The sequence below is a fragment of the Agromyces molybdatiresistens genome (assembly GCF_052748445.2).
The window spans coordinates 3,679,772-3,736,311 of record NZ_CM188258.1 but is presented as its reverse complement, the minus strand read 5'-3'; the positions used below and the strand labels follow the sequence as shown (position 1 = coordinate 3,736,311).

Genomic DNA, 56,540 nt, shown 5'->3' with positions numbered 1-56,540 from the left:
TCGTCGCCGTCGTGTTCATCGTGAAGAGCATCGGTGCGATCGCGTTCCGGTGGTGGTTGCTCGGCCGGACCACGAGGATCTCGGCGCTCGCGTCGGCCGAACTCGCCCTGCGGTACGCGCTCGCGCCGTACGCGGAGCATCGCGCTCGCCGCATGAGCGAGATCTACCGCAACATCAACGACGCCACGAACCAGTCCGCGAGCGTGCTGCTCGGCCTCGTGAGCATCGCGACCGACGCACTCGTCCTGGTCGCCATCACGATCGTCCTGGCGATCGCCTCGCCCGCTGTCACGCTGTTCGCGGTGGTCCTGTTCGCGCTCCTCGTGTTCGGGGTGCAGATGAGCCTGCGTCGCCGTCAGTACCGCATCGGAGAAGAGGTCGCCGCGGCCGGTCTCGCGTCGTGGCAGTTCCTCCTGCCGGGGCTGGACGGCTTCCGCGAGGCGCGGCTGACCGGCAGCTCCAATGCGTTCATGGACGGCTTCCGCGAGTCGCGACTCCGACGGGCGCGCGCCTCGCGCGAGATGGGCATCCTCTCGGACGCGCCGCGCTACCTGCTGGAGATCGGCTTCGTCTTCGCCATCCTCGGCATCTCGGCGATCCTGTTCACGACCTCGACGCCTGCGGAGGCGATCACGGTGCTCGGCGTCTTCGCCGCGGCATCGCTCCGCGCGCTCCCGACGCTCAACCGCATCTCGGGGAGCTTCGCGACGATCCGCACCGGCCGTGCCGGTCTCGACATCGTCTCGCGTGCCGTCGCCGAACTGGACGCCGGCGGTCGGCACGACGAGCGCCCGCACAGCCGGGAACGGTATGGAGGCGACATCCTGCTCCGCGACCTCGGGTTCCGGTACCCGGACGCCGAGGACTACGTGCTCCGCGAGATCTCCCTGCGCATCCGGCACAACGCGACGACGGCCTTCGTCGGCTCGAGCGGCGCGGGCAAGAGCACGCTCCTCGATCTCGTGCTCGGCCTGCTGACTCCGACCGAGGGAACGGTCGAGGTGGGCGGGCGCTCCATCCAGGACGACCTCGCGGCCTGGTACGCCGAACTCGGCGTGGTTCCGCAGGACGTCTTCCTGCTCAACGACACGATGACCGCGAACATCGCGTTCGGAGTCCCGGCCGAGGAGGTCGACCGCGATCGGGTCGACGAGGTCATCCGGATGGCGCAGCTCGACGCGCTCGTCGCAGATCTCCCGCAGGGGCTCGACACCATGGTCGGCGAGCGCGGCGTGCGCCTCTCGGGCGGGCAGCGCCAGCGCATCGGGCTCGCCCGCGCGCTCTACCGTCGCCCGAGCGTCCTCGTGCTCGACGAGGCGACGTCGGCCCTCGACAACCTCACCGAGCACGAGATCGCGGCGACGCTCGCGAAGCTGCAGGGCAGCCTGACCATCCTCATCGTGGCGCACCGGCTCTCGACGGTCCGCCATGCGGACACGCTCGTGTTCCTCGCCGAGGGGCGCATCGAGGCGGAGGGCACCTTCGACGAGGTGCGGGCGCTGAACGCCGACTTCGCACGGCTCGTGGAGCTCGGCGAGCTCGACTGACGGCCCGCCGGCCGACCGGTCCGTGGTCGTGCTCAGATCGCCGGCGTCGCGCGGATGAGCTCGTCGAGCGCATCCATGAGGTCGGCGCTCTCCTGCGGATCCACCTTGCGACAGAACGGCGACCCCGAGGCGCGGAGTTCGGACAGGTCGTCGAGGGTGCGCGTCGTGGGGCGGTCCTCCGCGACATCCCACGCCACCTGCGTCACCGGCGCCATCCCGTTCGGGGGCGCTTGCCACGACAGGGCGGTCACGAGCGCCGACTCGTCCGGGATCACCGAGCGGCGGTAGAGCCGTCGGAGCGGTGAGCCGGGTGCGAGGTCCTCATCGAGCAGCCGGTGGAGCTCCGGGCGACCGAGCGCGATCCACTGGCTTCCGCCGAAGCACGGGTGCGCCGCCGTGAACGGCGTGCGCACCCGCCGGATCCCGTAGTACAGCCCTCGACCCCGGGTGACGATGCGCACCGCCATGACGGGCTCGGCCCGGAGCGCGACGGCGCCCCGAAGGCGCTTCCACAGCCGGTGCGCGACACCGGAACCGGGACGGATGCCGAGCCGGGAAGCCGGTGATCGGAACCACCGGTAGGTGTACCGCGTCAACTGGTCGTCGCCCTCGCCTCGGCGCCGCCCCCAGCGCGGTGTGTAGCGCAGCTCGCGGGCGTCGCCGACCCAGCCGCCGACCGCGACCGCCTCCGCCTCCCACTCGTCCAGGCGGCGGAGGGGGTAGTCGCGACCGGAGACGAGGCAGACGAGGTCGGGGTCGACGCCGTCGCGCACGTGGGCGAATGCGACCAGCGTGGCCTCGACGAGCTCCCACGAACCCCAGTCGGTGGCGAGACCGTGCGCGAGGATCTCGACGCCAGGCGCCTCCAGCCCGATCGGCGCGGGCGTGGTCCGGGCGTCGTGCGCGACGAGCACGTGGGCGGTCGGGCTCGACGAGCGGATGGCTCGGACCAGTCGCTTCGTCTGCTCGGGATCGTCGTGGGTGAGCACCACGTACGCGGCTCGGACCGGGCGCTCCGGGTCCCGTCGTGCGTCCGCATCCCCTGCCATGCGGTCAGCCTACGGGCGGTTCGGAGACCGTGACCGCGCCGCCGCGGCCGCCGTCGTGGATAGAATCGGCCCGATCACCGAGCCGGGACGGGAGAGCATGGCCGACGGACCGAAGCTCAGCGTGTGCATCGTCACCTTCGAGCGCCCGGCCTTCCTCGAACGATGCCTGCGATCGCTCCAGGCGGGGCTCGACCGCGATGCCCAAGTCGTGGTCGTCGATGCCTCGGCGGCGAGCCAGGGCGACCTGGTGCGATCCGTCCGCCCCTCGGCGGAGTACGTGCACGCACCGCACCTGGCGGGATGGATGACCCGGTCCCGCAACGAGGCCCTCCGCCACGTGCGGGGCGAGGTCGTGAGCTTCCTCGACGACGACGTCGTGCTCCGCCCCGGCTGGGAGGCCGCGCTGCTCGACGCGTTCGCCGACCCGACCGTCGCCGCCGTCGCCGGACGCACCTGCAACGGCCAGCCCGGTGAGGAGCACTCCGAAGCGCCCGTCGGCCGGCTGCTGCCGGACGGCCGCCTCACCGACGGGTTCGCGTCGGAGCAGGACGGACTCGTCGACATCGACCACGGCATCGGTGCGAACATGTCCTTCCGCCGTTCCGTGCTCGCCGAACTCGGCGGCTTCCGCGACGACTACCCGGGCACGGCGCTCCGCGAGGACACCGACATCTTCCTCCGCCTGAGAGCACTCGGCAGGCGAGCGGTCTTCGCTCCGGACGCCGCCGTCGATCACCTGCCTGCCCCGCACGTGCGGGGCGCCCGCTTCGACACGCGGTACAAGCTCTACGGCCGCCGCAACCACATGGTCCTCCTCGCCCGCGACGGCGGGCTCGGGTCCCCGCAGCTGCGGCGATGGGTGGGCGGTCAGTTCGCCGCGGTGGGTCGCTCGCGAGGGCTCGCCGCGAAGGCGAAGCGTCTCGGCGTCACCGTCGTCGGCATCGCCTGGGGCAGCGGTGCTGCCGTGCGGCAGGCGCGGTGGCGCCCTCTGCCCCCGCGACGGGACGATGCGCTCGGGCGCGAACTTCGCGTGACGCTGGGCGCTCCACCCGGGGTCGAACGAGGTGCGCGGGAATCGGAGGACGACGAATGACCCGGACGCATCCGCGGGGCCTGCGCCTCAACGCCTACGTGCTCGCGGGCGATCCGGCGTGGATCGGCCAGAGCCTCGGGTCGTACTACGACCTCGTCGATCGCATCGTGGTCTCGTACGACCGCTCGCACCGGTCATGGTCGGGGCATCCGCTCTCGGTGCAGGAATCGCTTCGACGCATCGCCGCGGCGGACCCGGAGCACAAGGTCGTGCTGCTCCCCGGTGACCACGTCGCCGGGGAACGCTCGCTGATGGCGACGGAGACCGCGCAACGGCAGGCGGCGCTGGATGCCGCATCGGATGGTGCGGACTGGGTGCTCCAGCTCGACACCGACGAGGTGCTGCCCGAGCCCGGCACGTTGCTGGCGCAGCTCGCGGTCGCCGACGAGACCGGTGCCGGCGCGATCGATTTCCCACTGCGCAACCTCTACGCGATGACCGGAGACGGGCGATTCCTCGAGCAGTGCGGTCGGTTCTGGACCACGCAGGCCGCCTACCCGGGGCCGGTCGCAGTGCGCGCGGGGACCGCGTTGACGGTCGCCAGGCAGGCCGGGGGCGTGCCGCACCATCGCGTCGACGTCTCGCCGCGGAACAGCGATCCGGCCCATCCGCGCAGCACTCCCGTGCACGCCGTCATTCCGGCCGAGCAGGCGATCCTCCACCTCAGCTGGGTCCGGACCGAGGAGCAGATGCGTGAGAAGCGCGATGTGTCGGGCTACTCGAAGAACCGCGACTGGGACCACGACCTCGCCCGCTGGCGCTGGCGGACGCGGCATCCGTGGCTGACCGCAGCCGCCGCCCCCCTCAGCCGGAAGTGGTGGGACCGGTACCGTCCGGTCCGGGTGGACCGCCTCGCTGGCGCCCGCCCCTGATCGGTCGGCGCGCGATCCGGCCGATCCGCCTGAGCCATCGCGGCAGCATCGCCGTGACGCGGTCGCGGCGGCGCGGGAGGATGTCGCGAGCGAGCGACAGCGCCTGCCGGTACGCGCCGAGGTCCCGGGCCCGCCAGCACGCACGGAGCGCCCACTCGAGCACGTGCCGGTAGTACGGGGCATAGGCCTCGAGCGGACGGTGGGGTGGGGTGGGCAGGTCGCCGGGCTGCCAGAACGAGCGGATGGCGCGGAGCGCAGTCAGGCCCTTCAGCGGAGAGCCGGTCCGCGTGATCGACCCCGCATCATCCCGGAAGTAGGCGAGCCGTTCGGGCAACGACCGCCACTCCGTGAGGCGGGCGACGTTGACGTACATCACCCAGTCCTGTGCCGTGACGAAGCCGTGGGGGAAGCCGCCGGCGCGTTCGAGGATGTCGCGGCGCACCGCGGTCGTGCTCATCGAGCCGCGCATCCGCTCGAGCAGGAGGTCGTAGCTCCGTCCCTCGATCCGGAGATACGAGAGGTCCTTCCGTGGTTCGGCGGTCCTCGCCGCCGCGATGCACTCGTCGAGCGTCGTCGCTGCGAACTCGTCGCCCGGTCCTGCCTCGGCGGCGAAGCTCCAGTAGCCCGTGTTCATGGCCAGCGCCCCGTTCGCCGCCTCGGCCGCGATGCGGGTGAGGTAGCCGGGATCGAGCAGGTCGTCGTCGTCGAGGAAGCAGATCCAGTCGGTGTCGGCGAGCGCCGACCCGGCGTTGCGCGCCGCGGCGACGCCGGCCTTCTCGATCGGGGCGAGCTCGATGCCCCGGCGACCCTCGAGCGCAGCGATCGCCGGATCGTCGAGGCCGTCGGGCACGACGATCACACGGTCGAACGGCTGCGTCTGGCGTTCCGCGCTCTCGACGGCCTGCAGCACGAGCTCGGGGCGGCGATGCGTCGGGATCACCAATCCGAACGTGGTTCGGCCGCGGTCCGCCTCTCGGTCCCCTTGCACGCGAGTCATCGTATCGGCGGGTCCGGCGATCGAAGCCACCTGCGATACTGGAGCGAATCTCACGAAGGACCGGGGCCATGAGTTCGACCAAGGAGCGCCGGGCGATCCGGCATCTGCGGGTCGTCGAGTGGTGGGGCGGCGCGTGGCGCTGGGTCCTCACGGCCTTCGCAGCGGTTGCGGTCATCTACCTCCTCCTCGATCGCGGCGCCAGCGGCGGTGCGGTGATGGCCGTCGTGCTCGCCGCGTTCATCGTCGCAGCCTCGCTCACCGGGTCGAAGCCCCTCGCGATCGCCCTCTTCGCCGTGCCGGGGCTGCTCATCTCGCAGCGGATCGGCATCGGCGGGACCGACCTGTCCGTCTCCGATGCGGCACTCGCCGCGGCGTTCGGCACCGCGCTCCTGCTCGGCCAGCGGCCCTACAGCACGCCGCTGCGAAGGCTGCTCTGGCTGAACCTGCTCTACCAGTTCGCCACGCTCATCACGGTGATCGTCAATCCGTACCTTGCGAACACCATGGAGTGGTTCCACGCGTGGTTGCTCGTGTCGGGCGCGCTGATCGTCGGCTGGGCGCTCGGAGCCGCCGGCTACGCCCGGCTCGCCCTCTCGTTGATCGTCTTCACGGCGTGCGCCATCGCAGTCGTGACGCTCGTGCAGGCGGCGAGCCAGTACGCGGTCGGCAACTTCGGGCCCGCTGCGCCCGCGTGGCCGATTCCGATGCACAAGAACTTCGTCGGGACCGTCTTCGCGTTCGCCGCGATCGTGGCATACCTGAATCCGGACTGGGTGGGTTGGACGAAGGGCTGGTCGCGCCTGGCGTTCTGGGTGCTCGTCGCTGCGACGGTCGCCTCGCAATCCCGTCAGGCGCTCATCGGACTGATGGCTGCCGTGATCATCGCCGTCATCCGGCGCAGCACGTCGCGACGATCGCGGGTGCTGATCCTGCTCCTCCTGATTCCGGCGGCGTGGCTGATCATCTCGATGGTCGTCGAGCAGGTCCAGTCCCAGAACCAGCACAACTCCGTCTTCCAGCGGCTCGACTGGTTCCGCGAGGTGTACCACTTCTGGCGGGAGTCGCCGATCTTCGGCCACGGACTCCGCTACTGGTATCAGCCCGGGAACCTTCCGTACCAGCCCCCGCAGGGAGAGCTCGAGGTCCTGGCGAGCTCGGGCGCCGTCGGGCTCGCGGCGTTCGTCGTCATGTGGGTCGGCATCCTGCTCGTGCTCTGGCACATCGATCCGCGGTTCGGCACGCTCGCCGTCGCGGTCGTCGTGTGCCGCCTCGCGCAGGCGCAGTTCGACCTGTTCTGGGTGGCGGCGCAGGTCTCGATCCCGTTCGTCATCGCCGGGGTCTGCCTGGGCGCGATGGCGCACGAGCAGCGCGCCGACGAAGAGGCGATCGGTCCGCCGGTGCGGATGGCGGCAGGCCCCGCCCTGCGCGTGCGCCGCTAGGCGCGGACCAGCAGGTCCGCGCCGACCAGCTCGTCGAGCGTCGCGGCGACGATCGCCGAAGGATCGACGTCGGCAGGCGGCTCGGGCATCTCCTCGAGTGCGGCGACGGTGAGTTCGCGAGCCGTGCTGTCGGACGCAGCGAACCAGAGGACCGGGCCGAGGCCCTCGAGCACCGAGACGATGTTGCGGCGGAAGACCACGAGCGAGTCGTCCACGCTCAGTGCGTCACGGTACTCGCTGCGCCGGTACACCGTGCCGGGAGCGGCCTCGACGACGACCTCGTCCTCGCCGAGCTTCGCCGCGCAGTCGCAGTCGCTCGTCGAGACGCCGACGTCGACCAGGTGCGGTGACTCGTCGGACCGGATCGCCAGGATCTCGTCGACGATCCCGGGGAGCGTGTCGGCCTCCGAATACACCACACGACGTACGCCTCCCGTGGACAGGATCGTGCTGACCAGCGTCCGGAGGGGGCTCGGGAGGTTCGAGAGGAAGCTGGTCTGCGGCACCAGTTCGTCCAGCGCCTCGAGCAGGGGGACGGACTCGACGTACGGCGCTTCGACGCCGTCGCGACGGTCGAGGACGACGATCGCCTCGAGCGTGAGCGGAGTCTCGGGGAGGCCGAGCAGACCCTCCGCCGATGCGGGCAACGGGGTCTTCGCATCCGGGTCGGTGCCGACGGAGAGGGGCTTCCGATACGGGACGACCTCGCCGCCCGGGTACACCGCCAGTGTCTCGTCGGTCACGTAGCCGAACGACCGGCCGAGCGCGCGCGAGGCCGTGGTCTTGCCGCGTCCGGACGGGCCGACGAGAGCGACGACACGACCGTCCTCGAGCGCGACCGCTGCAGCGTGCAGCATGAGCGCCGAACCGCTCAACCCGGCGATGCCCGCGAGCGTCGCCTCCGAGACCAGGCCGGCGGCGAGGCGCTCGGGGGTGTGCGCGGAGACGACGCGGTGTGCGGGGTCGCCGCTGTGGATGGCGCGCTCCATCGTCGCCGTCAGGGTGACTGCGGGCTCGGATCCCTCCTCCACGAGGTCGACCCAGTGCCCGCGGATCCGTTCGCGGACGTCGGCGGGCACGGAGGCGTCGAAGTCCACGCGGACCACGGAGTCGAGGACGCGCACGTCGAAGGCGGTTGACATACCATGGACCCTACTCGCTCGTTGTCCTCCGTACTGCGGACCGTCGGCGACACGACCCGGAGGTGCCCATGGAACTGCGCGACTACCTCCGCGGCCTACGACGGCACTGGTTGGCGATCCTGCTCCTCACCCTCGTCGGCGTCGGCGCCGGGTACGGCTGGACGATGCTCCAGACGCCGGTGTACGTCGCGAGCGCGAGCGGCATCGTCCAATCGACGGGCGAGGGCGACGTGGCCAACGTGTCGCTGGGTGACACGGTCGCTCGCTCGCGCGTGCCGTCCTACCTCGTCATGGCGGGGTGGACCGACGTGGCCCAGGGTGTCATCGACGACCTGGGGCTCGACACGACGCCCGAGGCGCTCATCGAGCGCGTCGAGGTGACGAACCCCCAGGGCACCGTGATCCTGAGCGTCACGGCCGAGGCGCCGACCGCGGAGGGCGCGCGGCGACTCTCGGAGGCGTGGCTGATCTCGCTCGGCAACGTCGTCGACGAGGTCGAGGTCGAGAGCAGCCCGCTCGGCGCCGCACCGGTGCAGGTCGTCACGCGCGAGTCCGCCTCGCTCCCGTCGAGCCCGGCGTTCCCCGACGTCCAGACCGCGCTCATCGTCGGTGGGGTGCTCGGCCTCGGCTTCGGCATCGCCTTCGCGATGATCCGCACCGCCGCGGACCGCCGCATCCGCAACGCGGAGGACACCGAGGCGAAGACGGGCGTCGCCGTCGTCGGGACGATCCCGTGGGTGCCGAGCATGGATGCCGACAATCGGCTGGTCGACGCATCCGCCGCCAATCGCACCGGCAAGACGGGCACGTTCGCGGTCTCCGAGGCCCTTCGGTCGCTGCGGACCAACCTCCAGTTCATGGATGTCGACCATCCGCCGAAGACGATCGTCGTCACGAGCCCGCTTCCCGGCGACGGCAAGTCGACGGTCGCCTGCAACCTCGCCCTGACGCTCGCGGCGGCGGGTACCACGGTCGTACTGGTCGACGGCGACCTCCGGCGCTCGATGGTCGCGAAGACCATGGGGCTTCCCGGCGGGGCGGGGCTCAGCGACGTGCTGGCCGGCCGCGCGGCGCTCTCCGAGGTGCTGCAGCGCACGCCGAAGTCGAACAACCTGCTCGTGCTCGCGGCCGGGAGCGTGCCGCCGAACCCGAGCGAGGTGCTCGGATCCGAGCGCATGCACACGCTCATCGCGGACCTCACCAAGCACGCGACCGTCATCATCGACGCGCCGCCGCTGCTGCCCGTCACCGACGGTGCGGTCCTCGCCCACCAGGCCGATGGCGCCCTGGTCGTCGTCACCATGGGCAAGACCACCTACGACCTGCTCGACAAGGCCCTGGACACGCTGCGGAAGGCGCGCGGTCGGCCCCTCGGCATCGTGCTGAACAAGGCGCCGATCCGGGGTGCGGATGCCGCGACGTACTCGTACGAGTACCGCCGCGACTACACGTCGGGCGCAGCCGCGGCGCAGCCCGCGGGCGCATCGGCTCCCGAGCGGGCGCCGAAGAAGAAGCGCGGGCGGAAGGCTGCGCCGCAGGAGGAGGTCCTCGTGACCGAGCCGCCGGCGGACGAGCGCGACGCACGCGGCTGACGCGTGAGCGAGCCCGAGCGACGCGGAGCCCGCGCCGATGCATCGAGCGAGGGTCGGCTCAGGGTCGCCCTCGTGTCGTCCTCGTACGCGCCGCACGTCGGCGGCGTCGAGGAGCACGTCCGTCAGGTCGCGCGCGCGCTGCAGCGGGCGGGCATCGCCGTCGAGGTATGGTCGGTCGACCGCGGCACCGGGCCGGTCGTCCGCGACCTGGACGGCATGACCGTCCGCTACCTGCCGACGCCGCTCCCGACGGGGTCCATCGGGGGCATCGCGCGGTTCGCACGGGCCCTCCCCTCCGCATGGCGGTCGTGGTCCCGAGCGCGATCGGCGTTCCGTCCGCATCTCGTGCACGTGCACTGCTTCGGGCCGAACGGGGTCTACGGCCTCGCCGTGCACCGTCGGTTCCGCGTTCCGCTCGTCGTCACCTCGCACGGCGAGACGGTCGCCGACGACCACGCCGTGTTCGAGCGGTCCGCGATCCTGCGATCCTCGCTCCGCCGAGCGCTCGCGGCCGCGGCCGCGGTCACCGCACCCTCGGCGTTCGTGATCGACGAGTTGCGCGAGCACTACGGTCTCCGGGGCGGGGAGGTCGTGCCCAACGGCGTCGACCTCGCGCTCGTCGGCGATGCGACGCGCAGCCGCTTCGGCGGACCCTACCTGCTCGCGGTTGGGCGTCTCGGGCGCACCAAGGGCTTCGACCTGCTGATCGACGCGATGGCGGGCCCGGGCCTGGATGCCCTCGTGCGCCTCGTGATCGTCGGCGACGGCCCGGAACGCGAGCGCCTGGAGGCGCTGATCGCGGCACGCGGCCTGGCCGATCGCGTCGAGCTGGCCGGACGGCTCGACCCGCCCGACGTCGCCGACGCGATGGCCGGCGCGACGGCGGTCGTCGTGCCGAGCCGGATGGAGGCGTTCGGCATCGTCGCGCTCGAGGCGTGGCGGAGCGGCGCAGCCCTGGTCATGACCGATCGCGGCGGTGCCCCGGGGTTCGTGCGCGATGAGGTGGACGGACTGCTCGTCGACCCGACCGACGCGGGTGCGCTGCGGGCGGCGATCGAGCGCGTCGTCTCGGACGCCGACCTCCGCGCGCGCCTCGTGGCGTCCGGGCGGCAGCGCGTGTCCGAGTTCACGTGGGAGCGCGTCGCGCGTGCATATGCGGCTCGGTACATGTCCGTCCTCGGCGAACGCACGCCCGCCGGCGAAGAGACCACGGCGACCGAGGCGGAGGCGCCGTGACGTACACGAACCCGGTCCGGCGCCGCGTCCGCCAGGTGCGACGGCTTGCGGCCGCCGCCGCGCGGCCGGCGATGTGGCGGGGCGGCGTGGTCGTGCCGGCTCATTGGTGGGACGGCCATCCGAACTTCGGCGACGACCTCACGCCGTGGCTGCTCCCCTCGTACGGCGTCGCACCGGTGCACCGGGTCGCCGGGCGCGCACGGCTCGCGGGCGTCGGCAGCATCCTCGAGTTCCTGCCGGAGGACTTCGACGGGGCGATCTGGGGCAGCGGGCTCATGTACGGTCGCCCGCATCCCCTGCCGCAGGCCAAGGTGCTCGCGGTGCGGGGGCATCTCACGCGCGAGCTCATCGGCGCCGGCGACGACGTCGCGCTCGGCGACCCGGGCATCCTCGTGGCGCGGCTCGCGCCGCGCCCTCGTCCGCGCTGGGACGTCGCGATCGTGCCCCACGGTCACCACCGGCAGCACGAGTCGTTCATGGCGCTGGCGGATGCCGCGGGCACGCGGGTCCACGTCGTGAACGTGCACCAGCCCGCCGCACGCGTCGTCCGCGAGATCGCCGCCGCCGAGGCGGTCGTGACGACCTCGCTGCACGGGCTGGTGACGGCCGATGCCTACGGGATCCCCGCGACCTGGACGACGCTCGATCCGCCGCTCAGCGGCGGACCGTTCAAGTTCCACGACTACGAGTCGGTGATGACGCCGGGTGCCAGCCGGTTCATGCCGTTCGACCCCTCACGGGGCCTTCGCGGCATGCTCGAGGGTGCGGCGGTCGCGCCGCGTGTGACGGTCGACCGGGCGAGCGACGACCTCGAGCGCTCGATCCGCCGGCTCACCGAGGTCGTGCCCGGCCTGCCGCGGTACCCGGTCGGCGCGTTCGGCGCGCTCGCGGGGCGCGGCTAGCAGCCGACCGGCTCACGCCACCGAGGTCCAGACGCGCGCGTGCGCCTCGGCGCACCGCTCCCACGTGAACTCGCCGGCGCGCACCCGGCCGGCGGCGATCATCGCGTCGAGGCGCGATCCGCCGGTGGCGTCGAGCAGGCCGGCCGCGATCGCCGGGCCCGTCGGCTCGACGAGGATGCCGGCATCGCCGACGACCTCGGGCAGCGAGCTCGTCGACGCGGCCACCACGGGCACGTTCGCGGCCATCGCCTCGAGCGCCGGGAGGCCGAATCCCTCGTAGAGCGAGGGGACGACGACCACCTCGGCGCCGGCCACGAGCCCCGGCATGACGTCGTCGGGCAGGCGGCCGACCATTCGCGTGCCCGGCATGCCCTCGAACAACGCGCTTCGGCGCGGATGCGCAGGGCCGGCGAGCAGCAGCTCGAGCCCCGGTCGTTCGCGATGCACGGCCGGCCAGGCCTCGGCGAGGGCTTCGAGGTTCTTCCTGCGCGTGGCGCCGCCCGCGTGGAGCACGTAGCGCTCGGGGAGGCCGTTGGACTGCCGGGCCGCCACGTCGAGCGGCGCGGCATCGAAGAACCGCGCGTCGACGCCGTTGTGCACGACGTGCGGCTCGCGGATGCCCAGGAGCTCGACGGCCTCCCGAGCGCTGAACTCCGAGACGCAGATGACGGCTGCCGCGCGTCGCGCCTCCTCGATGGCGGCGGGGACCGGCGCGGACTCGTCGGGGAAGCGCCACGCGACCACGTCGTGGACCGTGATGACGTCGCCGTGGGGAGCGGGCGGCAACTCGAGCGCCATCCGATGCACCACGGAGTCGCCGCTGTACAGGAGGCGGCCGACGGCGCGGCGCTGCGTCGCCGAAGCCCGTGCGATCCGGCCGAGGGGAAGACGCCGATTGCCGTCGAGGGTGGACCTGAGCGAGCGGAGGACGAGGCGGCGATACCGCCAGTCGCGCTCGTCGACGAGGGCGAGGGCCGATGCCGCACGGCTCGCCACCTGCTCCTGGTACGCCTGTGCACCCATCGGGGTGTCGGTCGCGATCGTGGCGATCGTCAGGCGCGGCGCGTCACGAGGCGTCATCTGGGCGGTTCCCTCCGGCTGCGTGGTCTCGGCCGGCCGACGGATGCGGAACCGGCGGTCGTTCGGGTCGGTCGTCCGAATCTACCGATACGCCCGGGCGGGCGGTCAGGGGGACGGCGGATCCCGGCGGACCGGTCGTCGTGCGCGAATGCGCCCCTGCGCCGACGGCGGCCGCAACCCGGTGTTCGTTTGTCACCCGAAGGTGGGGTGGCCGCGAATCGACCGAGGATGCCTCAAGGCCTAGAGTTGGCTGTGAAAACCCGATAATGTGCCGCAGGTACTGCAATTGCGTACATCACTCAACCCGACGTAGACCCGACAGCTCCGGCGGAGGGTCGCCCAACCACAGCACACATCCCAGGAGGATCCCAATGAGCGACCTCGAAGAGCCGAAGTCCGGCGTCTCCCGACGTACCGTGGCCAAGGCCATGGCGTGGTCGGTCCCCGCCGTCGCCCTCGCCGTCCCCGCCCCCGCCTACGCCGCATCCGGCCCGCCCCCGAGCGTTGCCGTGGGAACGGCGTGCAAGCTCCCGGGCAACAGTGCCGGCGACTGCGCCGACATCTTCGCCGGTCTTCCCGGGCTCGACCCGTCCAAGGCGTTCGCGATCCCGCTGCTCATCACGAACAACACGTCGAAGGACATCGTGCTGCAGCCGTCGATCACGATCGTCTCTGACGGGTTGCCGTTCACGGTCGTCGGCATCAACCCCGACTACTGCACGCCGATCGCGCCGGGAGACTCGGTCAAGGTCATCGTCTACGCGAACTCCGACAACAGCGCGAACCAGGACGTCACGCTCGACCTGACCGTGCCGTGGGGTCACGACTGCGCCGACACGGACCACGCGCCGATCGTCATCCCCGACGTGTACATCGAGAGCTTCCCGCCGTGCTCGAGCCGCGTCCCGTTCCCGACGGGTGCGCCCACGTGCGACCCGCCGTTCTACCAGTAGTCCGGCGACACGGATTCGAGGGTGCGCTGCTCCGGCAGCGCACCCTCTTCCCGTCCCGGGGAGGACCCAGTGCGGCCGATCGTCCACGCCATCACGCCCGGTGACCACTTCTCGCCGCGCACCGGCTCGGCCATCCCGACGGTCGTGCACGGGCTGGCGACCGCCGCGGCCAGGGACGCCGACCCGGTGCCGCACCTCGTCGCGCTCGCCGCGGACACGATGCGCCCGCGATACGCGAGCGCCGAGCCGATCGAGTACGCCCGGGCGCCGTGGCTGACCCGGAACGACCGTGTGGCCGACCTGGTCCGCGCCCGGCTCGGCGGTGCCCGGACCGCCACTCGCGGGTTCTACGAACCCGTCGCGGCCGCGATCCGCGATCGACCGCCGGCGATCGTGCTCGCGCACAACGCCCCCGCGCTGCCGGACCTCCTCCGGGACAGCCCGCACGACGTGGCGCTCTACGCCCACAACGACGTGCTGCGCTCGTACACGCGTCGCGAGGCGGGCCGCGCCCTCGACGGGGTGGCGGCGATCATCGCCGTGAGCGAGTCGCTCGCCGGGCAGCTCCGCGCATCGCTGCCCGCACGCCTCGCCGAGCGCATCCGGATCGTGGGCAACGGCGTGGACTGCGAGCAGTTCTCGCCGCCGTCCCGCGGGCGGTCACTCGAGCCGCGGCCGCTGACGATCGCCTTCGTCGGCCGAGCCATCCGCGACAAGGGGCCCGACGTCCTGCTCCGGGCGGCGAAGCTGCTCGGCCGCGACGGGGTCGAGTTCCTCATCGTCGGGAGCCACGGCTTCGCCCGCGACGCGGAGCTCTCGCCGTACGAACGGGAACTGCGCGAGCTCGCCGCGGCGAGCGGCGCGCGGGTGCGATTCGAACCCTTCGTGGACCGGCCCGCTCTGCCCGACCTGCTCCGGTCGATCGACGTCTTCGTCGTGCCATCGCGCTGGCCCGATCCGTGCCCGCTCACCGCGGGCGAGGGGATGGCCAGCGGCCTGCCGGTCGTGGCATCCCGGATCGGCGGGCTGCCCGACGTGCTCGGCGATGCCGGCATCCTCGTCGCGCCGGACGACCCCGAGGCGCTGGCCCGAGCGCTCGCGGCTCTCATCGACGACCCCGACGAGCGGGCTCGTCGGGCCTCGGCGTCCCGGCGGTACGCGCTGGCGCACGACTGGTCGTGGGCATGGGCCAACCTGCGCGCCGTGCTGGACGAGCTCTGAGCCGCCCACGGGGCCCGTGGAGCCGGTTCAGGCGGTGCCGCGCGGGGAGAGCCGCGCGAGGACGGTGCCCATCGCCGCGACCCGCTCGTTCCAGTCACTGGTCGGGCCGTCGGCGCCGTGCGGGAACGGGAGCGCGCCGGGAAGCGCCGCCGCGACCGCGGACGGGAACGCGTCCGGGTGGGCGACCGTGATGCGCGGATCCGCGGCGTCACGGAAGCCCGCGACCGGCGTCGAGATCACCGGCCGGCCCACGGCCTGGTACTCGTAGAGCTTGATCGGATCGAGGCTGTCGGTGAACGAGGTCACGACGTGCGGCACTACGAGCACGTCGGCGTGCTGGAGGTAGCCGATCACGTCGGTGCTGGGGCGCGGGCCGAGCAGTACCGCGCCGACCGCGGCGAGCCGTGTCGTGGCATCGCCGCCGAGCAGGTTCGGGCCGACCAGCACGAGCGTGCCACCGACCGCCGCGACGGCGCGGGCGGTCGACTCGCAGAGGTCGACGTCGACGCGGTCGGGATGCGCCGTGCCGAGGTAGAGCGCGATGCGCCCCGCCGGGAGGTCGGCCGGGCGTGCCACCGGCCGCCGGTAGGCGGCGGCGTCCACCGCGTTCGGGATGAGCGTGACCGGCCGCGCCGACCCCTTGCGGCGCGCGAGCTCGGGCGAGCAGACGACGACCTCCCGGGCGACGCCGAGGAGCCGGGCCTCGGTCGAGGCGGCCCGCGCTCGCTCGCTCTCGGAGCGGTCGGCCGCGAGCCAGTCGTCGGTGATGTCGTAGAGCGTCGGCCATCCCGTGCGCTCGGCGAGCTCGACGGCGCCCGGGTCGTTGATCCAGAGCAGCGGATGCCGCATCCCGAGCGATCCGGCGGCGCGCGCGACGCCCGCGGCGAGACGTTCATCGGCGCGTGCGTCGAGGCGGCGGGGAAGCCACTTCGTCGGTCGGTAGGTCCACAGCCTGCCGGGGGCGGGATCGCCGACCTCCGCGAGGCCCTCGCCGAAGCCGGGCCGCCGGCGCGACGCGAGGTCGTGCACGGGGTCGGCGGCGGGCTCGACGAACAGCACGCGCAGCGCAGGGTCGGTGCGCAGGAGCCCCGCGACGAGGTGCTGGTTGCGCCGCCACACCTGGTCCCAGCGTTCGAGCGACAGCACGACGAGGTCGGTCACCGCGCCACCTCCCGACGGATCGCGGATCGGTAGACGGCGTCCGTCCCGTCGGCCTGCGCGCGGAGCGAGAAGTGCGACTGCTGGCGTGCGCGCGCCGCGGCCCCGAGGGCGGCTCGCGCCCCGGGATCGGCGGCGAGGGAGCGGAGGCGCGCGCCCGCGGCATCCGCATCGCCCGGAGCGAACCGCGACCGCTCGTCGAGGCCCGCGAGCACCTCGACGTGGCCCGCCGCATCCGCCGCGACGGGCGGCAACGCCGACGCCATCGCCTCGAGGAGCGTCAGCCCGAGACCCTCGACGGGGCACGGCGCGATGAGCATCCCGGCGCGCGCGAGCAGGTCGGGCAGGTCGGTGCGGTACCCGCTGAAGCGGACGGATGGCGCGATGCCGAGCTCCGCGACGAGCCGCTCGAGCGGCTCCCGTTCCGGGCCGATCCCGGCGACGTCGAGCGTCCAGCCGTCGGCGGCGAGACCGGATGCCGCGAACGCGCGCACTGCGACGTCGGTGCGCTTCTCGGGCTGCAGGCGCTGGGCGACGAGCACCGTGCGCTCGCGGGCGGCCGGGTCGCCCGCCGGCCGCGGGTCGATGCCCGTGTGCACGACCGTGCTCGGGCCGTCGACCGCGGCCGCGACCGCCGACGAGATCGCGATCTGCGCGTCGATGCGTCCGCGCACGAGCGCGTCGATCGGCACCGGACCGACGCGCCCCCGTGGCCGTGCGAAGTGGCACGTGGCGACGACCGCGGGCCGGCGGGCCCGGCGACGCGTCGCGAGTGCGGCGACGGTCGCGACATCCGCCGCCGTCATGTGCGTGTTGACGACGTCGACCCGATCGGCGAGCTCGCGCACGGCGCGGAGCACCTCGACCGTGCGTGCCGCGGGCGTGTGCGCGACGCCGAGGTCGTCGAGACCCGGGCGCATGCGCGGCGGGTCGCCGCCGATCACGTGCACCGCGTGCCCATCGGCCGCCTGGGTCCGGGCGAGGCGCAGCACGAACTGCTCGACGCCCGAGAAGCCGTCGGAGCGGATGGCGTGCGCGATGCGGAGCGTCGCGGTCACGTGGCCTCCTCGGCGGCTCCGGCCGGACGGTCCGGCGTGCGCTGCGCCTCGAGCTCGCGGGCGAGCGCGAGGTAGCGTGCCGCGACCTCGCGCCAGGAGTGCCGCTCCGCCGTGCGGCGCGCCCGCGTGCGCCAGGCGAGGCGCGACTCCGCATCGAGCGCGTCGAGCTCGGCCAGGCGTGCGCCGATCGCGGCGGCGTTCCGCTCGACGAGGAAGCCGTTCTCGCCGTCGACCACGATGTCCGGCGCGAATCCCACCCGCGTCGAGACGACCGGCACGCCGCACGCGAGCGCCTCCAGCACGACGAGGGCGTTCGCCTCGTACGCGCTCGGCAGGACGAGCACGTCGGACGCGCGGAGCAGCGGGACCGGGTCCGGGCGCTCGCCCGCGAACACCACGCGATCGGCGACGCCCGCACGGCGGGTCTGCGCGCCCGCCCTCCGGATCATGTCGGCCGTGCCGCCGACCACGAGCAGCACGACGCCGGTCGCGCGGTCCAGCGCCTCGATGGCGAGGTGCAGGCCCTTCCGCTCGAACTCGTGACCGATGAAGACCGCGACGGTCACGTCCTCGGCGATCCCGAGCTCGTGGCGCACGCCGGCCCGCCCCGCGGCATCCCCCGGGCTGAACCGCTCGATGTCGACGCCGTTCGGGATGACCGTGACGGGCGGCCGCACGCGCCCGTACACCTCGGTGAGCAGCCGCGCCTCCCCGCCGGTCAGCGCGACGACGGCGCGATGCGTGCGCCCGCGATAGCGGACGCGGTCGCGGACCGCGGTGAAGAGGTGCACCGGATTGCGCACCATCCGCCACGCGTAGTTGCCGCGTGCGCGCATCGCCGCCTGCAGCAGGCCGTGGTTGACGTAGACGTCTCCGGCCATCACGTCGTTGTGGGTGAACGAGATCGCGTCGGGCCGCTCGGCGAGGTACCGCCTCGCCCGTCGTGTGCCCACGGTGCTGAACCAGACCACGTTGCCCGCGCGGGCGACGTGCAGGCCGAGCGTCGTGCGATGCGGTCGGTCGAGGGTGCGCCCGGCCTCGGCGGCCGTGAAGCGCTCGACCGGCACGCCCGCCGCGCGGAACTCCTGCTCGAGGGCGAACGCCACGCCCGCGACGCCGCTGCCGGGCTCGATCGACGGGGCGATCTGCACGATCCGGGTCATCCGGTCGCCCGGTCGGTGGGTGCGCCGTCGGCCTCGCGCGTGCTCGAGGGCGCGGCCGGGTCGGCGGGGCCGCCGCCGACGCGCTCCGCCTGCAGCTGCTGGACGAGGGCCAGGTAGCGGCGGGCCACCTCGCGCCATCCGTAGGTCTCGGCCGACGCGCGCGCAGCGCGGCCGAGCGCCGCGAACGCGTCGTCGCCGAGGGTCGCGAGTTCCTCCATCCGAGCGCCGACCGCCTCGGCGTCGCGATCGACCAGGTAGCCGTTCTCGCCGTCCCTGATGATCTCGGGCGCGAAGCCGACGGGCGTCGCGATGACGGGCAGCCCGCTCGCGAGCGCCTCGAGCACGACGAGCGCATTCGCCTCGTACGCGCTCGGGAAGACGAAGTAGTCGCACGCGGCGAGGTGGCGCGGCAGGTTGCTGCGCGGCCCGAGGAAGAGCACGCGGTCGCCGACGCCGTGCTCGATCGCCTCGGCGTGCGACTCGGCGATGATGTCGTCGTTGCCGCCGATCACCATGAGCAGCGTGCTCGGCGCGTGCACGAGGCCCCGAATGGCGAACGAGAGGCCCTTGCGCGAGAACTCGTGCCCCACGAAGACGCCGACCCGCTCCTGATCGCCGAGCCCGAACTCCGCCCGGGCGGCGGCGCGCTCCGCGGATGTCGGCGGCCGGAACCGGTCGAGGTCGACCCCGTTCGGGATCACCTCGATCCGCGGGCCGATGGGCCCGTAGGTCGCGCGCAGGTCGGCGGCGTCGCCCTCGGAGAGGCACACCGCGACGCGGTGGGCATGGCCGCGATAGCGGACGCGGTCGCGCGCGTAGATGAAGAGGTGCACCGGGTTGCGGTAGGTGTGCCACCAGTTGCGCCCGCGCGCCCGCATGGACGCGAGGAGCACGCCGTGGTTGACGTACACGTCGCCCGCGACGACGTTGTTGTGGCAGATCGAGATCGCGTCGGGGCGCTCGGCGAGGAACCGCTTCGCGCGACGCGTGCCCACGGTGCTGAACCAGATCATGCGCCAGCCGCCGCGGATGCGGGCGAGGATCGAGTTCCGCGGCCAGCGCATCGGCCGATGCCGACGAGCGGAGTCGAAGGTGAACCGCTCGACCGTCGCGCCGAGCGCGCGGAGCTCCTCCTCCAGGTGCCACGCGACACCGGCGACCCCCGTGCCGGGGCCGATGAACGGGACGATCTGCACGATTCGGGTCATGTCGTCGCCTCCGCAGGCATCTCGTTCCGGGCGTGCTGTCCGTCCGCCTCGCGGAACCGCGCCTCGACCCGCACCGGGCCGAGCCGCGTGATCGCCGCCCGTCGCCTCGCGGCGCGGCCGCGCTCGCCGGGGAGCACCACGGCGCGGGTCATCGACCCGAGCCACTGGCCGACGCGGGCGACCTGCCATCCGGCCGCGCCGAAGTGCTTGCGCAGGAACCGCTCCTGCGACGCGTGGAAGTGCGCCTCGCGCCGGCGCGGGTCGCCGCCGGTGCCGGCGCCCGTGTGCACCGCCCGGGCCTCCGGCACGACGTCGTGCCGCCACCCGAACCGATACGCCCGATACGCCCAGTCGGCCTCCTCGGCGTAGAGGAAGAAGCGCTCGTCGAACCAGCCGACCTGCTCGAGCGCCTCGGCGCGCAGGAGCATGACCGAGCCGATCACGTACGACGGGTCGCGGCGGAGCCGCGCGAGTCCGAGCGCCTCGAGCCACGTGCCCGTCGGCGACGGCAGCCACCACTCGACGCGTGCCTCGCGGCCCTGCTCGTCGACCTGGGCCGGGCCGACGCTCGCGAGGTCGGCGCGGGCGCGCAGCGCCTCGTGCAGCCGCGCGACGTCGTCGGCCGGGATCTCGGCGTCGGGATTCAGCAGCAGCACGTCGGAGCCCGGCGCGATGCGGTGCGCGAGGCCGTGGTTCACGCCCGCGGCGAAGCCGCCGTTGCGGCCGGGGTCGAGGTAGCGCACGCCGACCTCGTCGCACAGCTCGCGGATCGACGCCAGCGACGAGTTGTCGACGACCGTGACCGGCAGCCCCGCGACGGGCTCGAGCGCGCGACGCAGCAGGTCGGGGGAGCCGTAGGCGACGACGATGACCTCGAGCGTCGCCGTGGGCTCCGGGGCTGCGGATGGCGCGTGCACGATCGAACGGTACAGGTCGAGGTAGTCGCGGCCCACCGCGCCCCAGCTGCACTCTTCCGCTCGGGTGAGGCCCGCCGCGCGGAGTTCGCCCGCACGCGGCCCGGATGCCTCGACGAGCGCCTCGGCGAGTGCGGCCGAGTCGCCCGTCGGCACGACGATGCCCGCACCGCCGACCACGTCGGGCAGCGCGCCCGCGTCGCTCGCGACGACCGGGACCCCGCACGCCATCGCCTCGACGGCGACGCGGCCGAACTGCTCCGTCCATGACGGCGTCGGCAGGGACGGCACGGCGAGCACGTCGAACGAGCGCAGGACCTCGGGGATCGCGCCCGGGTCGACCGCGCCGACGAGCTCGACGCGGTCGCCGATGCCCGCCGCGAGCGCACGCGCCGGAAGCTCCTCGCCGAGCGGACCGGTGCCGACGACGCGGAGAAGCAGGCGCGGCTCGCGCGCCAGCGCGTCGAGCAGCAGCAGGATGCCCTTCTCGGGCACGAGACGCCCGATGAAGCCGACGGTGATCGGCCCGGCGCCATCCGTCGTCGCCGCCGTCGCCACGGCGCCCGGCGCCGGCGCGCCACCCGTGGCGTCTGCGCCATCCGACACGCCCGTGCCACCCGCCGGCCGGAACGTCTCGAGGTCGACGCCCAGCGGGATCACGCGCGCACGCCCCGCGAAGCCCTTCGCCTCGGCGATGCGCGCGGCCTCGGTGTTGCACGCCGAGATGCCCGACGCGGCGCGCAGCGCCCGGCGCTCGAACCAGCGGAACGGGACCGGGTAGCGCTTCCGCAGGTTCTGCGCGGTGTAGAGCACGACGGGCGTGCGGCGCGACGCGACGCGCAGCGCTCGCAGGAGCAGGATCTCGGCGGTCGCGAGCGCGAACGGCTCCTCGTGGAGGTCGATGACGTCCCACCGCTCGCCGAGCGCGCGCCACAGCGGGACGGGGTCGTAGACGAACAGCGCCGGGTGCCGCCCGAGCGTGCGCACGCCGAAGACGTGCTCGTCGGGGCGGGAGTGCAGCGTCACGGGCGCCCCGCCGGCGTGCCATCGCCGGGCGCACCACAGGGACACGTCGACGCCGAGCGCGGCGAGTGCGCGTTCGCGCCCGCGCCACTCGTCGACGACGGCGCTGTGCGAGACCCTGAGTACGCGCACCGCACCCCCTCTAGAATCCTTTTCAGAAACCTTATCCGGGGCCCCGCGCCCGGGTCGTGGCGAGCCGGGGGTGATCGCGCATGGATTCCGACGAGTTCCGCGTGCTCGTCGTGTGCACGGGCAACCTCAATCGCTCGGCGCTCGCGGCAGCACTCCTGCGCACCTGGGTCGAGCGGTACCTGCCGGCGGATGCCGCGGCGCGCGTCGTCGTCATTAGCGCGGGCACGGCGGCTCCCGTCGGGCGGCCCATGCGACGACGCTCGCTCGCGATCGCCGAGCGGTTCGGCGCCGACGGGGTCGCGCACCGCGCGGCGCAGATCGACGAGGCGGCCATCCGGTCGGCCGACCTGGTGCTGACGGCGGATGTCGCGCATCGCGACGCGGTGCTCGGCATGGTGCCGTCGATGCTGCGGTCGACCTTCACGATCCGCGAGGCGGGCGCCATCGCGACCGGCATCGGGCCCGCGCCCGCGCCCGCCACGGTCGAGGAACTGCGCGAACGCGTCGCACGGTTCGGCAGCCGCCGCGAGCTCGGCGCGGGCGACGACGGCGACATCACCGACCCCCAGGGGCGCGACGACGAGGCGTACCGCGCGATGGCGCGCGAGGAGGTGCCGCCGCTCGCGTCGCTCGCCGTCGCGCTGTTCGGGATGCCGCGGGCCGAGGCCGACTCGGTGCTCGGCACGGCCGCGGACGCGGAGTCGTTCTCGTTCGAGGGGCTCGGGTCGCGCTCGGGCGGTCCAGCCCACGGTGCGGGCGGCGGTTCGGCCGATGGCCGGGAATCGAGGCGATCCGGCTCGTGGCGTCGGTGGTTCGGCGGGCGGGAGACGTGAGCGCACCGGGGTCGGAGCGCCGTTCTGACAGCCGGCCGTCAGGCGGCGTCCCGACGTCGTCGCCCGTCGAGTCCGATGGGCCGCGAAGCGGCGTCGGCCGCAGGCTCCGCGTGCTCCACCTCGACCACACCGCCGCCACGGGCGGGGCGGAGCTCGCGCTGATCCGCATGCTCGAGGCTGACCCCGCATGGGCCGCGGTCGTGCAGACGCCGCCCCTCGGACCGGGAGCGAACGTGTGGGCGGACCTGCCGGCGCGCGTGCGCCGACGGGTCGTCGGCATCCATCAGCCCGCAGGGGCCAGCTCCGGAGGGCCGCGTGCGGCCGTGGGGTTCGGTGCGCGGCTGGCGGTGCAGGCGCTCGCCGTCCGTGCGTCCGCGGCGTTCCGCAGCGCCGACCTCGTGGACGCGAACACCGCCCGGGCCGCCGCGTACGGCGCGCTCGCCGCTCGCCTCTCGCGGGCCCGCTTCGTCGTGCACCTGCGCGACCTCGTCGACCCCGGGGCGCTGGGCGGCGCCGGGCACGCGCTCATGACCCGGGTCGTGCTGCCTCGCGCCGACGGCGTGATCGCGAACTCGCGCGCGACGCTCGACTCGGCGCGCCCGTACCTGCGGCCCGACGCCGTCGCGGAGGTCGTGCCGAGCGCGTCGGGGCTCGTCGTCGGCGCCGCGCTCCTCGAGCGTGCGAACGCTCCGCTGCGGACCGTCGGGATGCTCGCCCGCATCGACCCGTGGAAGGGGCAGGCCGAGCTGCTCGAGGCGTTCGCCCGCGCCTTCCCGGGCCGCGACATCCGCCTGCAGTTCGCCGGAGGCGCGCCGTTCGGGCACGACGACCACCTCGCCGCGCTGCGGCGCCGTGCCGGCGAACTGGGCATCGCCGACCGGGTCGACCTGCTCGGGCACGTCGACGACGTGCAGCGGCTCCTCGACGGGTGGGACGTTGCGGTGCAGTACTCGACGCGCCCCGAGCCGCTCGGCCAGAACGTGCTGCAGTACCTCGCCGCGGGCCGTGCGGTCGTCGCCGCAGGCGAGGCCGGGCCGGCCGAATGGATCGCCGACGGCGTCAACGGCCTGCTCGCACCGCCGCGGGATGTCGACGCGCTCGCGGCGGCGCTGCGCCGGCTCGACGCCGAACCCGACCTGCGCGCCCGCCTCTCCGCGGCCGCGGCCGCGACCCCGGGGCTGCTCGACGACCTCGCCGTGGCGCGGGCGCACCTCGCGGTCTACGAGCGCGTGATCGCCGCGCGGGACTGATCGCCGCGACCGTGCCCGGTTCGTGCGGTTGCCGCGCCGTACCGGCCCGGTTCGTGCGGTCGCTGCGCTGCACCCGCTCGGACCGGGTGACGTCGTTCCCCTGCTCGACGGTGGGAGAAAGGTATCCGCGGGATACCTTTCTCCCTGGAACGAACCGCGACCCGTCCTCAGGTCCGGGATCTCGTGACGGGCGGTCGCAGAGGGGACGGCTTCTTCCGGCGATGGGTCGAATACGTCGGCGCCCGTGCGGGCCCGTTGGGAGCACCGGCCGAGCTGGACGAGCAGCGCGTTCTCAGCGAGGCGAGCACGCCCGGGGCTGGGAAGACCGCCGGGGGTCGCCTCAGGCGGCGGAGGCCGGGGTCGAACGGCCGGGGGCGGACTCGGCGGCGAGCGACGCCGCGTCGGTCACCTCGCCGAGCCCGAGCCGGTCGACGCCGTCGAGCCCGCCGGTGACGAATGCCGTGATCGCATCGAGCGTGGGGTCGGCCCCGAGCACGCGGTTGTGACCGGCGCCCTCGGTGAGGACGAGCCGCGACCGTGCGCCGTGCGCGTCGTGGAGGCGGACGCCCTCGCTCGCCGGCACCTCGCGGTCGCCGCGGTCGTGCACGACGAGCAGCGGCATCCGCTCGGGCAACGGGCTCGTCGCCCCGTCGAACCGCGACCACGGCTCGGCGACGTCGGGCAGGATGCGCCGAGCGAAGCGCGCGGCGAGGGCATCGGCGGTCGTCCGACCGATGCCGACTCGCGCCGAGAACGCGTCGACCAGGAACCGCGCGCGGGAGGGCCCGGCGACGGCGACGAGCGCACCGGCGGCGACGCCGTCGCGGATGGCGGCGTGCCCGGCCATCGCGCCGAACGAGTGTCCGACGATCGTGTGGAACCGCCCCTCGCGGGCCTGCAGTGCGTGGATCGCGGCGAGCCAGTCACGGATGTCGGTGCGCCGACCGGCCGATTCGCCGTTGGCGGGTGCCTCGAAGGCCACCATGCGGAACCCCTCGGCGCGCAGCTCGCGCACGATCGGTGCGAACTGCGAGGCGCGGCCGCGCCATCCGTGCACCAGCAGGATCGTGTCGGGCCCCGTGCCCCATTCGTACGTCGCGAGCTCGCGCCCGCGCACGCGGATGACGGAACGCCGTGCCGCGTCGTGCACCGCGCGGTCGGCCGGTCGGACGGGCAGTCGAGCGCCGACGCGCATGAAGAGCGGCAGGGCGAGGGCGGCGGATGCCTCGGGGGAGACGAGTTCGGCGGCGCGGACGGCGGCGACGCGGCTCGTGAGGGCGGCCGTGGTGGCGGCCTCGGCGATGGTGGTCACGACTGACTCCGATCAATGAATACGAACGGTCGTGCGTTGAGTATACGAACGTTCGTGCGTAAAATCGAGAGCGTGAGCGCAGAGAGTCCGACCGGAGTGATCGACGGCCGGCGCGTCAGGGGTGATGCGTCGCGTCGGCAGGTGCTCGCCGCCGCCGTCGACCTCGCCTCGGTCGAGGGGCTCGACCAGCTCTCGATCGGCCGCATCGCCGAGGCCGCGTCGGTCTCGAAGAGCGGCGTCGCCACGCTGTTCGGCAGCAAGGAGCGCCTCCAGCTCGCGACCGTCGAGGCCGCGCGCGTGCGGTTCGTCGAGAGCGTCATCGCACCCGCACGCGAACTGCCGCGCGGGCTCGGCCGCGTCCTCGCGCTGGCCGACCGCTGGATCGCGTACTCGCGCGACCGGGTGTTCCCCGGCGGATGCTTCTTCGCCGAGGCGTCCGCCGACTTCGACGCCAAGCCGGGCCCGGTGCGCGACGCCATCGACCGCGCGCTCGCCGATTGGAGCGGCTACGTCGCCGCATCCCTCGCCCATGCGCGCTCGCTCGGCGAGCTGCCCGGCCTCGAGGACCCCGCGCAGCTCGCGTTCGAGTTCACGGCCCTGCTCGACCTCGCCAACCGCGACTCGGTCATGCGGGGCACGAACGCCTCCTACGCCCGGGCCCGTCGCGGCATCGCCGCCCGCCTCCGTGCCGCAGGAGCCGACCCGGCCGCGGTCGACGCGTTCGCCTCCGTCTCCGACGTCTGAGCGCGCCGCGAGCCGGCCCGATTCCGCCGCCGTCCACCACGAAGCCGAACGAAACCGTGTCGCCCGGCGCCGAGCGAGTCGCGACGGGGCCGCGGCGGCGGGGGCTGCGCCGTTTCACCGGAGAATCCCCGATGTGCAGGACGGACGTTCGGATTCGGTCCTGCCGGTCGCGGGATCTCCTGCGAACAGACGGGATGGGATGGGTCGCGGCGGACCGGACCGGGCTCAGCCGGCGATGAGCGCGCCGTCGCGCGACCGCTCGACCTGCTCGTCGCGCGGCACGACCTTCACGCGCTCGCGCGCGACCGGGCCCTCGAACGCCTCGCCCAGCGAGCGCTCGTGCGCGTCGAGCGCGAGCCATCCGGCCCAGGTCGTGTACCGGATGCCGCGGGCCTCGAGCAGCTCGAGCACCTCGTCGCCGTCGGCCGCATCGACCGTCGGTGCGACGCCGGGTGCCGCGAGGACGCCGGCCGAGGCATCCGCGACGAGGTTCGTGACGGTCTCGAGCGCGTCGCCCTTGGTGTGGCCGATGAGTCCGACGGGGCCGCGCTTGATCCAGCCCGTGGCGTAGAGGCCGGCGACCGGCGCGCCCGCGCCATCCGTCACCCGGCCGCCGTCGTTCGGGATGACCCGGGCCGACTCGTCGAACGGCACGCCCGCGACGGGCGAGCTCGCGTACCCGACCGCGCGGTACACGGCCTGCACGGGCACGTCGACGAACTCGCCGGTGCCGACGACCGAGCCGTCCCCGACCGGACGCGTCCGCTCGAAGCGCACGCCCTCCACTGCGGACGAGCCGAGCACCTCGACGGGCGAGTGGAAGAAGTGCAGGTGCAGGCGACGCGACGCGGTCGGCTGCCCGTCGGCGGGCGTGCGCCATCCGTTGAGCGTGCGGGTCATGACCTTCACCTGGTTGTTCGTCGCGAGCAGGTGCGCGGCGTGCTCGTCGCCCTCGGCACGCACGAAGTCGTCGTCGTACACGACGATGTCGACGCCCGGCACCTCGCCGAGCTCGCGCAGCTCGATCGGCGTGAACTTCACCTGCGACGGGCCGCGCCGGCCGAAGACGTGCACGTCGGTCACGGGCGACGCGAGGAGGCCCCCGTGCACGTTGGCGGGGATGTCGGTCGACAGCAGGTCGGCCGGGTGCTTCGCGAGCACGCGCGCCACGTCGAGCGCGACGTTGCCGTTGCCGATCACCGCGATGGACTGCGCCTCGAGCGGCCAGTCGCGCGGCACGTCGGGGTGGCCGTCGTACCAGGCGACGAGGTCGGCCGCGCCGTACGAGCCGGGGAGGTCGATGCCCGGGATGTCGAGCGGGGCGTCCTTCAGGGCGCCGGTCGCGAAGATCACCGCGTCGTAGCGCTCGCGCAGCTCGTCGACCGAGACATCCCGCCCGACCTCGACGTTGCCGATGAGGCGGATCGTGCCCTCGTCGAGCATCTCGTGCAGCGAGTTCACGATGCCCTTGATGCGCGGGTGGTCGGGCGCGACGCCGTAGCGGATCAGGCCGTACGGCGCGGGCAGCGACTCGAACAGGTCGATCGCGACCTGCCCGCCGGCCTCGTCGACCTGGCGGCGCAGGATGTTGCCCGCGTAGATGCCGGCGGGGCCGGCGCCGACGATCGCGACACGGAGGGAGAGGGTCATGAGGGCATGGCCTTTCGAAGGGAGCGGGAGAGCGGAGGAGTCGGAAGGGCGGGGGTCGGGTCAGGGTCGGTCGATGGCGGGCGGCGCCGTGAGCGCGGATGCCGCGAGCTCGGCGGGCGCGTACGGACTCAGCCGCACCACGTCGCCGACCACCACGACCGCGGGCGACCGCACGCCCCGCGCCGCCGCCTGGTGGGCGATCGTGTCGAGCGTGCCGATCGTCACTCGTTGGCGAGGGCCGTACCCATCCTCCACGATCGCGACCGGGCATTCGCCGCCGCGTTCGCCGCGGGCGAGCGTGATCGCCGAGTTCGCGAGCGTGCCGACGCCCATGAGCAGCACGACCGTGTGGTCGCGCGCGCCGCCGAGGGCCCGGATCTGGTCGTGCCCGGTGACGACCGTGAACGTCGTCGCGAGCCCGCGGTGCGTGAGCGGGATGCCGGCGATCGCGGGCACCGACACGGCGCTCGTGATGCCCGGCACGACCTCGACGTCGACGCCGCGCTCGCGGCAGTAGGCGAGCTCCTCGCCGCCGCGGCCGAACACGTACGGGTCGCCGCCCTTCAGCCGCACGACGCGCCTGCCGCCCTGGGCGAGCGTGACGAGCAGCTCGTTGATCGCGTCCTGCGGCACGGCGTGGTGGCCGGGGAGCTTGCCGACGTCGACGATCTCGGCGGTGAGCGCGACGCCCTCGGCGGCGAGCCCGTCGAGCACTGTGCGAGCGCCGAGCCGGTCGGCGACGATGACGTCGGCGGCCTCGAGGGCGCGGAGGCCGCGGATGGTCAGGAGGCCCGGGTCGCCCGGGCCGGCGCCGACGAGCGCCACGTGGCCGTGCTCGATGTCGCCGTCTCGCGCGGCGCGCCCCGAGGCATCCGTCGGCCCGTTCTCGAATGTGTTCTCGGTCATGGGGTTCCTCCCGTGAGTCCGCGGCGGCGCAGCATCCCGCGCTCGACCGGGGCGAAGACGATGAGCTCGATCACGACGCCGATGGCGAGGATCACGAGGATGGTGCCGAGCACCGCCGCGAGGTCGGCGAGGTCGCGACCCTGCTGCAGCAGCGAGCCGAGGCCGAACCCGATCGACCCGCCGAACGCGATGATCTCGGCGGCCATGAGCGAGCGCCACGAGAACGCCCAGCCCTGCTTGAGGCCGGCGAGGTAGCCGGGCAGTGCGGCCGGCAGCACGACGGATGCCGCGAGCTGCAGCCTCGACGCGCCCAGCACGGTCCCGACCCGGCGCAGCTGCGGCGGCACCTGTGCGACGCCCGCGACGAGCCCGTTCACGATCGACGGGATCGCGCCCATGAGCACGACGAAGTACACCGTGGCATCCGAGAGCCCGAACCAGAGGATGGCCGCCGGCACCCACGCGACGGACGGGAGCACCTGCAGGCCCGAGACGAGCGGGCCGAGCGCTCGCCGGAGCGGCGCCCACTCCGCGAGCAGGAGGCCGAGCGGCGTGCCGACCGCGACCGCGATGAGGAAGCCCAGGACGCCCCGCTCGAGGCTCGTCGCGACGGCGAGCTGCAGGCGGCCGTCCTCCCAGGCCTGGCCGAGGGCGGCGGCGACGTCGAGCGGGCCGGGGGCGAGGTCGGGACGGGGGTCGGCGATGACCGTGTACGCCTGCCACGCGGCGACGAGCACGACGAGGAGCAGCACGGGCGGCAGCACCCCGTCGATCGCCCGGCGCCACCACGGCGTGCGGCGGACGGCGGTCGTCTGCAGCCGGTCGAGCCCGGCCTCCAGCGTGCGGAGGTCATCCGCCCCCGCGCTCGCGCCGGCGCTCGCCTCCGCGCTCGCCCCTGCGCTCGCGCTCGCCGATCGAGTCGCCACTTGTGCCGGGTTTTCGGGGGCGGAATGGTGCAGAAGTGGCATCTCGGCGGGGGAGCTGGGCTGGGCGGGCCCGAGCGCGGGAGCGCCGTGCTGGTTCAGCAGGTCGGTGTCATGCGGCATTGCGGCGGATCTCCCTTCGCAGGTGCTCGGTGATCTCGACCGACAGCGCGGACACGGTCGGCGACTCGATGCGGCGCGGGCCGTCGTCGGCGATGCGCCACTCGTTGACGATTCGGCCCGGGCGGCTCGACATGAGCAGCACCCGCTGCCCGAGGCGGGCGGCCTCGCGCACGTTGTGGGTGACGAACACGATCGTGCGACCGGTCTCGCGCCAGACCCGCTCGAGCTCCTCGTGCAGCAGGTCGCGCGTGATCGCATCGAGCGCGGCGAACGGCTCGTCCATGAGCAGCACCGACCGGTCCTGCGCGAGGGCGCGCGCGAGCGCGACGCGCTGCCGCATGCCGCCGGAGAGCTCGTGCGGCCGCTTCTCCGCGGCATCCGCCAAGTGCACCAGGTCGAGCAGCTCGAGCGCCCTCGCGCGGCGCGCGGCGCGGGAGAGACCGGCGTCGCCGAACCGCAGGGCGAGCTCGACGTTGCGGCGCGCGCTCAGCCAGGGCAGCAGCGACGCCTCCTGGAACATCACGGCCGCACGGCCGTCGACGTCGATGGTCCCGGTGGTCGGCTGCTCGAGCCCCGCGATGAGGCCGAGGAGGGTCGACTTGCCGCAGCCCGACGCGCCGAGCAGGCACGCGAACTCGCCCGGCGCGACCGAGAGGTCGATGCCGTCGAGCACGACCGGGCCGTCGGCCGCGTACCGCTTGCCGACGCCCGTGAGGCGGATGGCGGGTGCCGTCGTCATCGCGCACCTCCCCCGAGCCCGGCGTCGTCGATCGGGTCGAGCCCGGCGTCGGCGCGCAGCCGGTCGAGCGCGCGCAGGTCGAGGATCCCCGCGAGGTCGCCGCCCTCCGCCGTTCCCGCAGCGACCGCGTTGCGCTGGAGCACGGGCAGCGTGCCCGCGAACGGGTCGACGGTGGGCGCGACGTGCGCGAGCGCGCGCTCGAGCACCGCGTCGGGCAGCGGCGCGCCGGCGTCATCCGCGAGCCTCGCGTTCACGAGGGCGGGCACCTCCTCGGGGTGCGCCGAGACGAAGGCGACGGATGCCGCGTGGCCGGCCACGAGCGCCGCGACCGCGTCGGGGTGCGCCTCGAGGTACTCCGTGCGCACGACGAGCAGCGTCGTCGGGAACTCCCCGCCGGGCCAGAGCTCGGCCTCGTCGACGAGCACCTCGGCGTCGGCCTCGAGCACGAGCCGGGACGCCCACGGTTCGGGGAGCCACGCGCCGTCGAGCGCACCGGTCCGGAAGAGCTGCAGCGTGCGGGCATTGTCGGTCGGCACGATGTCGACGTCGCCGTCGCCCGTCGGCGAGGTCTCGAGGCCGTGGTCGGCGAGCCAGGTGCGGAGCGCGACGTCCTGCGTGTTGCCGAGCTGCGGCGTCGCGAGCGTCGCACCCCGGAGGTCGTCGACGTCCTCGATGCCGTCGCGCACCACGAGCGCGGCACCTCCGCCGACCGCGCCCGCGACGATCCGGAGCGAGGTGCCGCCGGACTGCACGTAGCTGTTGATCGCGGGACTCGGGCCCAGGTACGCGGCGTCGATCGCCCCGGCGCTCAGCGCCTCGACGGCGGCCGGGCCGGCGTTGAACGGCTGCGGCTCGAGCGACGTCTCCCCGAGCTCGTCGGCGAGGAGGCCGGTCTCGAGCCCGACGAGTGCGGGCAGGTGGGTGACGTTGGCGAAGTAGCCGAGGCGGAGGGCCGAGGCATCCGTCGCCCCGGTCGCGCCGGGCCCGTCGGCCGCGGCACGCCCGACCGATCCGATCACCACGGGCACGATGACGATCGCCGCGGCGACCGCGACGCCGGCGACGAGTTCGCCGAATTGTGCACCGAGCCCGCGGCGGGTCACGCCGGCGCCTCCAGGACGATGCCCGCGGCGAGAGTCGCGCCGTCCTGCGGGTGGATGACGAGGAACGCGCCCGCCCGGCGGTGCGAGGCGTACGGGAGTGCGGCGATCCCGCCCGCGAGCTTCAGGCGCACCACGCCGATGTCGTTGGTCGCCAGCGAGTCGGCGGGCGCGGTCGCGAGCGTGTCGAGGTCGAGGCGTCCGCGGATGTCGGTGACGATCGCCTGCACGGTCGTGGTGCCGTGCTTCACGAGCACCCGTGCGCCGGTGGTGAGGGGTCGCCCGTCGAGCTGGAACACGTCGGCGTCGAGCTCGCGCCGGGGCGCCGGCAGCGACCCGGCGGCGGCGATCACCGCGCCGCGCGCGGCGTCGACGGGGTCGGCGAGGCGCAGCGACACCGACAGCGGGGCGGAGGCCTCGTCGACCGCGACCGGGCCGCGATCGATGCCGACCACCGTGGTCGTGACGCCCGCGGGGAAGACCTCGACGGGGTCGCCGACCCGGACCGTGCCCGACTCGATGCGGCCTGCGAAGGCGCGGTAGTCGCGGAAGTCGCCCGTCGGAGCCTCGAGGCCGTCCTGCGGTCCGACTCGACCACCGGAGGCGAGCTCCGGCGACAGCCCGCCCTGCGGGCGGATCACGAGCTGCACGGGCAGGCGCAGCGCTTCGAGGTCGGTCTCGAGCTCGTCGATCGTCGACAGCTCCTCGAGCAGCTCGAGCAGGCTCGGTCCGTCGTACCAGGGCGTGTTCGCCGAACGCTCGACGACGTTGTCGCCGGCGAGCGCCGACACCGGGATCACGTGCGCGTCGGTCAGGCCGAGCTCGCGGGCGATGTCCGCGACATCCGTCGCCACGGCCTCGAACGCCGCGCGGTCGTAGCCGACCAGGTCGATCTTGTTCACCGCGACGATCACGTGCGGCACGCGGAGCAGCTGCACGACCGCGAGGTGGCGGCGGGTCTGCTCGAGCACGCCGTTGCGCACGTCGACGAGCACGACGACCGCGTCGGCCGTGGCCGAGCCGGTGACCATGTTGCGCGTGTACTGCACGTGGCCCGGGCAGTCGGCGAGGATGAACGACCGGCGCCCGGTCGAGAAGTAGCGGTAGGCGACGTCGATGGTGATGCCCTGCTCGCGCTCGGCGCGAAGCCCGTCGGTGAGGAGCGCGAAGTCGATCGCGCCGGGCTCGCCGCCGAAGCCGCGCTCGGCGGATGTCCGGGCGACGGACTCGAGCGTGTCGGCGAGGATCGCCTTCGAGTCGTGCAGCAGTCGGCCGACGAGCGTCGACTTGCCGTCGTCGACCGAGCCCGCGGTCGCGAAGCGGAACAGCGTGCTCATCAGAAGTATCCGTCCTTCTTGCGGTCCTCCATCGCCGCCTCCGAGAGGCGGTCGTCGGCGCGCGTCGCGCCGCGCTCGGTGAGGGTGGATGCCGCGACCTCGCGCACGATGTCCGGCAGCGTCGCGGCGTCCGAGAGCACCGCGCCGGTGCAGCTCAGGTCGCCGACGGTGCGGTAGCGCACGGTGCGACGCTCGACCGTCTCGCCCTCCCGCGGGGCCGACACGTCGCTCACCGCGCGCCACATGCCGTCGCGCGCATAGACGTCGCGCTCGTGCGCGAAGTACAGCGGCGGAAGCGAGATGCCCTCGCGCTCGATGTAGCGCCACACGTCGAGCTCGGTCCAGTTCGAGATCGGGAACGCGCGCACGTGCTGGCCGACGGTGTGCCGGCCGTTGTACAGGTTCCAGAGCTCGGGGCGCTGGTTCCGCGGATCCCACTGGCCGAACTCGTCGCGCAGCGAGATGATGCGCTCCTTGGCGCGAGCCTTGTCCTCGTCGCGGCGGGCGCCGCCGAAGACGGCGTCGTGCTTCCCGGCCGCGATGGCATCGAGCAGGGGCTGCGTCTGCAGCGGATTGCGCGTGCCGTCCGCGCGCTCCTGGAGGCGGCCGTCGTCGAGGTAGTCCTGCACCGACGCGACCTCGAGCCGGATGCCGAGTCGCGCGACGGTCTCGTCGCGGAACCGCAGCACCTCGGGGAAGTTGTGGCCCGTGTCGACGTGCAGCACGGGGAACGGCACCTTGCCGGGCCAGAACGCCTTGGTCGCGAGGTGCAGCACCACGACGGAGTCCTTGCCGCCCGAGAACAGGAGCACCGGGCGCTCGAACTCGGCGACGACCTCGCGGATGATGTGGATCGCCTCGGCCTCGAGCGCCTCGAGCGCGTCGAGCGCACCCGCACGGGGGCGGGCCTCGGTGAGATTCGTGTCGGTCATAGGTGCAACCCGCATTCCGTCTTGGCGAGGCCGGCCCAGCGGCCCGACCTCGGGTCCTCGCCCGCGGCGACGGGCTGCGTGCACGGCTCGCAGCCGATCGACGGATAGCCGTGCGACATCAGGAGGTTCACCGGGACCTGGTTCGCGCCGGCGTAGTCGAGGAGGTCGTCGAAGGTCCATGCCGCGACGGGATTGACCTTCACGAGTCCGTTCCGCTCGTCGTACGTGACGAGCGGGGTGAGCGCGCGAGTGGGCGCCTCCTCACGGCGGACGCCCGTGAACCACACCTCGTACCCGCTGCCGAGCGCGCGCTGCAGCGGCTCCACCTTGCGGCGGGCGCAGCACAGGCCGGGGTCGCGCGCGAACAGCTCGGCGCCGAACTCGGCGTCCTGCTCGGCGACGGACTGCTCGGGCAGGACGTCGACGACCCGCACGTCGAGCTGCCGGGCGACCTCGTCGCGGGTGACGTGCGTCTCGGCGAAGTGGTAGCCCGTGTCGAGGAACAGCACGTCGACGCCGGGCAGGTGCTGTGCGACGAGGTGCGGGAGCGCGGCATCCGCCATCGAGCAGGCGACGGCCGCGGCATCCGTCGTGAAGTGCGCCGCGACCCAGGCGACGACCTCGGCGGGGGATGCCTCGTGGTCGGTCAGGCTCCGGAGCGCCGCGTTGCCCGCCTCGGCGAGGGCGCGAAGCTCGTCCGCGGAGCGCAGGCCGCCCGCGGTGACCGCGACTCGACCGCTGCGCGCGATGTTCTGCGCGCTCATCGCAGGGCCTCCTCGTCGGCGCGGTGCGCCCACTCGGCGAACGTCTCGTCGGCCGCCGCGTCGCGCTGCTCGAGGAACGTCGTCACCACGCGCTCGACGTAGTCGGCGATGCCGTCGGCGGTGACCTTGAGGCCGCGCACCGTGCGGCCGAGGCCGGCCTCGTCGCGGTCCTGGGAGGCGAGCCCGCCGCCGAGGTGCACCTGGTAGCCGGGCACCTGCTCGCCGTCGATGGTGACGAGCTGGCCCTTGAGGCCGATGTCGGCGGTCTGGATGCGCGCGCACGAGTTCGGGCAACCATTGACGTGCAGGGCGATCGGGTGCGGCAGGTCGAAGGCGTCGAGCCGCTCCTCGAGGTCGAGCACCGCGGCGGTCGCGAACGCCTTCGTCTCGACGATCGCGAGCTTGCAGAACTCGATGCCCGTGCACGCGATCGTGCCGCGCCGGATGAGGCTCGGCCGTGCCTGGAGCCCGAGCTCGTCGAGGCCGGCGATGAGCGACTCGACCCGGTCCTCGGGGATGTCGAGGACGACGACCTTCTGGTGCGGGGTCGTGCGCAGGCGCGTCGACCCGTGCGCCTCGACGAGGTCGGCGAGCTTGGTGAGCGTCGGGCCGGAGACGCGCCCGACGATCGGCGTGGCGCCCACGTAGAAGCGGCCGTCCTTCTGGCGGTGCACGCCGACGTGGTCGCCGGTCGTCGCCGGGGTCGGCGCCGCGGGCCCGTCGGGCAGGGGCGCGCCGAGGTACTCGGTCTCGAGCACCTGACGGAACTTCTCCACGCCCCAGTCGGCGAGCAGGAACTTCAGCCGCGCCTTGTTGCGCAGTCGCCGGTAGCCGTAGTCGCGGAAGATCTGCGCGACGCCGTGCCACACGTCGGCGACGAGCGGCGGCGCGACGAACACCCCGAGCCGCTCGGCCAGCCGCGGCGCGGTCGAGAGCCCGCCGCCGACCCACAGGTCGTAGCCCACGCCCAGCGAGGGGTGCTCGACCGCGACGAACGCGACGTCGTTGATCTCGTGCACGACGTCCTGCGACGGGTGCCCGGTGAGGGCCGACTTGAACTTGCGCGGCAGGTTCGCGAGCGACTCGTCGCCGATGAAGCGCGAGGTGATCTCGTCGATCTGCGGGGTCGGGTCGATGAGCTCGTCGGCGGCGATGCCGGCGACCGGCGAGCCGAGGACCACGCGCGGCACGTCGCCGCACGCCTCGGTGGTGCCGAGCCCGACCGCCTCGAGCCGACGCCAGATCTCGGGCACGTCCTCGACGCGGATCCAGTGCAGCTGCACGTTCTGACGGTCGGTCAGGTCGGCCGTGTCGCGGCCGAACTCCGTCGAGATGCCGCCGATGACCCGCAGCTGCTCGGTCGTGAGCTGCCCGCCGTCGATGCGGACGCGCAGCATGAAGTACTCGTCCTCGAGCTCGTGCGGCTCGAGCGTCGCCGTACGGCCGCCGTCGATGCCGGGCTTCCGCTGCGTGTACAGCCCCCACCAGCGGAACCGGCCGTGCAGGTCGGTCGGGTCGATCGAGGCGAAGCCGCCCTCGGCGTAGACCCGCTCGATGCGCTCGCGCACCGCGAGACCGCCGTCGGCCTGCTTCCACTCCTCGTTCGCGTTGAGCGGCGCGGTGCCGTCGACCTTCCACTGCCCGTTCGGCTTCGCCGAGGGGCGGGGCGTGCGGATGTCGCGTGCCGGGCGCTCGACGCGCGCGGGACGCTCGGCGCGCTCGGCGCGCGGTCCGCGCGTCGCGGCATCCGTCGTCTCGATCGTCACGGCTCCCCCTCTCGTCCCGCGCCCCGTTCGGGGCACGTGGTTGACGACGGTACGAGGCTCGAGCGGATGCCGGTAGGCGGCCCCGTCACGTTCGGTCACCCCGTGTCGCACGGCGTCACATGCCGTCGCAGACCGTCACGCGTCGGCGCCGCAGCATCCGCGGCCGGGCGTCCCCGCGCGGTGTCGCCGGTGCGTGGGACGATCCGCAGGACGGACGGCGGGAGGACGGAGTGCGGGGCGAGGCGACCGTGTTGCACGCAGATCTCGACGCGTTCTACGCCTCGGTCGAGCAGCGCGATGCTCCCGAGCTGCGCGGGCGGCCGGTCATCGTCGGGGGCGGCGTCGTGCTGGCGGCGAGCTACGAGGCGAAGGCCCGCGGAGTGCGCACCGCGATGGGCGGCCGGCAGGCGCGAGACCTGTGCCCGGACGCCGTGGTCGTCCCTCCACGCATGGACGCCTACTCGACCGCCAGTCGAGCCGTGTTCGCGATCTTCCGCGACACGACGCCCATGGTCGAGGGACTCTCCATCGACGAGGCGTTCCTGGAGGTCGGCGGTCTCCGACGTCTCGCGGGCACGCCCGAGCAGATCGCCGTGCGACTGCGTGAGCGGGTTCGCGCGGAGGTGGGGCTGCCGATCTCGGTCGGGATCGCGCGGACCAAGTTCCTGGCCAAGGTGGCGAGCGCCGTCAGCAAACCCGACGGACTGCTGGTCGTCGAGCCCGAGCGCGAGGAGGCGTTCCTGCTTCCGCTGCCGGTCGAACGGCTGTGGGGCGTCGGGGCCGTCACCGCCGAGAAGCTGCATCGGCTCGGCATCCGCACCGTCGGGCAGCTCGCCGAGCTCGAGTCCGATGCGGCCGAGCGGCTGTTGGGCCGGGCGACCGGTGCCCACCTGCACGCGCTGGCCCGGCTCCGCGACCCGCGGCCGGTCGACACCACCCGGCGCCGCGGATCGATCGGTTCCCAGCGCGCGCTCGGCAGCCGACCGCGCTCACCCGGCGAGCTCCAGGTCATCCTGACCCAGATCGTCGATCGACTCGCTCGGCGCCTGCGCGATGGCGGTCGGACGTGCCGCACGGTCGTGCTGAGGCTCCGCTACGGCGACTTCGCGAAGGCCACGCGATCGCGCACGCTCCTCTCGGCGACCGACCGCACCGCGGTGCTGCTCACGGTCGCTCACGGGCTGCTCGCCGCGGCGCAGCCCGGGATCGCGGAACGCGGCATCACACTGATCGGCGTCTCGCTGTCGCAGTTGGCCCGCGGCGACGGCGTCCAGCCGGAACTGCCGATCGACTGGGGCGACGGGGTGGCCCTCGACACGGTGCTCGACTCGGTCCGCGATCGCTTCGGCGCGGCATCCGTCGCGCGCGCCGCGCAGCTCGGGCGCGACCCGGGGTGGGATGCGCCGCTGCTCCCAGAACACGAGTGATGAGCCCGGACGGCGCTGCAGGGGACGCGGAGCGCCTCAGGCGGACCCGCGCGCGGATGTCGCGTAGCGCTCCAGCACGATGTCGACGAGCTCCTGCGGCGCAGGCTCGTCGGGTACGAGCAGGGGCGCGGCCGTGACCTCAGCCCCTGCCGCACGCGCGAGATCGTCGAAGTAGCCGGGAGCCAGCAGGTAGTTCGCCACGACGACGCGAGCCTCGGCGCCGGCTGCCGCGCGCGCCGCGGTGACGGCCTCGGGCAGGCGCGGTTCGGCCGCCGACAGGAACCCGACCGTCACGTCGCGCCCGGATGCCGCGGCGAGCCGCCGCGCCTGCTCGACGCAGTCGTCGACCGCTCGCCGATCGCTCGAGCCCGCGACCGCCAGCACGACCCGGTCGTCGTCGCGCAGGCCCGCCTCTCGGAGACGACGCAGCAGCAGGATCGCGAGCCGGTCGTCCGGGCCCAGGGCGCCGGCGAGCGCGACCGGTCGCGCGGTCTCCTCCGCGACGGCCTCGGTGAGGTCGACGTACACGTGGTACCCCGCCGAGAGCAGCAGCGGCACCACCACGGCCGGCTCGCCGTCGGCGAGGGTCGCCAGGGTCGTGGGCACGTCGGGCTGTTCGACGTCGACGTGTCCGAGGCGCACGCTCGGCGTGGCATCCGGATGCCGCTGCGCCATCGCCCGGGCGACGGCGTCGTGCAGCCCGCGCACCGCACGGCGCCCCTCCGGTGAGGACGTGCCGTGCGAGATGCCGACGAGGGCCGGAGGTCGCGCGTTCATCTGCCCATCGTCGCAAACCGGCCGGGCAGGACGCAGGCCGGCGTCGCCCGATGACGGGTCAGAAGCTCGTGACGAGGTCGCCGAGCACCTCGTCGACCTCGGTCGGGTCGGTCGCGTCGTAGTAGTGCGCGCCGGTCGCGCTCGAGATCGACTGCAGGGTCTTCACGTCGGCGTCGGCGCCGTAGGCGAGCGTGAAGACGAGGACCGGGGAGGAGTGATGCAGGTGCTCGAGCGTGTCGAGCATCTGCTGCGACGATGTGCTCGGCGCCTCGGTCTCGTTGCGGCCGTCGCTGAGCAGCACGATCGCGTTGATGCGGTCGGGGTCGAAGTCGTCGGCCTGCCGCTTCGCGAAGGTGTCGACGGCCTCGTACAGGGGCGTCCACTCGATCGGTTCCAGCTTGTCGAGCGCCGACTCGAAGCGGTCGCGGGTGTCGGCGATGTCGTCGACGGCGCTCACCTCGCCGGGGGCGAGCGGCTGCGCGTCGACCTCCGAGAAGGCCGCGAGGCCCACGTGGTCGCCGTCGGAGAAGTGGTCGAGCGAGAGCTCGATCGCGTGCTTCGCGGCCGCGAGCTTCGACTCGCCGGTCTCGATGGGGTCGCTCATCGACCCCGAGACGTCGAGGAGGAATAGCACGTTCGCCCGCTTGCGGACGTCGGGGAACGCCTCGTGCATCGCGACCACGACCTGCGGCTCGGGGAAGTCGAGCCCGGCATCAGGGGCCTCGGCGAGCGCGCCGACCTCCTCGACCTCAGGGTCGAGCTCGCCGTTGAGGTCGCGGTAGCCGGCCTCGCGCACGATCGCCTGGCCCTCCTTCGTGCCCGCGAAGCGCAGGAAGTCCTCGGCCGCAGCGGCCTCGCCCTCGTCGACCCAGGCGCCGGTCAGGACGACGGCCGGATTGTCGGCGACGTAGTAGCCGTCGGTCGGGTAGATGGGCACGAGCTGCTCGGCGGGCGGTTCGGCCTCGATCCGCGTGACGCCGTCGCGGCTCGTGATGCCGCGGTTGTAGTCCCACACCGACTTCTCGTCGACGATGACGGCCGAGAGGAAGTCGGCGGCGGAGCCGCCCGCGTCGGCGGCCTGCCTGGCGTGCCAGAGGAAGTGCTCGGGCGTGGCCATGTAGTGGCTCGTCGCGAGCTCGTGCTGCTTCACCTCGTCGGTGATCTCGTCGTCGGTGATGTCGTCGGCGGTGAGGTCGGCGATCGATCCGGCGGCCGCACCGTAGGACGCGAGCATGGCGGCCTCGCCGGAGCTGGCGATGACCGGGCTCGTCTTGCCGAGCTTGAACTCGCCCCACTCGGGGTGGTCGAGGTCGGTCCAGACGTCGGCGTCGTCGGACGTCGCGAACACCTCGGCCCAGGTCGGCGGCTCCTCGTCCCAGCCGATGGCCGCGGCGAGCGGTTCGGGCATGGCGAGCACGATGTCGGAGGACCCGACGCTCGCTCCCTCGGCCGGGACGTTCGCCGATCCCCCGGCCTCGCGGGCGACGCCGAGCCAGGAGCGGGCATCGGGGATCCAGACGACGGGCCGTTCATCCTCGGCTGCCTCCGAGAACCCGACCGCCGCCTCCTCGGCGGCGATGCCCGACTTGTCCTTCGATGCGACGACCGTGACGCACGAGCCGTCGACGTCGCGAGGCTCGGCGTTGTAGCCCTCGGCGAGGCGTGCGACCATCTCGGCGTTCTCGAACGACGACAGCACCGGGACCGTCGTGCAGGGCTCGGCGCCGGACTCGGCCGCCGGCTCGTCGTCCGGGAAGACGATCGGCTCCGGTTCGGCCGCCTCGCTGGGCGCGGCCGTCGTGCCGCCCTGGTTCGCGAGGACCAGTGCGGTCACCGCCCCGCCGATGACGAGGACGGCGGCGATTCCCGCCGCCACGGCGGCCCACAGGCCGCGCCGACGACGCCGACGGCGCTCCTCGCGCAGCTGGCTGCGATCGCGTCGGGTCGGGACGTTGCTCGGCTCGTCGGGCATCGCTCCTCCAGTCGGGACGGCTGGCTCGATCGTGAGCCTAGCTCAGCAGGCTGCGACGACGCAGGGAACGTCCACCGGACACGGCGTCGGGGGTCACGACGTCGCGTTCAGCATCCCGATGACCACGGCCGTCCACCACGCCGTCTGGGACACGACCGCGCTCGCCACGAACCAGGCGCGCGCGCGTCGCGGCAGCGACCGGAACCTCGCGGTGGGCGGAAGCCGCCCCAGGTCGGACGTCCAGCGGGTGAGCGCGACCCCGTTGAGGCTCAGCACCAGCACGGCGACGAGCTTGACCTGCGTGGCCGTCGCGGTGAGGTCGGGCTCGAGCAGCGCACCGCTCGCGAGCAGCCCCGCGAGTCCCGCCCAGACGGGGAGGATCATCGTGCGGTCGGCCTGGCGCAGTTCCCGCACGGTGCTCCACCCGGTCGCCCAGAGGAGTGCGTGCCACTCGATCATCAGCACGGCGCCGAGCCCGACCACGAGCGATGCGAGGTGCACGAAGAGCGCCGCGCCGTGCAGCCAGGCGGGCGGGCTGAGCAACGTGCTGAGCCAGACCGTCAGCGCCCAGGCCGCCGTCACCGCGGCATAGGCGACGGCGCGCCCGCGTCGCCTGCGGGCCTGCTTCTGCCTGATCGTGGTCGTCACGTGCGAGCGCCGGCCTCTCGTCGGTCGCACGCGATCGCACGTGCGCATCCCGTTCCGCTTGGCCTCACCTTAGCGAGCGCGTGTTTCGGCGCGGTTCCGGCGATCGCCGGCGGCGAGCGGCCCGCCGGCGGCGAGCGGATGCCGCTACTCGGCGACCAGCGCGAGGGACGTGTCGCCGCACGGCACCACGTCGGCGCCGCCGGGCAGCCGCAGCGCGCCGATGACCCGGCCCTCGGCCTCGGCCTCCCGGAGCGGCGCGAGCGCCTCGGGGAGCCCGTCGAGGCGGAGCAGCGCGCCGGTCGCCCGGTGCGCGTCGGTCGAGGTGACGATGCGGCCCGACGCGTTGACGATCGTCAGGGTCCGGTCGGCGCCGCGCAGCACGGGCAGGAGCACCTGCTCGAGCCGGGCCACGTACATGTCGGCGCCGACGAGCCCGACCATGTCGCCGCCGATCGAGACCGGCGTCGTCACGGTCACCGTGTAGTCGTCGGTGCAGAGGTAGTCGACGTACGGGCCGGTCAGGTGCCGGGAACCGGTGCGCTCGGGCACGCGCCACCACTCGAGCGTGGTGTAGTCGCGGAACGACTCGGCATCGGGGTCGCTCACCGCGTCGAGACGACGGATGCCGCGTGCCGGCACGCCGCGGAACGGGTTGCCGTCGCTCAGCCACCACGCGAGGTGCCACGGCGCGTCGGCGAGGTAGCCGGGCGCCGCGACGAAACCGGCTCCCGTGATCAGCGTGCCCGGCCGGTCGAGTTCCGCCGCGACGGTCGCCGCGACGGCGGGGTCGAGCTCGGCCGCCCGCGGCTCGGGGTCGCCGGCGAGCCGCTCGCCGAGTGCTCGCTGCCACTCGTCGATGAGGGCGAACACCGGGTCGATCACGTCCGCGATCCGCGACGCGATCGCGGTGGCGCCGGCGGCGACGGCCTGCTGCGTCATGGCGCGCTCCCTTCCTCACGGGCGGCCGGTGGTGCGGAGGTCTCGAGCCGCACCTTCTCGTCGATGAGCCACTCGACCGCCGAGCCGATGTGCGTCGTGGTCGCGCGGCGGGCGGCCGTGCCATCCGCCGCCCTGATCGCGTCGATCACCGCGAGGCGGTGTTCCCTCGTGCCGTCACGGTACTCCTGTTCCCGCAGGCACAGCCAGAGCAGTGCGCCGGCCTCGGCCTGGAGGCGCAGCTCCTCGTGCACGAGCCGGGGGGACTGGCTGATCGCCGCGACCTCGAGCTGGAAGCGCCCGGCCGCGCGGCGTGCGCCGCCGGGGGTCGCGAGGTCGGCTCGCGCGTCGATCTCGACGAGCGAGGCCACGTCGTCGTCGCTCGCGCGGTCGGCGGCGACCTCGGCGGCGGTCCCGGCGATCGCGGTGTAGTGCAGCGACAGGTCGCGCAGTTCGATGCGGCTGAGTGCGCGGACGCGTTCCTCCGTGATCCGCAGCGACGCGTCGGCGTCGTAGGTGACGAAGCTGCCGCCGTCGCGGCCGCGACGCGTGCGCACGAGTCCCTTGTGCCGCAGGGCGACGAGCGCCTCGCGCGCGGTCACGGGCGCGACGCCGAGGAACCTCGCGAGGTCGGCCTCGCTCGGCAGCCGCTCGCCGTCGCGGAGCACGCCCGACGCGATGGCGTCGGTGAGGCGCTGCTCGACGAGCTCGGCGCGTCCCGCGCCCTCGAGCGGGGAGAAGACGACGGCGCGGGCGGCGTCGGCGCGCGCGGTGGCGTGCGGCATCCGTCCTCCTCGATCGAGCGCTCCCGGATCGCCTCGCCCCCCGGACTGGGGTCGGCTGCCGGCGAATCCGTGATGCGACCGTAACACGGGCCTCTGGACTATGACATATGGATTCATAGGATTAAGAACCACGCCATCGAAGGAGAGGCCCATGACCGACCCGCAGCCGGCCATCCGGCTCACCGGACTCACCAAGGAGTTCGGAGCCGTCACCGCCGTCGACCACGTCGACCTCGAGATCGCCGCGGGCGAGTTCTTCTCCATGCTCGGCCCGTCCGGCTCGGGAAAGACCACGGTGCTCCGGCTCATCGCCGGCTTCGAGCAGCCCACGAGCGGCACGATCCGGCTCTTCGGCGACGACGTCACCAAGCGCGCGCCGTTCGACCGCGACGTGAACACCGTGTTCCAGGACTACGCCCTCTTCCCGCACATGAACGTGCTCGAGAACGTCGCCTACGGCCTCCGCGTCCGCGGCATCGGCAAGCGGGAGCGCGTCGATCGGGCGCGTCGCGCCCTCGCCTCGGTGCGCCTCGAGCAGATGGCGGACCGGAAGCCGTCGCAGCTCTCCGGCGGCCAGCGCCAGCGCGTCGCCCTCGCCCGCGCGACCGTCGTCGAGCCCAAGGTCCTCCTGCTCGACGAGCCGCTCGGTGCGCTCGACCTGAAGCTCCGCGAGCAGATGCAGGTCGAGCTGAAGGAGATCCAGCGCGAGCTCGGCATCACGTTCATCTTCGTCACGCACGACCAGGAGGAGGCGCTGACGCTCTCCGACCGCGTCGCGGTCTTCAACGACGGCCGCATCGAGCAGCTCGGCACGCCGGCGGAGCTCTACGAGCGGCCGACCTCGCGCTTCGTCGCCGACTTCGTCGGCACGTCGAACCTGTTCGACGACGCCGTCTCGCGGGCGCTCCTCGGTCGCGGCGGCGTGCACTCCGTGCGCCCGGAGAAGATGGCCGTCGGTTCGGGCGAGACGGGGGCCGACGTGCACAACGCCCCCGGCACGGTCGTCGAGACGATCTACCTCGGCAGCGGCATCCGCCTCGTCGTCGACCTCGACGCCGGCGTGCGCGTGAGCGCGCTCGAGCAGAACGACCGCAACCGGGTCCACGACGACGAGCGCGGCGACCGCGTCGTCGTCAGCTGGCACGACGACGACGTCGTCGCCCTCGGCGGGGCGGATGTCTCGCCCGCGCCGGCCGCCTAGGTGCCGATCCGGCCCTCCGGGCCGGCTCGACCTCCGATCGCACCACCCATCCACCCAGAGAACCAGGAGAGAACCATGATGCGCACCCCGCGCACGGCGCGCCGCGGCGCGACCGTCGGCATCGCGATCGGCTCGATCGCCCTGCTCACCCTGACCGCCTGCGGCACGACGTCGGGCGGCTCCGCGTCCACCGACGACGTGCTCACCGAGCTCGGCGAGGCCGAGGGCCAGGTCTCGATCCTCGCGTGGCCCGGCTACGTCGAGGACGGATCGAACGACCCGGCCGTCGACTGGGTCACCCCCTTCGAGGAGGAGACCGGCTGCGAGGTCACCTCGAAGACCTACGGCACCTCCGACGAGGCCGTGAACCTCATGAAGACCGGCGAGTACGACGTCGTCGCCGCGTCCGGCGACGCGACGCTCCGCCTCATCGCGGGCGGCGAGGTCGCGCCCGTCAACACCGACCTGATCCCGAACTACGAGGGCGTCTTCGACTTCCTCAAGGAGAAGGAGTGGAACTCGGTCGACGGGCAGTCCTACGGCGTGCCGCACGGCTACGGCGCCAACCTCCTCATGTACAACACGGAGGTCTTCACCGAGGCGCCGACCTCGTGGGACGTCGTGTTCGACAAGGCGGACGAGAACGCCGGCAAGGTGACCGCCTACGACTCGCCGATCTACATCGCCGACGCCGCGGTCTACCTCATGACGCACCAGCCCGAACTCGGGATCGAGAACCCCTACGCCCTCGACGAGGAGCAGTTCCAGGCCGCGGTCGACCTGCTGAAGCAGCAGCGCGAGTCGGTCGGCGAGTACTGGTCGGACTACCTGAAGGAGATCCAGGCGTTCGAGACCGGCGACTCGGTCGTCGGCACGACGTGGCAGGTCATCCAGAACGTGCTCGCCGGTTCCGGCGCGCCGACCGAGGTCGTCCTCCCCGAGGAGGGCGCGACCGGCTGGTCGGACACCTGGATGGTCGCCTCCGACGCGGCGAACGTGAACTGCGCGTACATGTGGCTCGACTACATCGCCAGCCCCGAGGCGAACGCGACCGCGACCGCCTACTTCGGCGAGGCGCCCTCGAGCCAGGAGGCCTGCGAGTACCGCGACGACTGCGAGGCCTACCACGCAGGTGACGAGGAGTACGCGTCGCAGATCTGGTACTGGACGACCCCGATCGCCGAGTGCGTCGACGGTCGCACCGACGTCGAGTGCGTCGACTACGCGCAGTGGACCGCTGCGTGGCAGGAGATCAAGGGCTGAGCCCGATCGCCCGCGCGGGCCGGGGAGCACCTCCCCGGCCCGCACACCCCCGTTCCCCCCTGAGCACCACCGAACAGGAAGCAGCATGACGATGAACGCGACGGCACCGGCATCCGTCGGCTCCTCGACCGGCCCCGCACCAGGAGGCGCGCCGCGCCGCGGCATCCCCAGGCCGAAGGCCACCCCGGCCCGCCGCGGTTCGGTGTTCCTCAGCTCGCACCCCCGCGTCCGCCTCGGCTTCCTGATCGCCGCGCCGCTGTTCTGGCTCGGCCTCGTCTACGTCGTCGCGCTCGCCGCCCTGCTCGTCACGGCGTTCTGGTCGGTCGACAGCTTCACCGGCGAGATCACGACCGAGTGGACGCTCGACAACGTCATCACGGTGCTCACGGGGTCGCTGTACCAGACGGTGACGCTCCGGACGATCGGCGTCGCGCTGCTCGTCACGATCATCGACGTCGCCCTCGCCCTGCCGATCGCGTTCTACATGGCGAAGGTCGCCTCGCCGCGCGCCCGCCGCATCCTGGTCATCGCGGTGCTCATGCCGCTCTGGGCGAGCTACCTCGTCAAGGCCTACGCCTGGCGCTCGGTGCTCTCGCAGGACGGCATCCTCGAGTGGGTGCTGGCGCCGTTCGGCCTGCACACCCCCGGCTACGGGTTGCCCGCGACCGTCATCACGCTGTCCTACCTCTGGCTGCCGTACGTGATCCTGCCGATCTTCGCCGGGCTCGAGCGCGTGCCCGACTCGCTGCTCGAGGCATCCGCCGACCTGGGCGGCAAGACCTGGTCGACCGTCCGCCACGTCGTCCTCCCCATGGCGCTGCCCGCGATCATCGCCGGCACGATCTTCAGCTTCTCCCTCTCGCTCGGCGACTACATCACGGTCAACATCGTCGGCGGCGCGAGCCAGATGCTCGGAAACCTCGTCTACACGAACGTGGGCGCGGCGAACAACCTGCCGCTCGCGGCGGCGATCGCGCTCATCCCGATCGCGATCATCTTCGGCTACCTCGCGCTCGTGCGTCGCACGGGCGCCCTGGACAACCTGTAAGGGGCGACGGATGCGACTCTCCCGACTCTCGCGCACGACGCTCGCCGTCGTCGCCGGCCTCATCCTCGTGATCGTGTACGTGCCGCTCGGCGTCGTGCTCGTCAACTCGTTCTCGACCTCGACGTCGCTCAGCTGGCCGCCGCCCGGTTTCACGCTCGAGTGGTGGCAGCGCGCATTCCAGTCGGCGGGCGCGATGGAGGCCGTCGGCACGAGCGTGTTCGTCGCGATCGTCTCGACCGCGATCGCCCTCGTGCTCGGCACGCTCATCTCGTTCGCGCTCCAGCGCTTCGACTTCTTCGGACGCCACACCGTGAACCTGCTCGTGATCCTGCCGATCGCACTGCCCGGCATCATCACGGGCATCGCGCTGAACAACTTCTTCCGCACGATCATGGGCGTGCCGCTCTCGATCTGGACGGTGATCATCGCGCACGCCACCTTCTGCATCGTGACGGTGTTCAACAACGTGATCGCCCGCCTGCGCCGCACCGGAACGAACCTCGAGGAGGCTTCCGCCGACCTGGGCGCCGGGGTCTGGACGACGTTCCGGCTCGTGACCTTCCCCCAGCTGCGCTCGGCGCTCCTCGCGGGCGGCCTCCTCGCCTTCGCGCTGTCGTTCGACGAGATCATCGTGACGACGTTCACGGCGGGGTCCGGCGTCACGACGCTGCCGATCTTCATCCTGAACAACATGTTCCGGCCCAGCCAGGCGCCGATCGTCTCGGTGATCGCGGTCGTGCTCGTGCTCGTCTCGATCATCCCGATCTGGCTCGCGCAGCGCCTGTCGGGCGACGAGCAGCAGCGGCGGTAGCTCGCGCACGGCCCGGCCAGCGCCATCCGCCACCCCCGCTCTGCGCCATCCGCCACCCCCGCTCTGCGCCGTCCGAGCTCGATCGAGATGCCACTTCCTGCGGGATCGCCGGGCGCATTCCGGGCTCAGGTGGCATCTCGAGCCACGGGATGCGGGCGGGGAAAGGGGGCAGAATGGGCGCATGGATGCCACGCCGACGTCGTCCTTCTCCGCCTCGCTGCCCGGGTGGCTGGTCGCCGAACTGCCGACGCTCGCTGCTCGCCGGCTGGCCGACGACGACGAGCGGATGTCGCTCGCGATCGAGCTCGCGGACCGGAACTGGCGGGAGGGCAACGGCGGGCCCTTCGCCGCGCTCGTCGTCGACGCGGCATCCGGTGAACTGGTCTCCGCCGGGGTCAACATCGTGCTCTCGAGCGGGCTCAGCTCGCTGCACGCCGAGGTGACCGCGCTCTCGCTCGCGCAGCGCCGGCTCGGCCGGTGGGACCTCGGCGCCGGCGGCGCCGAACTCGAGCTCGTCGTCAACTGGGCGACGTGCGTCATGTGCTACGGCGCGACCATGTGGTCGGGCGTTCGTCGGCTCGTGATCGCCGGCGACGGCGACGAGTGCCAGCGGCTCACCGGCTTCGACGAGGGGCCGATGCCGACCGACTGGGCGGGGGAGTTCGAGCGCCGCGGCATCCGCGTCCGCTCGGGCGTGCGCCGCGACGAGGCGATCGATGTCTTCCGAGCCTTCGGGGCGTCGGATGCGGTCGTCTACAACGCGCGCGGCGCGACCGAGCGGTAGGCCCGGCCGCGCCGCGGCGGTCGTGGGGATGGGTCGGCGTCAGCCGACGTGACGGTCGTGGTGGTCGCGGTGACGGCGCGGGTCGACGTGGCCGTGGCCGCCGCCTGCGGGGTCGTCGTGGTGCAGGTGGACGTGCACGTGGACGTCCTCCCGCCGGCGGTCCCAGCCGGGACCGCGGCGGTGGCCGTGGCCCTGGCCGCGCCATCGGTCATGGTCGTGCGACTCATCGACGGCCCGCGGCGGCAGGCCCCGGCGGGCACCGTCTCCGTGGTGCATCCAGGACCGGCGGCCGAACGCGCCGAAACCCGGGACGCGACGCCCGCGCCGGCGGCCGGGCTCGGGCGTCGAGCCGTCCCAGCCGAGCTCGCGCGCGATGGCCTCGAGCGAGGCGACCGTCGTGGCGTACTCCTCGTCGGAGACCGCCGAGCGCACGCGCTCGCGAACGGCCTGCACGCTCGTGGTGAGGGCGTCGAGCGCCCCGCGGCCGGAGTCGGTCAGCGACCAGGCGCCGGGTCCGCCGGTCACCCAGCCGCGCTCGACGAGGTCGTCGAGCTTGTGCGGGCGTGCGGCGAGCCGAGCCTCGAGGCGCTCGTCGCGGACCTCTCCCGCGACGAGGTTGAGCCGACGCCAGTCGCGCCGGGTGACGCCCCGGTCTGCCAGCGCGGCGTCGAGCTCTGCGGCGATGCGCCGGTCGACGACCTTCAGCCAGAAGCCCAGTGGGCGGATGCCGCTTCCCGGCGTCTCCGGGGAGGCGCCGGCGCCGGGCGTCTCGACGGGCCGGTCGTGCTCGTGGTCTTCGAATCGTTCGTGGGTGTTCATGGGATTCCTCTCGTGGGCGCACGGTGGCGCCGTGGTGCGGTGCGCGCCCATCGGGCGCGGTCGGGGAGCCGCGAGTGCGGCGTCGGGACGGATCGTCTCGATTCGAGCCCTGTGGATTCGCAGGGTTTCCATGTCGTGTGACATGCACATGCATCATGACATGGAAACCCATCACATGTCAAGTGACATGTATTCTGGGGGCATGAGCGACGACGAGACCGGGTCCGACGTCGGCGACCCCGTCGAGCGCATCGAGCAGGCCCTCGCGTCGCTCCGACGCGGCGGCCGCTCGCACTGGGGTCCGCCGCACGGCGGACGTCCGGGGCGCAGCCCGTTCTTCGGGCCGGGCGGCCCGCACCGCCATGGCGCCCACGGTCACGGCGACGGGGTGCCCGCCGATCCGACGGAGCAGGGCGACGCCGCGCCCTCCGGGCCGCCCGGTCGCAGCGGCCCGTTCGGCGGCCCCGGCCCGCGCGGACCGTGGGAGTTCCGGGTCGGGCCGGTCGCACGGGCGCGGCTCCTGGCCACGCTCCACGCCGCGGACCGCCCGATGAGCGTCACCGAGCTCGCCGGCGCCATCGGCGTCGACCAGCCTCGCGCGAGCCGGCTCGTCCAGGCCGCGGTCGCCGAGGGGCTCGTCGTGCGCGAGGCCGACCCCGACGACGCGCGACGCACGCGCGTGCGCATCACCGAGGCCGGCCGCGCCGCGGTACGTGCGGCGAGCAGCACGCGCCGACGCGCGATCGAATCCGCGCTCGACGACTTCACCGACGAGGAGCGCGAACGGTTCGCCGATCTCCTCGGCCGGTTCGCGATCGGGCTGCGACGGGCGCATCCGCCGCACGACTGACCTGCTCCCGCGGCATCGGACCGCGCCCGCACGATCGCCCTGCTCATCTGAGCAGCGCGCCTGCCAGGTGCTGCACATTCGCGTGCATCACGTGAACGTCTCGTGACAGGGCTTCCCCGCCGCTCGCCGCCTCCATAGGCTGACGCCGTCCGGGGGTCAGGGTGGCCCTCTGTCGCGTGCCGGAGGTGCCGAGATGCAACGACCCGTCCAACGCCTGACCGTGGGGCTCACCGCGGCCGCCCTCATGGGGGTGGGAATCGCGGTGCCGGCGGGTGCCGCAACCGCGGCGGAGGTCGCGCCATCCGACCTCATCATCAGCGAGTACGTCGAGGGCTCGTCGTTCAACAAGGCGATCGAGTTCCACAACCCGACCGACGCCGACATCCCGCTCGCGGGCTACTCGCTCGAGGTCTACTTCAACGGCAGCGCCACGGCGACGTCGGCAGGCACGTTCGCCCTCTCGGGTACCGTCGCCGCCGGCGACGCCTTCGTCTTCGCCGACGAGGACCTCGCCGCGTATGCGGATCAGATCACGGCGAGCAGCCTCTGGAACGGCGACGACGCCATCGTCCTGAAGCGCGGCGACAATATCGTCGACTCGCTCGGGCAGGTCGGGGTCGACCCGGGCAGCGAATGGGGCACCGGTCTCACTTCGACCGCCGACAACACCCTGCGCCGCAATGCGAGCGTCTGCGTCGGCGATACGAATCCCACCGACGTGTTCGACCCGTCCGTCGAGTGGACCGGCTACGCGCAGAACACCTTCGACGGTCTCGGCTCGCACGCATGCGGCGAGGACCCGCCCGACCCCGTCGCCGACTGCGAGGCCGACGTGCTCGCGATCGGCGAGGTGCAGGGTGACGGGAACGCGTCCCCACTCGTCGGCAGCAGCGTCGAGATCGAGGGTGTCGTGACCGGCGACTTCCAGGTGGGCGGCTTCAACGGGTACTACCTGCAGGACGCGGGCGACGGCGACGCCGGGACCTCCGACGGCATCTTCGTCTTCGCTCCCGGAGGGGCCGCGGTCGACGAGGGCGATCTCGTGCACGTCGTCGGCACGGTCAGCGAGTTCAACGGCCTCACCGAGATCACCGCGACGGTCGTGTCGGTCTGCGACAGCGGCCTCGCGCTGCCGCCTGCGACCGAGGTGATGCTCCCGTGGGACGACGCGACCTACGAGGCCCTCGAAGGCATGCGCGTCACGCTCCCGCAGGAGCTCACCGTCATCGAGTACTTCAACTTCGACCGATTCGGCGAGATCGTCCTCGGCACCGAGCGACAGATGCAGCCGACCGCGGTGTACGAGCCCGGATCGCAGAACGCGATCGACCTCGCCGATGCGAACCGAATGAACCGCATCACCCTCGACGACGGGCGAAGCGTGCAGAACCCCGACCCGGCCATCCATCCGAACGGTGAGGAGTTCACGCTCGCGAACACCTTCCGCGGCGGCGACCTGGTGCAGAACGTCACGGGCGTGCTCGACTACCGGTTCAACCTGTGGCGCGTGCAGCCCACCGAAGGCGCCGACCACACCGCGGCCAATCCGCGAACCGACGTGCCGGAGGTCGGCGGCGACTTCAGCGTCGCCAGCTTCAACGTGCTGAACTACTTCACCACGCTGGGGTCCCGCGGCGCCGCGACGCCCGAGGAGTTCGACCGCCAGGAGTCGAAGATCGTCGCCGCGCTCGCGGAGATCGACGCCGACGTCTTCGGTCTCATCGAGATCGAGAACAACGGCGATGACGAGGTCAGCGCGCTCGACACCCTCGTCGCCGCGCTCAACGAGAAGCTCGGCGCGGAGGTCTATGCCGCCGTCGACACCGGCGTCATCGGCACCGACGAGATCACCACGGCGTTCATCTACAAGCCCTCCGAGGTCGAGCTCGTCGGGACGTGGCAGATCCTCGACGAGACCGTCGATCCGCGATTCGACACCGACCTCAACCGGCCGGCGCTCGCGCAGACCTTCGCCGACGTCGAGACCGGCGAGGAGGTCACGGTCGTCGTGAACCACTTCAAGTCGAAGGGCAGCGACTGCGACGACGTCGGCGACCCCGACACGGGAGACGGCCAGGGCAACTGCAACCTGACCCGCACCGCGGCCGCCGAGGCACTCGCCGATTGGCTCGCCACCGGTCCGACCGGGGCGGAGCCGGGCCGCGACCTCATCATCGGCGACCTCAACTCGTACGACAAGGAGGACCCGATCCAGGCCCTCGTCGCGGCCGGCTACACCGACCTGCTCCTCAGGGAACAGGGCGAGAACGCCTACTCGTACGTGTTCGACGGACAGATCGGCTACCTCGACTACGCCCTCGTCGGTCCGGGCCTGATCGACAACGTCACCGACGCCGCGACATGGTCGATCAACGCCGACGAGCCCGACCTGCTCGACTACCTCATGGGATTCAAGCAGGACGCCCAGGACGCGATCTTCGCGCCCGACGCGTACCGCTCGAGCGACCACGACCCGGTGCTCGTCGGCTTCGACTTCGTGCCGCCGGAGCTCTCGGTGACGGTCGACCCCGAGCTGGTCTTCCCGCCGAACGCCAAGTGGGCGACGGTCGAGTTCGAGATCGAGGCGACGGATGCCTCCGGCGGCGAGGTCACGGTCGAGCTGGTCGAGGCGACCGCCGAGGGGCACAAGGCCGAGGTCGAGGTCGTGTCCGACACGGAGGCGCGCGTGATGGCCCGCCAGGGTGCGGTCTACACGTTCCTCTTCGAGGCGACGGACCCGAGCGGCAACACCACCACGCAGGAGGTGACGGTCACGGTCGGGCCGTAGGCCGCAGCAGATCCGACGGCGCGTCGCCCCCTCCCCGGGCGACGCGCCGTCGTTCTGTCTCCGGACGGATCGCGCGCGGCGCGTGCCGGCGGTCCCGGGGCGGATGCCGGATGCCCTCGCCGCCGGACGCGCTACTGCGCGGAACGAGCGGGCGCGGCATCCGCCCGCTCGGGCACCTTCACGAAGAGCATGAGCACCAGCCCGGCGGCCAGCACCAGGACGATGCCGAGGACGCCCCAGTACGTCGCGCCGAAGAGCGCGATGAACGTCGACCAGAGCAGCGGGGACAGGAAGCTCGCCGCACGGCCGGTCGTGGCGTAGAGGCCGAAGATCTCGCTCTCGCGTCCGGCCGGCGTGACGCGGGCGAGGAACGATCGCGACGCCGCCTGCGCCGGTCCGACGAACAGCGTGAGGACGAGCCCGAAGATCCAGAAGGGCAGCTTGCCCGCGTCGTGCAGGAAGAAGACGATGAGCCCGGCGCCGACCAGGCCGCTGAGTGCGGTGAGGATGACGGCACGCGGCCCGAAGCGGTCGTCGAAGCGGCCGGCGATGATCGTCGAGACGCCGGCGAGCAGGTTCGCGGCGATGCCGAAGATCAGGACCTCGTCCGACGTGAAGCGGAAGGCGACGGCGGCGATGACGGCGCCGAACGCGAACACGCCGGCGAGCCCGTCGCGGAAGACCGCACTGGCCAGCAGGAACCAGAACGTCGGCCGCGACTCGCGCCAGAGCCGCGCGATGTCCTGCACGAGCACCGCGTAGCTGCGGAGGAACCCGACCTTCTCGCGCCCGGGCGCGGGCGGCGCCTCGGGCACGTACACGAGCACGGGCCAGGCGAACGCGAGTGTCCACACGGCGCAGCCGACCGCGATGACGCGGTAGACGAGGCCCTCCTCGGTGGGCATGCCCCACCAGTCGAACGCCGTCGCGACGACGACGAGCACGAGCGCCACGATCCCGCCGAGGTACCCGAGCCCCCAGCCGAGGCCCGAGACCTTGCCGACGGTCCTCGGCGTCGACACCTGCACGAGCATGGCGTTGTAGTTGACGCCCGCGATCTCGCTGAACACCGTCCCGGCCGCGATGAGCGAGATGCCGAGCACGAAGTACGAGGCCGTCCCCTGCACGAAGAACAGGCCGAACATGCACGCGACGAGCGCCGCCGTGGCGCCGGCCAGCCAGAGCTTGCGACGCCCCGCGGCATCCGCTCGCTGCCCGAGGACGGGTGCGAGCACGGCGATGAGCACGCCCGCGATCGTGATCGCCCAGCCGAGGCCGCTCGCGAGGTCGGCGAGGCCGCGCTCGTACGCCGGGTCGCCCTCCCCGAGCGCCGCGACCTCGGGATCGAGGAACCAGTCGCTCGTGAGGTACAGCGCCGTGAACACGAACGTGAGGATGACCGAGTTGAACGGCTGCGTCGCCCAGTCCCAGAGCGCCCACGACCACACCTGGCGCTTCGGGATGCTGCGCTCGGCCTGCAACTCCAGCCCCGTGACGGCGCGGAGCTCGGCGGTCGACAACGGAGGCGTGACGACACCGGGGCGGGTCGGGTGCGGGGGCTCGGGCGACTGGGGCTGGTCGGTCATGGGGGCGAGTCTTCCGACGTGGGGTGAACGGGCGGTGACGGCGCGCCCGGTCAGGGCCGATCCACGCCGATCCAGTGCAGGCTAGCGCCTGCCTCGCTCACCCCGATACCCCTCGGGCGCGCGGGCCCGCGCGGCGCGCCCTCGTCCGGAGCGGCGGCCGCGAGGCGTCCGTCCTCTCAGGCCGCCGCGTCGTCGGCGGCGGCGGACTCGCGCTTCACTGCCGAGATCTCGAACTCGAGCGTGATCTTCTCCGACACCAGCCATCCACCGGCGTCGAGTGCCATGTTCCACTCGAGGCCGTACTCGCGGCGGTCGATGCGGCGCGTGCCCTCGAAGCCCGCCCGCAGCACGCCGAACGCGTCGACCTGTGCACCCGTGAACTCGATCGGGATCGTGATCGGCTTGGTCACGTCGCGGATCGTCAGGTCGCCCGAGACCACGAGCGCGTGCTCTCCGACCTCCTCGATCCGCGTGCTGCGGAACGTGATGTCGGGATACTTCTCCACGTCGAAGAAGTCGGCGCTGCGCAGGTGCTCGTCGCGCTGCGCGTTGCGCGAGTCGATGCTCGCGACCTTGAGCACGATCTCGGCGTTCGACTTCTCGGGGTCGTCGAAGTCGACGTGCAGCGTGCCGGTCACGTCGTTGAAGGCGCCGCGGACATTCGCCACCATGGCGTGCTTGGCCGAGAAGCCGATACGGCTGTGACCGGGATCGATGTCCCAGTCGCCGCTCAGGTCGGGTCCGTTGTCGGTCATGATCTCCCCACGGGTCAGTGCACGAACCCGAATATCCTCTCATCCGCCCGGGTGGGAGAATGCCCACCGTCCGCCGACCTCACCGCGTGACGTCCCCGACCAGCTCCGCGAAGAGCTCCTCTGCGTCGCACTCGAGGCGCTGCCTCGTGAACCACTCGCAGACGTTGACGCAGTCGCGGTGCAGCAGGTCGAACCCGTTCGGGTTCGCCACGACGTCGACCACCTGCGGCAGGTCGATCGCGACCACGCGGCCGCGGTCGACGAGCAGGTTGTACGGCGAGAGGTCGCCGTGCGCGAGTCCGGCGTGCGCGAGCGTGCGCATGAAGCCGGCGACCTGGTGGAACAGTCCTCGCAGGTCGGCCGCGCTCGCGCGAACCTGCGCGAGGCGGGGTGCTGCGACCCTGCCCTCGCCGATGAACTCCATGAGCACCTCCGTCTCGCTCACCTGCACCGGGTACGGCACGGCCGCACCGAGCTCGGTGAGCCGCGAGAGTGCGGCGAACTCCGCGTACGCCCATTCGACGCGCGCGACCTCGCGGCCGTACGACGACGAGCGCTGCACGGCGCGCACGTCGCGCGAGCGGCGCGTCCCGCGTCCCTCGGTGTAGATCGCCGATCGGTGGAAGAGCCGGTTCTCGGCGCCGCGGTAGCGCTTCGCGGCGAGCAGCGTCGCGTTCCCGGGCACGTCGGCCGGCGCGCCGGGCACGGCGCGCTCGATGAGCCAGAGGTCGGCCTCCTTGCCGGTCTTCACGATGCCGAGCTCGGTGTCGATGGCGGCGGCGGAGGTGACGAGCCAGTCGGGCCGCGGCTGCGGCCCGCGCTCGCTGGGCTGGGTCGCCGGCCAGGTCGACCAGCGCTGGTCCTCGTCCGGCTCGACGTCCGAGAAGGCGAGGGGGGCGGATGCCGCGCCGAACGGCGCAGCGGAGGCCGCGCGCGATCGCGCGGCGGAATCGTCCAGTGACGACAGCATGTTCACGGTGGTGTCTCCGAGATCGTGGAGGCCACCGGTGCGGAATGCTAGCGGGCGGCCTCGCAGGGAAGGGTGTCTGCGATACGCGCGACAATGACGGTGTTCATCGCTTCACTCCCTCCGGTCTCGGCCCGCTCCGGGCACTCGCGGTCGCCCCGATCGGGCGACGGATGCCGCGTGGCGCGGCCCGCATGAGCATACGCCGCACCGCGGCATCCGTAAAGACCCCCGCGGCGGTCGGTCAACGGCTGTGATCGGCGAGGATCTGCTCGACGTCGATCTGCGCCAACAGGTGCTGCCAGTCGATGCCGCGTGCGACCTCCGCGACCTCCGGCTCGGCGAAGGCCTTGCCGTTGCGGTGCACGACGACGCCCCTCGGCACGTTCCGGTTGAGCTCGGCCAGGATCGCGTCGTCGACCGCCTCGGGGTCGAAGTCCGCACCGATGCGCTCGTAGACGTCGGCGGAGAGCGTGTACGAGACGATGCCCACCTCGATCGGTTCCGACATGCGTTCCTCCCCCTCTTCGTGGTGCCCGGACCGGGTCATCAGGCGCGTGCTGCGGCCGCCTCGTCGTCCTCGGTGGCGACGAGCTGCCCGCAGGCGCCGTCGATCTCCTTGCCGCGCGTATCGCGGATGGTGGTCGGGATGCCGGCGTCGGAGAGGCGCCGCACGAACTCTCGCTGGACCTCGACGTCGCTCGCCGTCCAGATCGACCCGGGCGTCGGGTTCAGCGGGATCGGGTTGACGTGCACCCACCCGCGGCCGCGCTCGTTGAGCTTCTCGGCGAGCAGGTCGGCGCGCCATCCGTGGTCGTTCATGTCCTTGATGAGCGCGTACTCGATCGACACGCGCCGCCCGGTCTTCTCGAAGTACTCGCGGGCGGCGTCGAGCGCCTCGTCGACCTTCCAGCGCGAGTTCACCGGGATGAGCTCGTCGCGCAGGCCGTCGTCGGGAGCGTGCA

50 protein-coding genes (2 of these 50 running past the window's edge) are annotated in these 56,540 nt (G+C 73.0%); 20 read left to right on the top strand and 30 right to left on the bottom strand.

Translation table 11 applies throughout. The features are described 5' to 3' along the window. Positions 1-1,547: the 3' portion of an ABC transporter ATP-binding protein gene (locus ACULK2_RS17290; RefSeq protein ID WP_445967898.1), read on the top strand. 265 nt of this gene lie to the left of the window's left edge; 1,547 of the gene's 1,812 nt are visible here — the last part of the coding sequence; its start codon lies off the left edge, out of view; it ends in the stop codon at positions 1,545-1,547. Positions 1,548-1,579: 32 nt separating this feature from the next. On the opposite strand, the gene ACULK2_RS17285 is transcribed toward ACULK2_RS17290, so the two are convergent. Further along, a complete protein-coding gene (locus tag ACULK2_RS17285) occupies positions 1,580-2,596 on the bottom strand; it encodes a hypothetical protein (protein ID WP_445967899.1) in 1,017 nt (338 codons plus the stop codon). 97 nt (positions 2,597-2,693) lie between these two features. On the opposite strand from ACULK2_RS17285, the gene ACULK2_RS17280 reads away from it, so the two are divergent. Both ACULK2_RS17280 and ACULK2_RS17275 read left to right on the top strand, forming a co-directional pair. Further along, positions 2,694-3,689 (top strand): glycosyltransferase family 2 protein, encoded by a 996-nt coding sequence (locus tag ACULK2_RS17280; protein WP_445967900.1) that lies wholly within the window; start codon positions 2,694-2,696, stop codon positions 3,687-3,689. Then, positions 3,686-4,561, top strand: a complete 876-nt coding sequence (locus tag ACULK2_RS17275; protein WP_445967901.1) for a glycosyltransferase family protein — start codon at positions 3,686-3,688, stop codon at positions 4,559-4,561. Before ACULK2_RS17280 ends, ACULK2_RS17275 begins: the two co-directional genes overlap by 4 nt. On the opposite strand, the gene ACULK2_RS17270 is transcribed toward ACULK2_RS17275, so the two are convergent. After that, positions 4,494-5,549 carry a glycosyltransferase gene (locus ACULK2_RS17270; protein WP_445967902.1) on the bottom strand — a complete coding sequence of 352 codons (1,056 nt, stop codon included), beginning with the start codon at positions 5,547-5,549 and terminating at the stop codon, positions 4,494-4,496. The two genes, ACULK2_RS17275 and ACULK2_RS17270, sit on opposite strands and share 68 nt — an antisense overlap. Positions 5,550-5,626: 77 nt before the next feature. On the opposite strand from ACULK2_RS17270, the gene ACULK2_RS17265 reads away from it, so the two are divergent. After that, entirely contained in the window at positions 5,627-6,997 is a 1,371-nt protein-coding gene (locus tag ACULK2_RS17265; protein WP_445967903.1) for an O-antigen ligase family protein, read from the top strand. Here the strand turns inward: ACULK2_RS17265 and ACULK2_RS17260 are convergent. Continuing rightward, the gene (locus ACULK2_RS17260) at positions 6,994-8,139 is read right to left on the bottom strand and encodes an ATP-binding cassette domain-containing protein (protein ID WP_445967904.1); all 1,146 of its coding nucleotides are present in this window, start codon (positions 8,137-8,139) and stop codon (positions 6,994-6,996) included. The two genes, ACULK2_RS17265 and ACULK2_RS17260, sit on opposite strands and share 4 nt — an antisense overlap. Before the next feature lie 68 nt (positions 8,140-8,207). Between ACULK2_RS17260 and ACULK2_RS17255 the strand changes: the two genes are divergently transcribed. The 3 genes from ACULK2_RS17255 to ACULK2_RS17245 are packed head-to-tail and all read left to right on the top strand — an operon-like array spanning position 8,208 to position 11,869. Then, positions 8,208-9,731 carry a tyrosine-protein kinase domain-containing protein gene (locus tag ACULK2_RS17255; RefSeq protein ID WP_445967905.1) on the top strand — a complete coding sequence of 508 codons (1,524 nt, stop codon included), beginning with the start codon at positions 8,208-8,210 and terminating at the stop codon, positions 9,729-9,731. A 3-nt stretch (positions 9,732-9,734) separates the two neighbouring features. Then, positions 9,735-10,967, top strand: a complete 1,233-nt coding sequence (locus tag ACULK2_RS17250) for a glycosyltransferase family 4 protein (RefSeq protein WP_445967906.1) — start codon at positions 9,735-9,737, stop codon at positions 10,965-10,967. Beyond that, complete coding sequence (locus ACULK2_RS17245) at positions 10,964-11,869, top strand: polysaccharide pyruvyl transferase family protein (RefSeq protein WP_445967907.1); 906 nt, start codon at positions 10,964-10,966, stop codon at positions 11,867-11,869. The genes ACULK2_RS17250 and ACULK2_RS17245 overlap by 4 nt, the downstream gene beginning before the upstream one ends. Before the next feature lie 12 nt (positions 11,870-11,881). On the opposite strand, the gene ACULK2_RS17240 is transcribed toward ACULK2_RS17245, so the two are convergent. Beyond that, entirely contained in the window at positions 11,882-12,949 is a 1,068-nt protein-coding gene (locus ACULK2_RS17240; protein WP_445967908.1) for a glycosyltransferase family 4 protein, read from the bottom strand. A gap of 371 nt (positions 12,950-13,320) precedes the next feature. Here ACULK2_RS17240 and ACULK2_RS17235 point away from each other — a divergent pair, with 371 nt between their 5' ends. Both ACULK2_RS17235 and ACULK2_RS17230 read left to right on the top strand, forming a co-directional pair. Next, positions 13,321-13,902, top strand: coding sequence for a hypothetical protein (locus tag ACULK2_RS17235; RefSeq protein ID WP_445967909.1), 582 nt, complete (start codon positions 13,321-13,323; stop codon positions 13,900-13,902). Between the two features lie 69 nt (positions 13,903-13,971). Continuing rightward, positions 13,972-15,123, top strand: coding sequence for a glycosyltransferase family 4 protein (locus tag ACULK2_RS17230; RefSeq protein ID WP_445967910.1), 1,152 nt, complete (start codon positions 13,972-13,974; stop codon positions 15,121-15,123). 27 nt (positions 15,124-15,150) lie between these two features. On the opposite strand, the gene ACULK2_RS17225 is transcribed toward ACULK2_RS17230, so the two are convergent. From ACULK2_RS17225 to ACULK2_RS17205, 5 genes are read right to left on the bottom strand one after another with little or no spacing between them, the layout of a single operon-like run. Next, positions 15,151-16,284 (bottom strand): glycosyltransferase, encoded by a 1,134-nt coding sequence (locus ACULK2_RS17225; RefSeq protein ID WP_445967911.1) that lies wholly within the window; start codon positions 16,282-16,284, stop codon positions 15,151-15,153. After that, a complete protein-coding gene (locus tag ACULK2_RS17220; protein ID WP_445967912.1) occupies positions 16,281-17,339 on the bottom strand; it encodes a glycosyltransferase family 4 protein in 1,059 nt (352 codons plus the stop codon). The genes ACULK2_RS17225 and ACULK2_RS17220 overlap by 4 nt, the downstream gene beginning before the upstream one ends. Further along, complete coding sequence (locus tag ACULK2_RS17215) at positions 17,336-18,502, bottom strand: glycosyltransferase family 4 protein (RefSeq protein ID WP_445967913.1); 1,167 nt, start codon at positions 18,500-18,502, stop codon at positions 17,336-17,338. Before ACULK2_RS17215 ends, ACULK2_RS17220 begins: the two co-directional genes overlap by 4 nt. Continuing rightward, on the bottom strand, positions 18,499-19,710 hold the full coding sequence (locus ACULK2_RS17210; RefSeq protein WP_445967914.1) for a glycosyltransferase family 4 protein: 1,212 nt from the start codon (positions 19,708-19,710) through the stop codon (positions 18,499-18,501). Before ACULK2_RS17210 ends, ACULK2_RS17215 begins: the two co-directional genes overlap by 4 nt. Then, entirely contained in the window at positions 19,707-21,779 is a 2,073-nt protein-coding gene (locus ACULK2_RS17205) for a glycosyltransferase (RefSeq protein ID WP_445967915.1), read from the bottom strand. The genes ACULK2_RS17210 and ACULK2_RS17205 overlap by 4 nt, the downstream gene beginning before the upstream one ends. A gap of 80 nt (positions 21,780-21,859) precedes the next feature. On the opposite strand from ACULK2_RS17205, the gene ACULK2_RS17200 reads away from it, so the two are divergent. Beyond that, complete coding sequence (locus ACULK2_RS17200; protein ID WP_445967916.1) at positions 21,860-22,612, top strand: arsenate reductase/protein-tyrosine-phosphatase family protein; 753 nt, start codon at positions 21,860-21,862, stop codon at positions 22,610-22,612. Between the two features lie 110 nt (positions 22,613-22,722). After that, positions 22,723-23,862 (top strand): glycosyltransferase family 4 protein, encoded by a 1,140-nt coding sequence (locus ACULK2_RS17195; RefSeq protein ID WP_445967917.1) that lies wholly within the window; start codon positions 22,723-22,725, stop codon positions 23,860-23,862. A 340-nt stretch (positions 23,863-24,202) separates the two neighbouring features. Here the strand turns inward: ACULK2_RS17195 and ACULK2_RS17190 are convergent, their stop codons facing one another. After that, on the bottom strand, positions 24,203-25,174 hold the full coding sequence (locus tag ACULK2_RS17190) for an alpha/beta fold hydrolase (RefSeq protein WP_445967918.1): 972 nt from the start codon (positions 25,172-25,174) through the stop codon (positions 24,203-24,205). A gap of 72 nt (positions 25,175-25,246) precedes the next feature. On the opposite strand from ACULK2_RS17190, the gene ACULK2_RS17185 reads away from it, so the two are divergent. Beyond that, a complete protein-coding gene (locus tag ACULK2_RS17185) occupies positions 25,247-25,918 on the top strand; it encodes a TetR/AcrR family transcriptional regulator (protein WP_445967919.1) in 672 nt (223 codons plus the stop codon). A 225-nt stretch (positions 25,919-26,143) separates the two neighbouring features. Here ACULK2_RS17185 and ACULK2_RS17180 read toward each other — a convergent pair whose 3' ends face one another. From ACULK2_RS17180 to ACULK2_RS17140, 9 genes are all read right to left on the bottom strand, one after another. Beyond that, entirely contained in the window at positions 26,144-27,568 is a 1,425-nt protein-coding gene (locus ACULK2_RS17180; protein WP_445967920.1) for an FAD-dependent oxidoreductase, read from the bottom strand. 60 nt (positions 27,569-27,628) lie between these two features. Continuing rightward, positions 27,629-28,474 (bottom strand): uroporphyrinogen-III C-methyltransferase, encoded by an 846-nt coding sequence (gene cobA / locus ACULK2_RS17175; RefSeq protein WP_445967921.1) that lies wholly within the window; start codon positions 28,472-28,474, stop codon positions 27,629-27,631. Then, positions 28,471-29,442, bottom strand: coding sequence for an ABC transporter permease (locus tag ACULK2_RS17170; RefSeq protein ID WP_445968218.1), 972 nt, complete (start codon positions 29,440-29,442; stop codon positions 28,471-28,473). The genes cobA and ACULK2_RS17170 overlap by 4 nt, the downstream gene beginning before the upstream one ends. Positions 29,443-29,509: 67 nt before the next feature. After that, a complete protein-coding gene (locus ACULK2_RS17165) occupies positions 29,510-30,259 on the bottom strand; it encodes an ABC transporter ATP-binding protein (protein WP_445967922.1) in 750 nt (249 codons plus the stop codon). Beyond that, positions 30,256-31,362 (bottom strand): ABC transporter substrate-binding protein, encoded by a 1,107-nt coding sequence (locus ACULK2_RS17160; protein ID WP_445967923.1) that lies wholly within the window; start codon positions 31,360-31,362, stop codon positions 30,256-30,258. Before ACULK2_RS17160 ends, ACULK2_RS17165 begins: the two co-directional genes overlap by 4 nt. Then, entirely contained in the window at positions 31,359-32,696 is a 1,338-nt protein-coding gene (locus tag ACULK2_RS17155) for a sulfate adenylyltransferase subunit 1 (RefSeq protein ID WP_445967924.1), read from the bottom strand. The genes ACULK2_RS17160 and ACULK2_RS17155 overlap by 4 nt, the downstream gene beginning before the upstream one ends. After that, positions 32,696-33,628, bottom strand: coding sequence for a sulfate adenylyltransferase subunit CysD (gene cysD, locus ACULK2_RS17150; RefSeq protein ID WP_445967925.1), 933 nt, complete (start codon positions 33,626-33,628; stop codon positions 32,696-32,698). Before cysD ends, ACULK2_RS17155 begins: the two co-directional genes overlap by 1 nt. After that, the gene (locus tag ACULK2_RS17145) at positions 33,625-34,392 is read right to left on the bottom strand and encodes a phosphoadenylyl-sulfate reductase (RefSeq protein WP_445967926.1); all 768 of its coding nucleotides are present in this window, start codon (positions 34,390-34,392) and stop codon (positions 33,625-33,627) included. Before ACULK2_RS17145 ends, cysD begins: the two co-directional genes overlap by 4 nt. After that, entirely contained in the window at positions 34,389-36,158 is a 1,770-nt protein-coding gene (locus ACULK2_RS17140; protein WP_445967927.1) for a nitrite/sulfite reductase, read from the bottom strand. The genes ACULK2_RS17145 and ACULK2_RS17140 overlap by 4 nt, the downstream gene beginning before the upstream one ends. Before the next feature lie 230 nt (positions 36,159-36,388). Here ACULK2_RS17140 and dinB point away from each other — a divergent pair, with 230 nt between their 5' ends. Then, the gene (gene dinB / locus ACULK2_RS17135) at positions 36,389-37,585 is read left to right on the top strand and encodes a DNA polymerase IV (RefSeq protein ID WP_445968219.1); all 1,197 of its coding nucleotides are present in this window, start codon (positions 36,389-36,391) and stop codon (positions 37,583-37,585) included. Positions 37,586-37,621: 36 nt separating this feature from the next. On the opposite strand, the gene ACULK2_RS17130 is transcribed toward dinB, so the two are convergent. The 5 genes from ACULK2_RS17130 to ACULK2_RS17110 form a co-directional block, all read right to left on the bottom strand. Further along, complete coding sequence (locus tag ACULK2_RS17130; RefSeq protein ID WP_445967928.1) at positions 37,622-38,362, bottom strand: sirohydrochlorin chelatase; 741 nt, start codon at positions 38,360-38,362, stop codon at positions 37,622-37,624. A 58-nt stretch (positions 38,363-38,420) separates the two neighbouring features. Further along, entirely contained in the window at positions 38,421-40,334 is a 1,914-nt protein-coding gene (locus ACULK2_RS17125; protein ID WP_445967929.1) for a vWA domain-containing protein, read from the bottom strand. Between the two features lie 93 nt (positions 40,335-40,427). Further along, positions 40,428-40,982 (bottom strand): hypothetical protein, encoded by a 555-nt coding sequence (locus ACULK2_RS17120; protein ID WP_445967930.1) that lies wholly within the window; start codon positions 40,980-40,982, stop codon positions 40,428-40,430. Positions 40,983-41,126: 144 nt separating this feature from the next. Further along, positions 41,127-41,921 carry a PDC sensor domain-containing protein gene (locus ACULK2_RS17115; RefSeq protein WP_445967931.1) on the bottom strand — a complete coding sequence of 265 codons (795 nt, stop codon included), beginning with the start codon at positions 41,919-41,921 and terminating at the stop codon, positions 41,127-41,129. Continuing rightward, on the bottom strand, positions 41,918-42,703 hold the full coding sequence (locus ACULK2_RS17110) for a FadR/GntR family transcriptional regulator (protein ID WP_445967932.1): 786 nt from the start codon (positions 42,701-42,703) through the stop codon (positions 41,918-41,920). Before ACULK2_RS17110 ends, ACULK2_RS17115 begins: the two co-directional genes overlap by 4 nt. A 151-nt stretch (positions 42,704-42,854) precedes the next feature. Here ACULK2_RS17110 and ACULK2_RS17105 point away from each other — a divergent pair, with 151 nt between their 5' ends. The 5 genes from ACULK2_RS17105 (at position 42,855) to ACULK2_RS17085 (ending at position 47,810) form a co-directional block, all read left to right on the top strand. Beyond that, entirely contained in the window at positions 42,855-43,904 is a 1,050-nt protein-coding gene (locus tag ACULK2_RS17105) for an ABC transporter ATP-binding protein (RefSeq protein WP_445967933.1), read from the top strand. A gap of 75 nt (positions 43,905-43,979) precedes the next feature. Continuing rightward, a complete protein-coding gene (locus ACULK2_RS17100) occupies positions 43,980-45,167 on the top strand; it encodes an ABC transporter substrate-binding protein (RefSeq protein WP_445967934.1) in 1,188 nt (395 codons plus the stop codon). 85 nt (positions 45,168-45,252) lie between these two features. Next, the gene (locus tag ACULK2_RS17095) at positions 45,253-46,215 is read left to right on the top strand and encodes an ABC transporter permease (protein ID WP_445967935.1); all 963 of its coding nucleotides are present in this window, start codon (positions 45,253-45,255) and stop codon (positions 46,213-46,215) included. Between the two features lie 10 nt (positions 46,216-46,225). Beyond that, positions 46,226-47,026 carry an ABC transporter permease gene (locus ACULK2_RS17090; protein WP_445967936.1) on the top strand — a complete coding sequence of 267 codons (801 nt, stop codon included), beginning with the start codon at positions 46,226-46,228 and terminating at the stop codon, positions 47,024-47,026. A gap of 181 nt (positions 47,027-47,207) precedes the next feature. Beyond that, complete coding sequence (locus tag ACULK2_RS17085; RefSeq protein WP_445967937.1) at positions 47,208-47,810, top strand: nucleoside deaminase; 603 nt, start codon at positions 47,208-47,210, stop codon at positions 47,808-47,810. 39 nt (positions 47,811-47,849) lie between these two features. Here the strand turns inward: ACULK2_RS17085 and ACULK2_RS17080 are convergent, their stop codons facing one another. Beyond that, positions 47,850-48,629 (bottom strand): winged helix DNA-binding protein, encoded by a 780-nt coding sequence (locus ACULK2_RS17080; RefSeq protein ID WP_445967938.1) that lies wholly within the window; start codon positions 48,627-48,629, stop codon positions 47,850-47,852. A 202-nt stretch (positions 48,630-48,831) separates the two neighbouring features. Between ACULK2_RS17080 and ACULK2_RS17075 the strand changes: the two genes are divergently transcribed. Then, positions 48,832-49,479, top strand: coding sequence for a MarR family winged helix-turn-helix transcriptional regulator (locus ACULK2_RS17075; protein ID WP_445967939.1), 648 nt, complete (start codon positions 48,832-48,834; stop codon positions 49,477-49,479). Between the two features lie 193 nt (positions 49,480-49,672). Then, on the top strand, positions 49,673-52,267 hold the full coding sequence (locus ACULK2_RS17070) for an ExeM/NucH family extracellular endonuclease (protein WP_445967940.1): 2,595 nt from the start codon (positions 49,673-49,675) through the stop codon (positions 52,265-52,267). Between the two features lie 131 nt (positions 52,268-52,398). Here the strand turns inward: ACULK2_RS17070 and ACULK2_RS17065 are convergent, their stop codons facing one another. The 5 genes from ACULK2_RS17065 to rlmN all read right to left on the bottom strand — a co-directional run. Then, positions 52,399-53,853: an MFS transporter gene (locus tag ACULK2_RS17065; RefSeq protein WP_445967941.1), complete on the bottom strand. Its 1,455-nt coding sequence runs from the start codon at positions 53,851-53,853 to the stop codon at positions 52,399-52,401. A 176-nt stretch (positions 53,854-54,029) separates the two neighbouring features. Beyond that, positions 54,030-54,608, bottom strand: a complete 579-nt coding sequence (locus tag ACULK2_RS17060) for a YceI family protein (protein WP_445967942.1) — start codon at positions 54,606-54,608, stop codon at positions 54,030-54,032. Between the two features lie 79 nt (positions 54,609-54,687). Next, a complete protein-coding gene (locus ACULK2_RS17055) occupies positions 54,688-55,578 on the bottom strand; it encodes a serine protein kinase RIO (RefSeq protein ID WP_445967943.1) in 891 nt (296 codons plus the stop codon). A 241-nt stretch (positions 55,579-55,819) separates the two neighbouring features. Continuing rightward, the gene (locus ACULK2_RS17050; RefSeq protein ID WP_445967944.1) at positions 55,820-56,086 is read right to left on the bottom strand and encodes a hypothetical protein; all 267 of its coding nucleotides are present in this window, start codon (positions 56,084-56,086) and stop codon (positions 55,820-55,822) included. 38 nt (positions 56,087-56,124) lie between these two features. Further along, positions 56,125-56,540: the 3' end of a dual-specificity RNA methyltransferase RlmN gene (gene rlmN / locus ACULK2_RS17045; protein WP_445967945.1), read on the bottom strand. 895 nt of this gene lie beyond the right edge of the window; 416 of the gene's 1,311 nt are visible here — the last part of the coding sequence; its start codon lies beyond the right edge, outside the window; its stop codon occupies positions 56,125-56,127.

Bases quoted from the DNA above. Each gene is read 5' to 3' on its own strand.
- ACULK2_RS17115 (WP_445967931.1), bottom strand. From the start codon at position 41,921: ATGACGCAGCAGGCCGTCGCCGCCGGCGCCACCGCGATCGCGTCGCGG.
- ACULK2_RS17200 (WP_445967916.1), top strand. From the start codon at position 21,860: ATGGATTCCGACGAGTTCCGCGTGCTCGTCGTGTGCACGGGCAACCTC.
- ACULK2_RS17080 (WP_445967938.1), bottom strand. From the start codon at position 48,629: ATGAACACCCACGAACGATTCGAAGACCACGAGCACGACCGGCCCGTC.
- cobA (WP_445967921.1), bottom strand. From the start codon at position 28,474: ATGACCGAGAACACATTCGAGAACGGGCCGACGGATGCCTCGGGGCGC.
- ACULK2_RS17095 (WP_445967935.1), top strand. From the start codon at position 45,253: ATGACGATGAACGCGACGGCACCGGCATCCGTCGGCTCCTCGACCGGC.
- ACULK2_RS17280 (WP_445967900.1), top strand. From the start codon at position 2,694: ATGGCCGACGGACCGAAGCTCAGCGTGTGCATCGTCACCTTCGAGCGC.
- ACULK2_RS17260 (WP_445967904.1), bottom strand. From the start codon at position 8,139: ATGTCAACCGCCTTCGACGTGCGCGTCCTCGACTCCGTGGTCCGCGTG.
- ACULK2_RS17110 (WP_445967932.1), bottom strand. From the start codon at position 42,703: ATGCCGCACGCCACCGCGCGCGCCGACGCCGCCCGCGCCGTCGTCTTC.
- ACULK2_RS17055 (WP_445967943.1), bottom strand. From the start codon at position 55,578: ATGCTGTCGTCACTGGACGATTCCGCCGCGCGATCGCGCGCGGCCTCC.
- ACULK2_RS17240 (WP_445967908.1), bottom strand. From the start codon at position 12,949: ATGACGCCTCGTGACGCGCCGCGCCTGACGATCGCCACGATCGCGACC.
- ACULK2_RS17215 (WP_445967913.1), bottom strand. From the start codon at position 18,502: ATGACCCGGATCGTGCAGATCGCCCCGTCGATCGAGCCCGGCAGCGGC.
- ACULK2_RS17155 (WP_445967924.1), bottom strand. From the start codon at position 32,696: ATGAGCACGCTGTTCCGCTTCGCGACCGCGGGCTCGGTCGACGACGGC.
- ACULK2_RS17125 (WP_445967929.1), bottom strand. From the start codon at position 40,334: ATGCCCGACGAGCCGAGCAACGTCCCGACCCGACGCGATCGCAGCCAG.
- ACULK2_RS17100 (WP_445967934.1), top strand. From the start codon at position 43,980: ATGATGCGCACCCCGCGCACGGCGCGCCGCGGCGCGACCGTCGGCATC.
- ACULK2_RS17210 (WP_445967914.1), bottom strand. From the start codon at position 19,710: ATGACCCGAATCGTGCAGATCGTCCCGTTCATCGGCCCCGGCACGGGG.
- ACULK2_RS17180 (WP_445967920.1), bottom strand. From the start codon at position 27,568: ATGACCCTCTCCCTCCGTGTCGCGATCGTCGGCGCCGGCCCCGCCGGC.
- ACULK2_RS17060 (WP_445967942.1), bottom strand. From the start codon at position 54,608: ATGACCGACAACGGACCCGACCTGAGCGGCGACTGGGACATCGATCCC.
- ACULK2_RS17050 (WP_445967944.1), bottom strand. From the start codon at position 56,086: ATGTCGGAACCGATCGAGGTGGGCATCGTCTCGTACACGCTCTCCGCC.
- ACULK2_RS17235 (WP_445967909.1), top strand. From the start codon at position 13,321: ATGAGCGACCTCGAAGAGCCGAAGTCCGGCGTCTCCCGACGTACCGTG.
- ACULK2_RS17285 (WP_445967899.1), bottom strand. From the start codon at position 2,596: ATGGCAGGGGATGCGGACGCACGACGGGACCCGGAGCGCCCGGTCCGA.
- ACULK2_RS17255 (WP_445967905.1), top strand. From the start codon at position 8,208: ATGGAACTGCGCGACTACCTCCGCGGCCTACGACGGCACTGGTTGGCG.
- cysD (WP_445967925.1), bottom strand. From the start codon at position 33,628: ATGACCGACACGAATCTCACCGAGGCCCGCCCCCGTGCGGGTGCGCTC.
- ACULK2_RS17085 (WP_445967937.1), top strand. From the start codon at position 47,208: ATGGATGCCACGCCGACGTCGTCCTTCTCCGCCTCGCTGCCCGGGTGG.
- ACULK2_RS17275 (WP_445967901.1), top strand. From the start codon at position 3,686: ATGACCCGGACGCATCCGCGGGGCCTGCGCCTCAACGCCTACGTGCTC.
- ACULK2_RS17165 (WP_445967922.1), bottom strand. From the start codon at position 30,259: ATGACGACGGCACCCGCCATCCGCCTCACGGGCGTCGGCAAGCGGTAC.
- ACULK2_RS17075 (WP_445967939.1), top strand. From the start codon at position 48,832: ATGAGCGACGACGAGACCGGGTCCGACGTCGGCGACCCCGTCGAGCGC.
- ACULK2_RS17105 (WP_445967933.1), top strand. From the start codon at position 42,855: ATGACCGACCCGCAGCCGGCCATCCGGCTCACCGGACTCACCAAGGAG.
- ACULK2_RS17145 (WP_445967926.1), bottom strand. From the start codon at position 34,392: ATGAGCGCGCAGAACATCGCGCGCAGCGGTCGAGTCGCGGTCACCGCG.
- ACULK2_RS17070 (WP_445967940.1), top strand. From the start codon at position 49,673: ATGCAACGACCCGTCCAACGCCTGACCGTGGGGCTCACCGCGGCCGCC.
- ACULK2_RS17265 (WP_445967903.1), top strand. From the start codon at position 5,627: ATGAGTTCGACCAAGGAGCGCCGGGCGATCCGGCATCTGCGGGTCGTC.
- ACULK2_RS17065 (WP_445967941.1), bottom strand. From the start codon at position 53,853: ATGACCGACCAGCCCCAGTCGCCCGAGCCCCCGCACCCGACCCGCCCC.
- ACULK2_RS17130 (WP_445967928.1), bottom strand. From the start codon at position 38,362: ATGAACGCGCGACCTCCGGCCCTCGTCGGCATCTCGCACGGCACGTCC.
- ACULK2_RS17090 (WP_445967936.1), top strand. From the start codon at position 46,226: ATGCGACTCTCCCGACTCTCGCGCACGACGCTCGCCGTCGTCGCCGGC.
- ACULK2_RS17170 (WP_445968218.1), bottom strand. From the start codon at position 29,442: ATGCCACTTCTGCACCATTCCGCCCCCGAAAACCCGGCACAAGTGGCG.